Source organism: Pseudomonas sp. LBUM1676, assembly GCF_059695605.1.
In genome coordinates this window covers 6430058-6487280 of record NZ_CP166777.1, presented here as the reverse complement: position 1 = coordinate 6487280, position 57223 = coordinate 6430058, and the positions used below count along the sequence as shown (strand labels likewise).

The following is a 57223-nucleotide window of genomic DNA, read 5'->3' as shown; positions in this document are numbered from 1 at the left end:
GTCGCCGAGAACAGCAGGTTCTGACGTTTGCTCGGCAGACGGGCCAGGACCTTTTTCACGTCATGGACAAAGCCCATGTCGAGCATGCGGTCGGCTTCGTCCAGCACGAGGATTTCCACGTGGGACAGGTCGACGCTGCCTTGGCCGGCGAGGTCGAGCAGACGGCCGGGGCACGCCACCAGCACGTCGACACCGCGGGACATGGCTTGAACCTGAGGGTTCATGCCGACGCCGCCGAAGATGCAGGCGCTGACGAATTTCAGGTCGCGGGCATAGACCTTGAAGCTTTCATGGACTTGAGCCGCGAGTTCGCGAGTAGGGGTCAGGACCAGCACCCGCGGTTGGCGCGGGCCGTGACGCTGGGATTTGTCCGGGTGACCGTTGGGGAACAACCGCTCCAGGATCGGAAGGGCGAAGCCGCCGGTTTTACCAGTACCTGTCTGAGCCGCAACCATCAGGTCGCGACCTTGCAACACGGCGGGAATGGCCCGCTGTTGCACCGGAGTAGGCTCGGTATAGCCCGCTGCCTCGATGGCGCGGACTAAAGCCTCGGAGAGACCGAGGGAAGCAAAGGACATGAGTAATCCTGTTCTAGTTAGGGCTTGGCCCAATGGGAGTCTTGCCTGGCGCGAATGGCGTTTATGAGGAACGCAATCCCGTCCGGTCCTGCTGGGCCTCGAAGGCTCATCCGGAGCGCTCGCGCGGGCTGAAAGCTGCGCTGTAGCGGGATCGAGATGCCTTGAACGAGTCCGAGCGTCCGGGCGTGAGCCTGGCGGGAAGGCCGGAGTATAACAGAGCAATCACTGCGCGCCGCTTTCCTGCTGCTCAACGGTTTTTTTGCTGGCGACCGCGGCCCTCGTGGCGTTCGCACCGGTCGCCGGGTCGGCACCATAACGAGCGCTCAATTCAGCGTAGGCGGGCTCGCGCTTGAAGCGTTTGAGTTCGGCGCCGAAGCGTTGCACCAGCAAGTCCATGCCCGCGTTGCGACGCACCGCCAGGAACTGGCTTTGCTGGCTGATGACGACCGGGTTTTCGGTGATCTTGTCGCGAATGTTCAATTCATCGAGCAAATGCTGGCCGACCCGGCGGTCGGTGATCAGCAGGTCGATCCGCCCGCGCACCAGTTTGCCGAAGTTTGCCTCATGGCTCGGTGCCGGTTCCCGGGTGAATAGCGACGATTCGCGAAAATCCTTGCTGTACAAGTAGCCCGGCGAGGTGCCGATGGTCAGGCCGCGCAATTCTTCAAGCGTACTAAACGGATGGGGCCGCTCGTTGGCATAGAACATCACGAACTCGACTTCCGAGAGTGGTTCGCCGGGGTAGAGGAGGGTAGCGTCGCGCTCATCGCTGTGGAAGATGTCCAGTGCGCCGTCTGCCTGCCCTTGTTCGAGCATCGACAGGCAGCGTTTCCACGGCAGAAACTGCCAGTCGACTTCTATACCCAGGCGTTTGAAGACAATCGCCGTGGTTTCGTAGTCCAGGCCCAGGGCTTTGCCGTTTTCCTCATACACGTAAGGCGCCCAGGGCTCAGTGACAATGCGCAGTTTCTCGCCCCGAGCGGTAAAGCTCAGGCAAGTAAAAAGCATCACTGTCAGCAACTGGGCGATCACGGGCATGGCCTGAGGTTAGTACTCTCAAGGCGTAATGAGAAGCGCTGGCATGCATGTTTAACGCTGTCCTGGAGAGAATTGTGCGCAAGGCCTCTATTTGCTGGACGAATTGAGCAGGTGATCGTGAATAGCATTGCATCGACTGCCCAGAATCAGGCGTACCAATTGCCTGTCGAACCAGCGTTCGAGCAAGTGCTCGGTGACCGGCTTGCCGAGGCGTTCTTCCTGGTTCTGCAGCGCCTTGTCCCACCACACCGGTCCGCAGGCCAAATCAAACTCGTTGGGGTGCTCATAGCAGCCGTAGAGGATCTCGCGGATAAACTGACGCAGGTGCACGGGCAATGCCAGGGTGATGAGCTTATAGAGCAATCGCTGGGCCCGCGGCGGCCGTGGCAGGTGCATCGTCACACGGCGAGTGTCATTGAGCGCTGCCTGACCGGTCGGATCCGCGGCGTGTTTGGCGACCCAGGCCTTGACCTTGGCCCTGAACAGCTGCTTGCGGCTCCAGTAGTGATGAATCAGGTCCGGACACTTTTTGACCTTCATCCTGCGATAGGCGGCGACCGACAGGCAGAACTCCTCGAGGGTATAAGCCCCCTGTGCCATGGGAAACAATTCGTCGATCAGGCTGATGGAGTGATCGAGCAATTGCGCGTCGTGCCGATGCAAACCGATCACGCCGGAGTTGAGCAGCGTCATTTGATCGTCAGCCAGCCCTTTGTCCCTGAGCGTGGTCGACAGCGCACTGTAGAGCGCATTCTCTTTATTGGTGCCGTATTGGGTATACCAGTCGTTGCATAGCAGTGTGCCGGGCTGCACTCGATCGAACAATTCGATCGGTGAACGATGAAAAAACGTATCGGTGTCGATCAGCAAGGCAACGGGTGACTCTTCGAGTACCTTGCGCAATGCCACATGCTTGGCTCGGAAGTGGTAACCGTGGGGTTCGTTCCAGCGTTGAAGAGTCGCTGCGTCGAGGGTGCGCACGCGTACCGGCAGTCGCGCGTAGGGCTGGGGATCGTCGCTGAATACCTGGATGTCGAGCTCTGCGTGGGGCGTCTCACGCAACCAGGCGAGGGCGCTGGCAATGCTGAACAGGGCTTCCTGGTGGTAAGTCTCGGCGCCGAAAGCCAGGTAAACCAGTTGAGGGCGTGATGGGGATGGCTCAGTCATGGGGGAAACAACATTCCATGGGCTGTTGAATGTAAAAGACCCTCAAAAGAGGGCCTTGGGGTAACACGTGGACACGATCAGCGCGGTAGCTTCAGATTGTTCCACACGGCCAGGCTCGCCTCGGCCTGGTTAAGGGTATAGAAATGCAGCCCCGGTGCCCCGCCCTGCAACAAACGTTCACACATTTCAGTGATGACCTGCTCGCCGAAACGCTGAATGCTCGCGGTGTCGTCACCGTAGGCTTCCAGCTGCTTGCGGATCCAGCGCGGGATTTCCGCACCGCAGGCATCGGAGAAACGCGCCAGTTTGCTGTAGTTGGTGATCGGCATGATGCCCGGCACGATCGGAATGTCCACGCCCAGCGCCTGCACACGTTCGACAAAGTAGAAGTAGCTGTCGGCGTTGAAGAAGTACTGGGTGATCGCACTGTTGGCGCCAGCGTTGGCCTTGCGCACGAAGTTGGCCAGATCGTCTTCGAAATTGCGCGCTTGCGGGTGCATTTCCGGGTAAGCGGCGACTTCTATATGGAAATGATCGCCGGTTTCTTCACGGATGAATTCAACCAGGTCATTGGCGTGGCGCAGTTCGCCACTGGCCATGCCCATGCCCGAAGGCAGGTCGCCGCGCAGGGCAACGATACGCGTGATACCGGCAGCCTTGTATTGCGTCAGCAGGCCGCGCAGGTCGTCCTTGCTGTCGCCCACGCAGGACAGATGCGGTGCGGCAGGGACTTTGACTTCGCTTTCGAGCTGCAACACGGTGTTGAGGGTTCGATCACGGGTCGAGCCGCCAGCGCCGTAGGTGCAGGAGAAGAAATCGGGGTTGTACGTGGCCAGCTGACGAGCAGTGGCGAGCAGCTTTTCATGCCCAGCATCGGTCTTCGTAGGGAAGAACTCGAAACTGTAGCGACGGTCTTGGGACATGGTCATATCCTTGGAAACACTTATGGCGGAGGCTGGCCCGCTGTAGGAGCGAGCTTGCTCGCGAAGAACGTGAGAGCAACGCGTTCATCCAGGCAGCACGCGTTATCGTTAACGTCCATCGCGAGCAAGCTCGCTCCTACAGGGAGCAGGCGACGCGGTGCGCAAGGCACCCCGCGGTCGCCAGCAAACCTGCGGCGAATCAGTAGCGGTAAGCGTGCGGCTTGAACGGGCCTTCGACGGTCACGCCGATGTAGTCAGCCTGTTGCTTGGTCAGTTGAGTGACCACGCCGCCGAACCCGCGGACCATTTCCAGGGCCACTTCTTCGTCGAGTTTCTTCGGCAGTACTTCAACGGTCAGGCGCTCGGCTTTCTGCTCTGGCGAAAGGTCGGCGTACTTCTGGCCGAACAGGAAGATCTGCGCCAGTACCTGGTTGGCGAACGAACCGTCCATGATGCGGCTTGGGTGACCGGTGGCGTTACCCAGGTTAACCAGACGGCCTTCGGCCAACAGGATCAGGTAGTCGTCGTTCTGGGCATCGAATGCGCCAGGGCCGGTACGGTGGATCTTGTGAACCTGTGGCTTCACTTCTTCCCATGCCCAGTTCTTGCGCATGAAAGCGGTGTCGATTTCGTTGTCGAAATGGCCGATGTTGCAGACGACAGCGCGCTTTTTCAGGGCCTTGAGCATGTTCGAGTCGCAAACATTGACGTTGCCGGTGGTGGTTACGATCAGGTCGATCTTGCCCAGCAGCGCTTTGTCGATGCTCTCTTCGGTACCGGTATTGATACCGTCGATGAACGGCGAAACCAGTTCGAAACCGTCCATGCAGGCTTGCATGGCGCAGATCGGGTCGACTTCGGAGACTTTGACGATCATGCCTTCCTGACGCAGGGACTGGGCCGAACCCTTGCCCACGTCACCGTAACCGATGACCAGCGCTTGCTTGCCGGACAGCAGGTGGTCGGTGCCGCGCTTGATCGCATCGTTCAGGCTGTGACGGCAGCCGTACTTGTTGTCGTTCTTGCTCTTGGTTACCGAGTCGTTGACGTTGATGGCCGGGATTTTCAGCTCGCCCTTGGCCAGCATGTCCAGCAGGCGGTGAACGCCAGTGGTGGTTTCTTCGGTGACACCGTGGACGCGGTCCAGGATCGCCGGGTATTTCTTGTGCAGCAGCTCGGTCAGGTCGCCGCCGTCGTCGAGGATCATGTTGGCATCCCAAGGCGCGCCATCCTTGAGGATGGTTTGCTCCAGGCACCACTCGTACTCTTGCTCGGTTTCGCCTTTCCAGGCGAAAACCGGGATACCGGCAGCGGCGATAGCGGCAGCGGCCTGGTCCTGAGTCGAGAAAATGTTGCAGGACGACCAACGCACTTCGGCACCCAGGGCAACCAGGGTTTCGATCAGCACGGCAGTCTGAATGGTCATGTGGATGCAGCCGAGGATCTTCGCGCCTTTGAGCGGTTGCTCGGCGGAGTACTTGCGGCGCAGGCCCATCAGGGCTGGCATTTCGGATTCGGCGATGATGGTTTCGCGGCGGCCCCAGGCAGCCAGGGACATGTCGGCGACTTTGTAATCGTTAAAATCTGCAGGCGTGATGACAGCGCTCATGATGAGCCTCCATTCGTAATGTATGCGAATGGGCGCCGTTGTGCGTTTAGTGTCTGGCCGTGGCCAGGCAACGCCCCATCCGAGCCTGACAGGTCGAACCTGCTGCAGCGCCCCTCGGACAGGTGGCGGGAAAACGGTAGCAATTGGAGATGACCGTTTTGAAACGGTGGCGATTATAGCCGTGTGAGCGATACTTCCAAAGCGTTTCTGTCGATCAGTGTCTGAACGGTAATCGAGTCCATAGTCGATGCTCAATAGAGCTCTGGTCCGGGCTCTGCCATGATGGTGGGCATCAATCGGCAAGACGGTCAGGAGTGAGCATGAATTTCCACACCCGCAAATGGGTAAAACCCGAAGACCTCAACCCCAACGGCACGCTGTTCGGCGGCAGCCTTCTGCGCTGGCTCGACGAAGAAGCGGCGATTTATGCCATCGTCCAACTGGGCAATCAGCGCGTGGTCACCAAGTACATTTCCGAAATCAACTTCGTCAGCGCCTCGCGCCAGGGCGATATCATCGAACTGGGCATCACGGCGACCGAGTTCGGTCGCACCTCGATCACCCTCAAGTGCGAAGTGCGCAACAAGATCACCCGCAAGAGCATCCTGACGGTGGACAAGATTGTCTTCGTCAACCTGGGTGAGGATGGCCTGCCCGCAGCCCACGGCCAGACCGAGATCAAGTACGTCAAAGACCAGTTCAAGGGTGATGGCATCGACGACTGAGATCGGCGGCGCGCCCTTCGCGAGCAGGCTCGCTCCCACACTGGATCTCAGTCTTTTACACAAGTTGCGTTCGCTGAAGATCCAATGTGGGAGCGAGCCTGCTCGCGAAGGCGGTCTAACCTCCAGTGATGATTTAACGGCGCAGTGAACAGCTCGGAACTGTGCATGTCGTACATACATGACACGCCACCGGTTCCGGAGCTATATGGACACGCAAAAAGACGGCAAGACCCCGAACCTCTCGGCGCAAGAGAAGAAAGACGTCGACAAGAGCCAGCCACCGCGCGCTGCGGTACTGCACGAAATCATCCGTACCCAGGGTGACATGGAGCTCGAGCGCAGTGTTGCCGCCTTGTGGTGGTCGGCCCTCGCTGCCGGCCTGACCATGGGGCTGTCGCTGATGGCCATGGGGTTGCTCAATTCCCGCCTGCCGGACGGCGAAGGCTTCAAGGTGATTGCCAGTTTCGGTTACTGCGCGGGCTTCCTGGCAGTGATTCTCGCCCGTCAGCAACTGTTCACCGAGAACACCCTGACAGCCGTGCTGCCGGTCATGACCAAGCCCTCACTGAACAATTTCGGGCGATTGCTGCGTCTGTGGTCGGTGGTGCTGGTGGGCAACCTCTGCGGCACGATACTGGTGGCATATGTGATGCTGCACCTGCCGATTTTCGACAGCAAGACCGACCTGGCCTTTCTCGATATCGGCCGCAAGATCATGGAGAACGACGCCAGCCAGATGTTCGCCAAGGGCATCGTGTCAGGCTGGATGATCGCGACCATGGTCTGGATGATCCCGTCCATGGAGAGCGCCAAGATGTGGATCATCATCCTCATCACCTACCTGATGGCGCTGGGGGATTTCACCCACATCGTGGTCGGTTCGGCCGAAGTCTCGTATCTGGTGTTTGCCGGCGAGCTGCCGTGGAAGGACTTCTGGCTGATATTCGCCGGGCCGACGCTGTTGGGCAATATCATCGGCGGCAGCTTTATCTTCGCGCTGATCAGCCACGCGCAGATTCGCAGTGAAAGCGGCCCGCCGAAGGCCTCTGCGGATCAAGGCGATGAGCCTGATCCGCACAAGACCGGAAAATGATCAGCGATGCCCGGCCTGTGCCACTGGCGCAGGCTCATCGCGGGTAACGTGCTTGACCAGTTTACCGATGCTCAAGCCCTGCAGCAGGATCGACGACAGCACCACGATGTAGGTGATACTCAGCAGCAAATCGCGCTCGGGTCCCAGCGGCAACGCCAGGGCCAGCGCCACTGAGACTCCGCCGCGCAAACCACCCCAGGTCAGGATCCGGATCGTCCCGCGCGGGACTGTGCGCCAGCGTCGCAGCAAGACGATGGCCGGTGCCACCGTCAGCAGGCGCGACAGCAGGATCGCCATTGCCAGCAAGCTTGCGGCCAACACGTGCAGCCAGTTGAACGGCAGCAGCAACAGCTCCATGCCGATCAGGGCGAACAGCAAGGCGTTGAGCATGTCGTCGAGCAGTTCCCAGAAACCGTCCAGGTACCTTCGGGTCATGTCGTTCATCGCCAGGTTGCGGCCCAGGTTACCGATGATCAGGCCGGCGACCACCATCGCGATCGGTGCCGAAACGTGCAACTCCGAAGCCATTGCCGAGCCACCGATCACCAGCGCCAGGGTCAGCATGACTTCGATCTGGTGCTGTTCGATGCTCTTGATCATCAGGTACACCAGATAACCGATCAGCCCGCCAAACAGCACACCGCCGACCGCCTCGTGGGCAAACAGCATGGCCGTGGCGCCGATGGTCGGGGTTTCGCCCAGTTGCGCGATGCCCAGCAGCACGGTGAACACCACCACGGCCGTGCCATCGTTGAACAGCGACTCGCCGACGATGGTGGTTTTCAACGGCTTGGACGCATTGGCGGTGCGCAACACGCCCAGCACCGCGATCGGGTCGGTGGGGGAGATCAGCGCACCGAACAACAGGCAATAGAGGAAGCTCACCTGCCAGCCGAACAGGGCAAAGATGTAGTAAGCCAGGCTGCCGATCACGACGGTGGCGATCAACACACCGAAGGTCGCCAGCAGGCCGATCGGCCAGCGGTAGCTGCGCAGGTCATTCAGGTTGACATGCAGGGCGCCGGCGAACAGCAGGAAGGACAGCATCCAGTTCATCAGCAGGTCGCCGAAGTCGATCTGGCCGATCAACTGTTGGACACGTTCTTCCAGACCCGGATAGCCAAGCAGGCTCAGGCCTTGCAGCAACAGGGAGAATAACAGCGCAGTGACCATGACACCGATGGTCGGGGGCAGGCCGATGAAGCGGAAATTCACGTAGGTGAGCAGTGTAGTCAGGCAGATAAACGCAGCGACAAGTTCAAGCATCCGGGGTCCTTGGATGGGAGGTGGATTGGTTTTTTTGCAGTTGCACCGCGTCATCTTCTTCGTCGGAACGCCGCCCGGAGCCGGCTCGCTCCCACAAATGATCTCGGTCGTTCACAAATTTTGTATTCGCTGAAGATCAACTGTGGGAGCGAGACCGGCTTGCCGGCGAAAGCAGTGTCCGCCGCGATGCAATTATTCAGCCGGACACATTGACCGCAGCGACACCACGACGTTGCAGATAGATAAAGAAAAGCGCCACCAGCACCGTCATCCCGCTGACCAGCGCCCCGGTCCACGGCAAGTCCGCCAGATCCGCGCCACTGGCCACCACCAGCCCGCCAATCCATGCGCCAGCCGCATTGCCCAGATTGAATGCGCTCTGATTCAAGGTCGAACCCAGGTTCGGCGCCTCATGTGCCTGATCAATGATCAGCAGTTGCAGGATCGGGCACAGGGCAAACGCGAAGATCCCCCACAGCACCAGCGTGATCGCCGCCGGAATGACCGAATGGCTGGTCTGGCTGAAAGCCGCCAGGACCACGACTACCGCCAGCGCCATGCCCACCAGTGACGGCAGCAGGCGACTGTCCGCCAGCCGCCCACCGAGCATGCTGCCCGCGGTCAGGCCGACCCCGAACAACAGCAGCATGATCGTCACCCCGTGGGGGCTGACGCCGGTGATGTCCTGCAAAATAGGCGCGATGTAGGTAAACACGCTGAACAGGCTGGTCGAGGCCAGTACGCTCATGCCCAGCGCCAGCAACACATTGGCCTTGCCCAGCACTTTGAACTCACTGGCCAGGTTGGCCTTGTCCATGGCGATGTCTTTCGGCAGCCAGACCCACTGCGCGATAGCCGCAATCACACCGATCACCGACACCGCCCAGAAGGTCGAGCGCCAACCGGCGTATTGCCCGAGCGCGGTACCCAAGGGCACGCCAAGCACGTTGGCCAGGGTCAGGCCGGTGAACATCATGGCAATCGCCTGGGCGCGTTTGTTCGGTGCCACCAGGCCGGCGGCGACGACCGAGCCGATGCCGAAGAAGGCGCCATGGCACAGCGCGGTAATCACGCGCGCGGCCATCAGCGTCGCGTAGTTCGGAGCCAGGGCGCAGAGGATATTGCCGAGGATGAACATCAGCGTCATCCCCAGCAACGTGGCTTTGCGTGGCATATTGGCGGTGCCGACCGCGAGGATCGGTGCGCCGAACACTACGCCCAGGGCATAGCCGGTGATCAGCAGGCCGGCGTCGGGAATGCTCACGGCAAGGTCCCGGGCGACGTCGGGCAATAAGCCCATGATGACGAATTCAGTGGTGCCGATGCCGAACGCGGCAACAGCGAGGGCAAGCAAGGCGAGTGGCATGCGCAAGGTCTCTGTCGGTAGTCTTGACGCTTTGATCAGGCATACGCATGCCGATGACCGTTCTCGATGAGAGCGGGCAGTGGCCGGAATTATTGGAATTGGTCTGTGCGCAACTGAGTGCGGCGTGGTCGCTTGCAGTATAAACAGCTGCGGACATATGGCGAATCAATTCTCTGCCGGACCTGTAGGAGCTGGCTTGCCAGCGAAGGTCGTCAACGATAACGCGTGTTTACCGGTTAAACGCGTTGCCCTGACGTTTTTCGCGAGCAAGCTCGCTCCTACAGGGGCGCGGCGGGGGCAACGAAAGGAGTGTGCCGTGCTTGCGACGGCTTTGGTGTTAGTGGCGGCGCTGTTGCACGCGGCGTGGAATACCCTGATCAAATTCAGTGCGGAACGACTGCTGGTGGTCGCCTGCATGGACAGTGTGGCGATGCTCTTCGTCGCGCTGATGCTGCCGTTCGTGGCGTTGCCGCCCCTGGACATCTGGCCGTGGATCCTCGCGTCGGCGGCGTTCGAACTGCTCTATCGCTACTTGCTGATCCAGGCTTATCGGGTGGGCGACCTGGGGCTTGTTTATCCATTGATGCGTGGCCTGTCGCCGTTGGTGGTGCTGGCGCTGACGCTGATCTTTGCCGGCGAGGTGCTGACCAACCAGCAGATATTCGGCATCCTGCTGATCCCGCTCGGCATGCTCTGCCTGCTATGGCAGGGCGGTGGCGGGGCACGGCTGCCATGGTCGATGCTGCCGGTGGTGGCATTGATCGGCCTGTGCATCGGCTGCTACACCTTCATCGATGGCCAGGCTTTGCGGCGCTGGTCCCATCCATTGGACTACCTGGTCTGGGTGACGTTAATCAGCGCATGGCCCTTTCCATTGCTGGCAATGGTGCGCAAGCGACCGGCATTCATGGTGTTCTGGCGGGAACAATGGCGACTGGGGTTGGCGGTCGGATTCTGCGTACTGTTCAGCTACGCTCTGGTGCTGTGGGCCATGCAGCTGGGCTCGATTGCCGAAGCCGCGGCGTTGCGCGAGATCAGTGTGATTCTGGTGGTGCTGTTCGGCATGCGTTACCTGAAAGAACCGTTTGGTGGGCCACGGCTACTGGCCTGTGGCCTGGTGTTGATTGGCATGCTGGTGATGAAATTCTGACTGGAGCTCCAATTGTTGAAACTTGAAGAAGGGACTGCTTTATGACGGTTGCTCTATGGTGCATTTTGATCGCGATCTTCCTGCCTTATCTGTGCACGGCCGTGGCCAAGATCAGTGGCGGGTTCGGTCTGAAAGACAACCATGATCCGCGGGATTTTCTCGATTCGCTGGACGGGGTGGGCAGGCGCGCGTATGCGGCGCAACTGAACAGTTTTGAAGTCACCCCGGCGTTCGCCGCGGCGGTGATCGTGGCATTCCTGGCCGGCAATGCCGAACTGGTGACGATCGATGTGCTGGCGGTGTTGTTCATCACCAGCCGTCTGCTGTACATCATTTGCTACCTGGCGGACTGGGCGATTCTGCGTTCGTTGGTGTGGTTTGTGGGGATGGGGTTGATTGTCAGTTTCTTCGTGGTGTCTGTCTAAAATAGTTGGGTGATTTTGCCGGCCCCATCGCGAGCAGGCTCGCTCCCACAGTTGATCTTCAGTGAATACAAAGTTTGTATGCGACTGAGATTAAATGTGGGAGCGAGACCGGCTTGCCGGCGAAAGCTATCTATCAACCACCGCAGAACTCATGGCTTGGCTTTGGCCGCATCGGCAACCTGCGGCACCTGCGGCAACGCCGCGCCTTTGGGCCAGAGCATCCAGATCTGCCCCTGCTGTTTCATATCCCCGGCCAGTTGCCCGGCTGCTTCACCGGTGCCCCAGAACAGGTCCGCCCGGACTTCACCGGCGATTGCGCCACCGGTGTCCTGGGCCGCCACCGGACGAACCAGTGCCGTACCGTCCGGTTTGGTCGTCGATAGCCACAACAGACTGCCCAGCGGAATCACCTTGCGATCCACTGCCGCGCTGTAGCCCGCAGTCAGCGGTACGTTCAGCGAGCCACGAGGCCCTTCGTTGCTGTCCGGGTTCTGGGTAAAGAACACGTAGCTCGGGTTGCTGCCGAGCAGTTCGGGAATGCGTGCCGGGTTGGCCTTGGCCCAATCGCTGATGGCGCCCATGGTGACCTCTTCTTTCTTCAGCTCGCCTTGCTCCACCAGCCAGCGACCGATAGGCCGATACGGATGGCCATTCTGGTCGGCATACGCAATGCGCAACTGGCGGCCGCTGTCGAGCTGAATGCGTCCAGAACCCTGGATTTGCAGGAATTGCAGGTTCATCGGATCGGTCAGCCAGGCTACGACCGGTGCTTTGACCCCTTTGGTCTCGATCGTTGACGCATCGTCGTAAGGCTTGAGCACGCGACCTTCGAGCCGGCCCCGCAGGCGTTTGCCCTTGAGTTCGGGGTAGATGCTGTCGAGGGAGACGATGATCATGTCCTCGGGCACGCCGTACACCGGGATATTCGCCACGTCGGTCTGGGTCAGACTGCCGGGATAGACCGGTTCGTAGTAGCCGGTGATCAAGCCGTTGGGGTTGTCATTGGCTGCGCGCAGGCCGTAGACATCGAGGTTTTGCTTGAGAAACCCGCGAATCTCGTTGGCGGTTTGCGGCACATTGGCGGCAGCGGCGCAGGTCGCACCCCAGACCGGGTCGGCCTTGAGTCGGGTACACGCGCTGCGCCACGAACCGAAGCCGGCCACCAGGTCGATGTCGGACACCACGGGAAGCGCTTCCCATGTGGCGCTGGAGTAGGTCGCCAGGGCGTGGGTTTTCGGTTTGGCGGGTTCGCCGCCGGTGCAGCCCGCAAGCACGGCCACCATTGGAAGAGTCCAGGCCAGGCTGTGGCGCCATGCCTTGTAACGGCTGTTCATGGAGTAATTCCTTTGCCGGTTGCCTGAGTGCTCCATGCGCTCATACAACCCGTATTGATAATAGGGCTATTGGTGTTTGCCTGGGACACGGGGATACTGGCCGCCGTTTCCAGTGACTGAAGCCACCATGACTTTTAAAAGACTTTCCATTGTATTGCTGGCCTGCCTGACATTGTCCGCGTGTGGCGCTGTCGACCCAAACTCGCCGCTGGGCCAGCGCAAGTCGATTTTCAAGCAAATGCTCAAGACCAGTGAAGACCTTGGCGGCATGTTGCGTGGCCGTATACCGTTCGACGGCGGGAAATTCGCCGCCGGTGCCGTGAAACTCGATACGTTGTCCCATGAGCCGTGGAAACATTTTCCGCAGGTACGCGAAGAAGATCACACCAGCGCCAAGGATGACGTCTGGCAGCAGCAGGCACGCTTCCAGGAATTGGCCCGCAGCCTTGAAGCCGCCACCGGTGAGCTGGTGATCGCCAGCAAGGTCCAGCCTTACAAGGCCAGCAACCTGGGGCCGGCCGTGCAGAAAGTCGAAGATGCCTGCAGTGCGTGCCATAAAGAGTTTCGGGATCATTGATCTGAAGGTGCTCATGACCTGTTCCAGCGTTTCCACGCGGGGCATGGGGGCGGTTGAGCTCCTACAAGGGGTCACTTATCCAGTTCGTCGAGCGCTTCCTGCAATTCCTTGCGGGACTCGGCGAGTTTGTCTTTGCGTTTGTTGATCTTCTCGGCGTCGCCTTTCTTCATGGCCTTGTCAAGGTCGGCCTGACGCTTGCTCACTTCGTGCTTGGCGTCGAGTACCTTGTTTTCCCGCTCTTTCTTCAGGGAGGCGTCGGTGCAATTGGCGGTGACTTCGCTCAGGGCCGTTTCCAGGCCAGCCTGTTGATCGGCATTGCCACGGGATTTGGCCAGTTCGATCTGGTTGATAATGCCCTGCTTCTTGGCGGCGCATCCGGTCAGGCCCGGAGCTTCTTCGGCGGCCATCAGCGGAGCGGCCATCACACTGCAAAGGGTCAACAGGGCGAGGGGTGAAAGAAATTTCATAAAAGCTCCATGTGAAGGCAATCGGGTCGATGCGGCGATGGGTTGTTTGAGCCCGCCGGCACCCTTGGGTTCCCAGGTCGGCGGGCATCAACGGCCGCTAGAAACCGTCAATTCCCGCCTCACGTAATGTCTCGCTCAAGGCCAGGACCTGCGGGTCGCGGAAAAATGCGCTCAATTGCGCCGCGCGTCCCGGGCCGATACCGGCTTCGGCCTGCCATTGTTCAGTGTCGCGTTGCGCCAGTTCCTGCCATGAAGCACCGAGGCGTGCCTCGCCGGTCGGCGGCATCCCCAGTGCGATCAGCCAGCGGGCGAATGGGCGTTGGCGTGCGATGCTGAAACTGTCGAAAAGACGTGCGCCGCTACGCTCGCCGAAACCATCCATGTTAGCAAGCTCTTGAGCATCAAGGGTCAACCAATCCAGCAGCCCGTTCAAGCGGCCTGTTTCGAGAAGTTTCTCCCAAGTGCCCGAACCAACATGGGGCAAGGCCAGCCCCTGGCTGCCACTGAGCCAGGTCAGGCGTGCGAGAAACTGACTTGCGCATCCTGGTGTCGGCTGCCAACAACTCAGTGGATGAAAGTCCGCTGCCAGCGGCACGTTCAATTCAGTGCGTTCGGTGCTGCGCAGGACGACACCGTCGAGCCTGGGAATGGTCAGGCCCGCCAGGCTGATGGAGACCTGATCACCGGGCCGGATGTCCATCGCTTCCCAACGTTGCAAGGAGCTCACCGTGACCCGTTTGATCTGCCGGTCATCAAGCCTGAGCGGCGTCAGTTCCAGCACCGGTGTAATGCGCCCGGTGCGCCCGATCTTGAAGTTGACCCTGCGCACCTCGGCCAGCGCCTGGGCAAAAGGGTATTTCCAGGCGACGATCCAATAAGGCGCTTTGGCCTGCCAGCGTTCGGCGGGGGGACGTTGTTCCTGGCGCAGCACGACGCCATCGGTGGCAAAAGGCAAGGGGGAGCGGTACCAGTGCTCGCGCCAGCGTTCAGCATCGGCGATCGCCTTGATCGGCTTGCTATAGGGCGCAGTGCTCGAGAACCCCAATTCATCCAGTGCTGTCAGGCGCGCAGGCAAACTGGCGGGACCTTGGGGCCAGTCCCAGACAAAAAAGCCCACCCCTGCAGCGTGCTCGGCACTCAGGACCTTGCGGGCCATCAAGCCGGCCACGGTGCCGCGGGCACCAAGGCTGCCGGCCTGGGCTTGCACATGGTCGGTCGCGCGCAAGTAGAGTTCGCCCTGCACCAGCAGATCCAGCGGCTGTGACAGTTGCTGGGGGATGCCGGCAATCTGTCGCGCCGGGGTGGTCCAGTCCTGGCCGTTGACCCCGTCGCCGCGACTGATCGCTTGAACCAGCAGGCCTTTGCGATAGATCAGCGTCACCGCCACACCATCGACCTTGGGCTGAATCCAGACATCGCTTCGACCCTTCAGCCAGGCTTCGACGGCGTGACTGTCATGCAGTTTTCCCAGGCCGGTGTGGGCGATGGGGTGAGCAACGGTGCCACCTGCCGTGCGCAATGGCTCGGGGGAGGGGCCTGCCGCGAAGCATGCCCGCCATTCGCTCAGTCGCACACGGGCCTGGTCGTAGAGTTCGTCGGCGACCAATGAGCGGCCGTCGCGATGATAGCTGGCGTCCCAGAGGTCGATCTGTTGTTGCTGGGCGGTGATTTCAGTCTGGGCGCGAGTGGGGGTCCAGTCGGGGCATTCGGTGGCGTGGGTGCTCAGGCAGAAAAAGCTCAGAACAAAACCGGGTAATGCGCGCAGGTTGAAGAGCATCGTGAGCGTCCTTGCTCGTTGGGGATGCTCAGAGGTTAGTCAGTATTGTCTGGCGAGCAGGGCGGGTGTTTTGCCTGGTGTTTCTGTGGCTATCGGGCTGGCCTCTTCGCGAGCAGGCTCGCTCCCACAATGGATCTTTGTCGTTCACAAATCCCCTGTGGGAGCGAGACCGGCTTGCCGGCGAAAGCGGCGACACGGTCTCAAGCGCAAAACAATAAAAAGCCCCGCAAGGCGAACCGGGCGGGGCTTTCTGTACAGCCAGGGAAGTCTTACAGACCGGCAGCCGAACGCAGGGCGTCGACGCGGTCGGTTTTTTCCCAGGTGAAGGTGGTGAAGGTATCGTCACCCACGGTCTTGGTCTTCGGGGTGCGACCGAAGTGGCCGTACGCCGCGGTTTCCTGGTACATCGGGTGCAGCAGGTCGAGCATGGTGGTGATTGCGTAGGGGCGCAGGTCGAACACTTCGCGGACCAGGTTGATGATTTTCTCATCGCTGATCTTGCCGGTGCCGAAGGTGTTCAACGAGATCGACGTCGGCTGGGCCACACCGATGGCGTAGGAAACCTGAATCTCGCAGCGCTCGGCCAGGCCTGCAGCGACGATGTTCTTGGCCACGTAGCGACCGGCGTAGGCGGCCGAACGGTCAACCTTCGACGGGTCTTTACCGGAGAACGCACCGCCACCGTGGCGAGCCATGCCGCCGTAGGTGTCGACGATGATCTTGCGACCGGTCAGGCCGCAGTCGCCTACCGGACCACCGATGATGAACTGACCGGTCGGGTTGATGTGGAACTGTGTGTCCTTGTGCAGCAGTTCGGCAGGCAACACGTGCTTGACGATCAGCTCCATCACGCCTTCGCGCAGGTCTTTGTACGAGACTTCAGGGTTGTGCTGGGTCGACAGGACGACCGCGTCGATGCCCACGACTTTGCCGTTTTCGTAACGGCAGGTGACCTGGGACTTGGCGTCCGGACGCAGCCACGGCAGCAGGCCGGATTTACGCGCGTCGGCCTGGCGCTGTACCAACTGGTGAGAGAAGGTGATCGGCGCTGGCATCAGCACGTCGGTTTCGTTACTGGCGTAACCGAACATCAGACCCTGGTCACCGGCGCCCTGGTCTTCAGGCTTGGCACGGTCGACGCCCTGATTGATGTCGGGAGACTGCTTGCCGATGATGTTCATCACGCCGCAGGTCGCGCCGTCGAAACCGACGTCGGAACTGGTGTAGCCGATGTCGGTGATGACGTCACGAACGATCTGCTCCAGGTCAACCCAGGCCGAGGTGGTGACTTCACCGGCAATGATTGCAACGCCGGTTTTCACCAGGGTTTCGCACGCTACGCGGGCGAACTTGTCTTCAGCAATGATGGCGTCCAGCACTGCATCGGAAATCTGGTCGGCGATTTTGTCCGGATGCCCTTCAGACACGGACTCGGAGGTGAAGAGGGAGTATTCGCTCATCTCGATTTTTTCCTGAATTTACCGATGGTGAGTGTCGCCAGTCGGTCGCTGAAAGTGGCGGACCTGAATCTGGAAACCATTACGTAAGCCTACATAGAGACTTTCCCCGGGGGCGAGTCCCGCGGCGGTGGCCCAGCGGGCCAGATCGTCCTGTTCAAACCCCAACCATAGATCACCGCAGGCCTCCCTGGCCCAACTCTGGTTGTGGCTACATAACTCTGTCACTAACAGGCTGCCGCCTGGTTGCAGCAGGCCGGCCATGTGCCTGAGCGCATCGGCCGGCGCGGCAAAATGGTGCAGCACCATGTTCAGTACAACGCAATCGGCCTTGAGGCTCACCCCATTCAACGCATCGGCCAGTTGCAGGCTGACGTTAAGCAGGGATTCGCGCTCGCAGACCTGGCGCGCCAGTTCGAGCATGGCCGGGCTGTTGTCCAGCGCCGTGACCTGGGTGAAGCGGCGAGCCAGCTCCGGCAGGAAGGCGCCGTCGCCAGGCCCGACTTCGATGGCCGTGGCCCCTGGGTTGAAACTCAGCTTGTCGAGCAATGCCACTACGCTTTCGCGGTATTGCGGCAGGCCGGCGATCAAGTCTTGCTGGGCGCGAAATTTCTCCGCTACCCGTGAGAAAAAGTCCTGGCTGGCTGCGGCTCGTTGTCCGTGGACCTGGGCGATGCGCGACTGCACATCGGCAGGCAAGGCCAGGTTATCCACCTCTTCCAGCAGCGCTGCATGCAGCTTGCCGCCCGGCAGGTCGGTGTGGGGCAGGGCGCGCCGGTAGAAAATCGCATTGCCCTCACGGCGGGTCGCCACCAGGTTGGCTTGCGCCAATACCTTGAGGTGATGACTCATGCCCGACTGGCCGATACCGAAGATCTGCGCCAGTTCCAGCACGCCAAACGAGTCGTTGGCCAGCGCGCGCAATACATTCAGGCGCAAGGGATCGCCACCGGCCTTGCACAGGGCCGAGAGCTCATCGCCATCGTCATGTCGTATGGATCGCGCACGTAAATTCATAGGGCCAGCAGTCTAGTGACGCTCCGAAAGCATCGCAAGGGCAATATCAAAAAGTTTTGATATTGCTCGATAGATGGCACTTCTCAGCGGCATGTTCAGTCAATAAACGAACAGCGGAAAGGTTTCATCAGTCGAATACGCTGTTATCGATTGGAAAAACCTCCTCAGATGACTATCTGTGATTGCCCCGAGGCGGGTGGGTGAGGGAAAATGCTCGCCTTTTTTCCGATTCGTTTTATTCACTCTCGATTCAATATCCGCAGGAGAACAGCGATGCCCAGCCGTCGTGAGCGTGCCAACGCCATTCGTGCCCTCAGCATGGATGCCGTGCAAAAAGCCAACAGCGGCCATCCCGGTGCCCCTATGGGTATGGCGGATATCGCCGAAGTACTTTGGCGTGACTACCTCAAGCACAACCCGAGCAATCCATCGTTCGCCGACCGTGACCGCTTCGTGCTGTCCAACGGTCATGGCTCGATGTTGATCTACTCGCTGCTGCACCTGACCGGCTACGACTTGTCGATCGAAGACCTGAAAAACTTCCGCCAGCTGCACAGCCGCACCCCGGGCCACCCGGAATTCGGCTACACCCCTGGCGTTGAAACCACCACCGGTCCACTGGGTCAGGGTCTGGCCAATGCCGTGGGTTTCGCCCTGGCGGAAAAGGTCCTGGCGGCGCAATTCAACCGTCCCGGCCACAACGTTGTCGACCACCATACCTACGTGTTCCTCGGTGATGGCTGCATGATGGAAGGCATTTCCCATGAAGTCGGCTCCCTCGCCGGTACCCTGGGCCTGGGCAAGCTGATCGCCTTCTATGATGACAACGGCATCTCCATCGACGGCGAAGTCGAAGGCTGGTTCACCGACGACACCCCGAAGCGTTTCGAAGCCTACAACTGGCAAGTGATCCGCAACGTCGACGGTCACGACCCGGAAGAAATCAAGACCGCGATCGAGACTGCGCGCAAAAGCGAGCAACCGACCCTGATCTGCTGCAAGACCACCATCGGTTTCGGTTCGCCGAACAAGCAAGGCAAGGAAGACTGCCACGGTGCGCCATTGGGTGACGCGGAAATCGCCCTGACCCGCGCGGCGCTGAAATGGAACCACGGTCCTTTCGAAGTCCCGGCCGACATCTACGCCGAGTGGGACGCCAAGGAAGCCGGTCGCGCTGTCGAAGCCGAATGGGATCAGCGTTTCGCGGCCTACTCCGCAGCCTTCCCTGAACTGGCCAACGAGCTGATTCGTCGCCTGAGCGGCGAACTGCCGGCTGACTTCTCCGAAAAAGCCTCGGCTTACATTGCTGAAGTGGCGGCCAAGGGCGAAACCATTGCCAGCCGAAAAGCCAGCCAGAACGCGCTGAACGCCTACGGCCCGCTGTTGCCGGAACTGCTGGGCGGTTCGGCTGACCTGGCCGGTTCCAACCTGACCCTGTGGAAGGGCTGCAAAGGTGTCACGGCCGAAGACGCCAGCGGCAACTACATGTACTACGGCGTTCGTGAATTCGGCATGAGCGCGATCATGAACGGCGTGACGCTGCACGGTGGCCTGGTCCCTTACGGCGCGACCTTCCTGATGTTCATGGAATACGCGCGCAACGCAGTGCGCATGGCCTCGCTGATGAAGAAGCGCGTGGTGTTCGTCTACACCCACGACTCCATCGGCCTGGGCGAAGACGGCCCGACTCACCAGCCGATCGAGCAATTGACCAGCCTGCGCAGCACGCCGAACCTCGACACCTGGCGTCCAGCCGATGCCGTTGAGTCGGCAGTGGCCTGGAAGCTCGCCCTGGAGCGCAACGACGGTCCTTCGGCACTGATCTTCTCCCGGCAGAACCTGCAGCACCAGACCCGCAATGCGATTCAGATCGAAGAGATCGCGCGTGGCGGTTACGTGTTGAAGGATTGCGCTGGCGAGCCGGAGCTGATCCTGATCTCCACCGGTTCCGAAGTCGGCCTGGCGGTTCAGGCTTACGACAAGCTGACCGAACAAGGTCGCAAGGTGCGTGTGGTGTCTATGCCATGCACCAGCGTGTTCGATGCCCAGGACGCCGGCTACAAGCAAGCGGTTCTGCCGTTGCAGGTCAGCGCCCGTATCGCCATCGAAGCCGCCCATGCCGACTACTGGTACAAATACGTGGGCCTGGAAGGCCGCGTGATCGGCATGACCACCTACGGCGAGTCGGCGCCTGCGCCGGCCTTGTTCGAAGAGTTTGGTTTCACCCTGGAAAACATCCTGGGTCAGGCTGAAGAGCTGCTGGAAGACTGATCCTGACGTTGCGTCGTCTGGACTGCCGCCTTCGCGAGCAGGCTCGCTCCCACATTGGAATGCGTTCTCCTGTGGGAGCGAGCCTGCTCGCGAAACCGGTGGCTCAGACAACGCTGCAGTAACGGTTTCACCCTGGTAATCGAGAACCCCATGCCTCAACCGCGTCCTTACAAAGTTGCACTCAACGGCTACGGCCGGATTGGTCGTTGCGTCTTGCGTGCGTTGTTTGAACGAGGCGCGGCGGCCGGGTTTGAAATTGTCGCGATCAACGATCTGGCCGACATGGCCAGCATCGAATACCTGACACGCTTCGACTCCACTCACGGGCGCTTTCCCGGCGAAGTGAAGGTCGAAGGCGATTGTCTGCATATTAATGGCGACTGCGTGAAGGTCCTGCGCAGTGCCACCCCCGAAGGCATCGATTGGGCGTCCCTGGGCGTCGATCTGGTGCTGGAGTGCTCCGGCGCTTATCACACCCGTGAAGACGGCCGGCGTTTCCTCGATGCTGGCGCGCCGCGCGTGCTGTTTTCCCAGCCGATGGCCAGCGAATCGGATGTCGACGCCACCATCGTCTACGGCGTGAACCAGGATTGCCTGACCGGTGATGAGTTGCTGGTGTCCAACGCGTCCTGCACCACCAACTGCGGCGTGCCGCTGTTGCGCCTGCTGGATCAGGCCATTGGTCTGGAATACGTGTCGATCACCACCATTCACTCGGCGATGAACGATCAGCCGGTGATCGACGCCTATCATCACGAAGACTTGCGTCGCACCCGTTCGGCGTTTCAGTCGGTGATTCCGGTGTCCACTGGTCTGGCACGTGGCATCGAACGGCTGTTACCGGAACTTGCCGGGAGAATTCAGGCCAAAGCCGTGCGGGTGCCGACGGTTAACGTGTCTTGCCTCGACATTACGATGCAGACCGTGAGCGACACCGACGCCACCGAGGTCAACCGGATATTGCGCGAGGCCGCCACCAGCGGCCCGCTCAAAGGCCTTCTGGCCTACACCGAGCTACCCCACGCAAGCTGTGATTTCAACCATGACCCACATTCGGCCATCGTCGATGCCAGTCAGACCCGAGTTTCCGGCCCGCGGCTGGTGAACATCCTGGCCTGGTTCGACAACGAATGGGGTTTTGCCAACCGAATGCTGGACGTTGCAGAGCATTATCTGCAAACAGCAGCCTCTCCAAAACAGTAGGAAATGCGACCCATGACCGTGTTGAAGATGACCGACCTCGATCTGCAAGGTAAGCGCGTACTGATCCGCGAAGACCTCAACGTCCCAGTCAAGGACGGTGTTGTCACCAGCGATGCGCGAATCCTGGCTTCGCTGCCGACCATCAAGCTGGCCCTGGAAAAAGGCGCGGCCGTGATGGTCTGCTCGCACCTTGGCCGTCCGACCGAAGGCGAGTTCTCGGCCGAGAACAGCCTCAAGCCTGTCGCTGACTACCTGAGCAAGGCCCTGGGCCGTGAAGTGCCGCTGGTCGCCGATTACCTGGGCGGCGTTGACGTGAAAGCGGGCGACATCGTGCTGTTCGAAAACGTGCGCTTCAACAAAGGCGAGAAAAAGAACGCTGACGAACTGGCCCAGCAATACGCCGCCCTGTGCGACGTGTTCGTGATGGACGCCTTCGGCACCGCTCACCGCGCCGAGGGTTCGACCCACGGCGTGGCCAAGTTCGCCAAAGTCGCCGCTGCTGGCCCGTTGCTGGCTGCTGAACTGGATGCATTGGGCAAAGCCCTTGGCGCCCCGGCTCAGCCAATGGCCGCCATCGTTGCCGGCTCCAAGGTGTCGACCAAACTCGATGTGCTCAACAGCTTGAGCCAGATCTGCAACCAACTGATCGTCGGCGGCGGCATTGCCAACACCTTCCTCGCGGCTGCCGGTCATCCGGTTGGCAAGTCCCTGTACGAACCGGACCTGCTGGACACCGCTCGCGAAATCGCCGCTAAAGTCAGCGTGCCACTGCCGGTGGACGTTGTGGTCGCCAAGGAATTCGCCGAAAGCGCCACCGCTACCGTCAAGCTGATTGCCGACGTAGCCGCAGACGATATGATCCTGGACATCGGCCCACAGACTGCGGCGAATTTCGCCGAGCTGCTGAAGTCGTCCAAAACCATCCTGTGGAACGGCCCGGTGGGCGTGTTTGAGTTCGACCAATTCGGTAACGGCACTAAAGTCCTGGCCCAGGCCATCGCCGAAAGCTCGGCATTCTCGATCGCTGGCGGCGGCGACACCCTGGCGGCCATCGATAAATATGGCGTAGCCGATCAGATCTCCTACATTTCTACCGGTGGTGGCGCGTTCCTCGAGTTCGTCGAAGGCAAGGTACTGCCAGCCGTCGAAGTCCTTGAAAGCCGGGCCAAGGCCTGAGGTCACTGATTTGACCAGGCAAAGGAGTGTTCACATGGTCAAGACGCTGGCGCTGTTGATCGTCACAGGTTCGCTGGTGGCTTGCGGGAGTAATCCCAAAGCCCCGTCGGTACCCGAGACGCCTGCACAGGATAAAGGCTGCTACCAGGCCGACTGGCAAGCGGAGACCAACCCGGTGATCAACAAGCGTTCCGGACCTGATGGCCTGGACAAATACGAAACGCAGACTCCGGCCAAGGAACATGGCTGCCCTTGACGGGTCAGACTCTCTACTCAGGGCTGGCGGCGTGCGCCGTCAGTCGAGGAACATGGATGAAAGGTTTTATCGCCGTTGCGGCGTTGGCATTGCTGGCAGGTTGCTCGAATTTCAACCTGTTCAAGCCTGCCGAATCGACGGACAACTGGACCACCTGGACTTGTGACAGTCAGGCTAAAGTACTTTGGCGCTACGTCGACGTCAGCCGCATGGAAGTTGACGTGCGTCTGGGTGGAGCCGATAAGGTCTACCGCTTGAAGCTTGAGCCGGGCGCCGAGGGTTCGCTTTACAGCAACGACATGCTGGCGTTTCACGTAAAAGGTGAGGAAGGCCTGGTGTACTGGGTCGCCACCAATGATTTGATCGGCCGCGGTTGTAAAGCGCAGTAAGACACGAAATTGATACGCCACAGATCTAATGTGGAAGCAGATCCAAATGTGGAAGCGGCGGTGCGACGATTCGAGTTGCTCGCGAAAGCGGCGGGTCATCTTGCATAAATGTTGAATGTTAATTCGCATTCGCGAGCAAGCCCGCTCCCACAGTGGATCCGTGCAGTTTCAGCAGATTTTGACAACACCGAATTCGCAGCCCGGCCTAACCCCCGATCTGCAATAACTTGAATAGCCGCCGTCGCTACGGCAGGCTGACACGATTAACGACCCTCAACCGGGAGAGACACACACAATGGCACTTATCAGCATGCGCCAGATGCTGGACCACGCAGCCGAGTTCGGCTACGGCGTTCCAGCTTTCAACGTCAACAACCTTGAGCAGATGCGCGCCATCATGGAAGCCGCTGACAAGACTGACTCCCCGGTGATCGTCCAGGCTTCGGCCGGTGCTCGCAAATACGCCGGTGCACCGTTCCTGCGTCACCTGATCCTGGCGGCAATCGAAGAGTTCCCGCACATCCCGGTGTGCATGCACCAGGACCACGGCACCAGCCCTGACGTCTGCCAGCGCTCCATCCAACTGGGCTTCAGCTCGGTAATGATGGACGGTTCCCTGGGTGAAGACGGCAAGACCCCGACCGACTATGACTACAACATCCGTGTCACCCAACAAACCGTGGCCATGGCTCACGCCTGCGGCGTATCGGTAGAAGGCGAGCTGGGCTGCCTGGGTTCGCTGGAAACCGGCATGGCCGGTGAAGAAGACGGCATCGGCGCCGAAGGCGTTCTGGATCACAGCCAGATGCTGACCGACCCGGAAGAAGCCGCTGACTTCGTCAAGCGCACCCAGGTCGACGCCCTGGCCATCGCCATCGGCACCAGCCACGGCGCGTACAAGTTCACCAAGCCGCCTACCGGCGACGTGCTGGCCATCGACCGCATCAAGGAAATCCACAAGCGCATCCCCAACACCCACCTGGTGATGCACGGTTCCTCTTCGGTACCTCAAGACTGGCTGGCGATCATCAACCAGTACGGCGGCGACATCAAGGAAACCTACGGCGTACCGGTTGAAGAAATCGTCGAGGGCATCAAGCACGGCGTACGCAAGGTCAACATCGACACCGACCTGCGCCTGGCGTCCACCGGTGCGATGCGTCGCCTGATGGCGACCAACCCGAGCGAATTCGACCCACGCAAGTTCTTCGGCGCGACCGTGACCGCAATGCGCGACGTTTGTATCGCTCGTTACGAAGCCTTCGGTACTGCCGGTAATGCTTCGAAGATCAAGCCGATCTCGCTGGAAGGGATGTATCAGCGTTACCTGAAAGGTGAGTTGAACGCTAAGGTCAACTAAGCCTCCAGCGTTTAAGTGACATAAAAGACCCGCCGAGAGGCGGGTTTTTTGTGAGGGGATTTTATCCTTGCGCTGACGTAAGTTTCAAAATATTTATGTGAGTTTATATCTGCAATAACTTTTAAATAAACGGTCCGAGGTGCCAGTAGACAAGCTGTTCTTCGATCTTCAATATTTAACTTCAAATTAATGTATGGATGTTATTAATTATGAAGTACTTCGCCTTGTCAGTTCCAAACAATAAGAAACAATTGCGAGCAAGTAAGGTTGTAGCGGCCGGGCTGTTGAGCCTGTTTGCTGTTACAGGAACTGCCTATGCAGCGGATGAAATGTGTCCGCAAGTCAGTAACATCATGGCGCAGTCGATCAGCCCGGAACGCGGATTCACTTATGCTGCCACCGCTGTCCGTGGCGGCTGGAAGGGCGAGAACCCCGGGGCTACCGAATCGTACCTGGACAAGGTTCAATTCTCCTCGGCAGCCATCAGGCAAACTACCGATAACGGTAACCCGGTCTATTTTGTTGCCTGTGACTATGAAGGGGAGGGAAAGGCAGGTGTCAGGATGTCACAACGGTTCCCAATTGCAGCCAAACCGGTTGGCGGGGCCTGGAAGGATAATTTCTGTTCTGCCGGGCTGAGTGAGTGCGCTTTCAAATTTGATTAAGTAACAGGCCTGGATTCAACGCATAAGAAAAATGCCCGTGTCACAAGAGACGGGCATTTTCTTCAACTGGTTAGCAGAATGCCAGTTGTTTTCATACTGCCTGGAGAACGGTGATCGTCAGCGGTAGATACGATCCAGTTACTTGTCGTGATCAATATCCAGCTTGGTGAACGTCACTTTCCCGCCTTCACTGGTGTATCCGGTATGGTCCTGCACATACACCCCTGCCTTGAAGTACAGCGGCTTGACGCTCCAGGTCTTGCTGATGTCGGTGTCCCACTGGTAGCCCGCGGCACTGATACCCAGTGCGCCGCGGGGGCTCAGGTGAATCATGTAGGAGAATTGCTGGTCCAGTTTCACCCCGGTGGCGATGGTGATCACCCGGCCGTCGCCGTCGTCGGGGCGCATGCGCACCTTGGCGACAATGTCGCCCGACTGCGTGCTGGTCTTGTACTGGTACTCGACCTTCACCATGGGCTTCTGGCTTTTATAGGCGTGAATCTGGCCGATGACGATTTTGCCGGAGCTCGGTACCTGGTTGACTGCCAGCGTGGCCTTCAATGAGTTGTCGGCGTCCGGGTAGAGCCAGTTGCGCAGGGCTCCGTTGCTGTAGGTTTCGCGCAATTCGGTGCGAGGGTATTTTGCGTTTTCCGTGCGGGTACCTGTTACCGGCGCCCAGAAAAACAGAGTGCCGGTATTGGAGTGGAAGTATTGATCCTTGAAGCCCTTCACCAGTTTGGGAGTGTCAACGGTGTACGGCGGATTGCCGACTGGAACACTCAGGTTCCAGGTTGCGAGATCGATCATAGTCAAAAAGCTTCCACGAATTTTTTTCTGCACGCACGTGCCAGAAGCTCTAGCACGCACCTTGGAGGGCGGTCTTTATAAGCGCACAAGGCCGTTTTGTTAATGCCCGTCCGGCAGATGGTTGGCGTCAACATCCTGTCGAAATGCCATCTCTCCCGGTTTCAGGGGGCTGTAGGAGTGACCGTTAGTCGGCAAATTAACGCATTGGTTAAATGATGGCGTAATGACACCTTATGCTTTTGTGGATCCCGGTCTAGAGTGAGGGCTTAGTATTTGTCCGGCTTTCACGAGAAGCTGGCCTGACGCCCCAAAAAAGAGAAGCAGCATGGAATGCGCGCAACCGACGCCAGCCGAAGGCAGCTCAATTCTTTTAATAGTCGATGATTACCCTGAAAACCTGATCAGCATGCGCGCGCTACTCCAGCGCCAGGACTGGCAGGTCATGACTGCCGCCTCGGGCTTCGAAGCCCTCGACCTGTTACTCGAACACGATGTCGACCTGGTGTTGCTGGATGTGCAAATGCCGGGCATGGACGGCTTTGAAGTCGCCCGCCTGATGCGCGGCAGTCAGCGCACCAGCCTCACGCCCATCATTTTTCTCACCGCCAACGAACAGTCCCAGGACGCCGTGATAAAAGGCTATGCCAGTGGCGCGGTAGATTACCTGTTCAAACCGTTCGACCCGCAAATCCTTAAGCCGAAAGTCCAGGCGCTGCTTGAGCATCAGCGCAATCGCCGCGCGTTGCAGCGCCTGAGCCACGACCTGGAGGTCGCTCGCGCGTTTAATGCCTCGGTACTCGACAATGCCGCCGAAGGCATCCTGGTGGTCGGTGAGGACGGCCTTATCCGCTTTGCCAATCCAGCCATGTCACGGCTGCTCAACGCGACGGTGCAAGACCTGCAGGGCAAAGAATTTCTGGATTACCTGCAAAAGCCACATATCCCTGTCTGGGCCGATTCCGAGTTGCTTGGCAGTTACAGGTGCGGGGAAACCTTGCGTCTGCACGATGCGGCGCTACGCACGGCCCCGGGTCAACAAGTGCCGGTCGCGCTGTCCTGCGCACCCTTGCCCGCCGAGCAACAGGCCATGGTGGTGACGGTGCTGGACATGTCGGTGGTGCGCCATTTGCACCAACAGCTGGAGCATCAGGCGGTCACCGACCCGCTGACCGGGCTGCTCAATCGTCGGGGCTTTTACCAGACGGTGGAAAACCTTCTGCTGCGCGGCGAACGCGCCGACAGTGTCTGGGTATTGCTGTATCTGGACCTCGACGGCTTCAAACGGGTCAATGACTCCCTCGGTCACGATGCCGGTGACCGGGTCCTGCGCTGGGTCTCGGAACAGTTGAAGGGCTGTCTGCGATCTTTCGATATTCTGGCGCGCATGGGCGGTGACGAGTTCACGGCGTTGCTGGATCTGGAATTCCCGGAACAAGCGGCAAAGATTGCCGAGAAGCTGATTGAGCGCGTGTCGATCTGTCAGCAGATCGACGGTCTGGACATCGTCTTGGGCGCCAGCATCGGCATCGCCACTTTTCCGGACTGCGGGGCCAATCTCGATGGTTTGCTGCGCGCGTCGGACATCGCCATGTATGAAGCCAAGCGTGCCGGCCGTCAGCAGTATCGCTTCTACGATCACGAAATGAATGGCCGGGCACGCTCGCGGCTGATGCTTGAAGAAAGCGTGCGCACGGCTATCGATAACCGTGATTTCAATCTGGTGTATCAACCTCAGGTGGCCATTGCCAGCGGACAGATTCGCGGCTTTGAAGCGCTGCTGCGCTGGCACCATCCGAGTGTTGGCGATGTACCGCCAGGACTGTTTTTGCCATTGCTCGAAGAGGCGCGGTTGATCAGTCGGTTGGGCAGCTGGATCTACCAGCGCGGGGCGGGGCAGCGCAAAGCCTGGGAAACCTTGTTTGCCGAGGATCTGGTGCTGAGCGTCAGTTTGAGCGGCACGCAGTTCGGCATGCCCAATCTGGTCACCGAGTTGCGCCAGGTGCTGGAACGCAACGGACTGCAGGCACGTCATCTGGAAGTCGAGGTCACCGAAGAGGCCTTGATGCACAACTTCGAGGAAACCCGCAAACAGCTGCGCCTGTTGCGCAATCTGGGGGTGCGAGTGGCCCTGGATGACTTTGGTTCCGGGCCGTGTTCGCTGTCTCATCTGCGCGACCTGGAGCTGGACACGCTCAAGCTCGACCGACACTTGGTCTCTCGGCTGCCGACGTCTGCACGGGATGCGGCGCTGGTGCGCAATGTGATCGACCTGTGCCGGGAATACGCAATGCTGGTGATTGCCGAGGGCGTGGAAACCGTTGCGCAGTACGAGTGGCTGCACGCCAATGGCTGCGAGTATGTACAAGGGTGTTTGGTGGCGCGGCCGATGATGGCCGAGGACGTCGGCGACTTTGTGCGGCCGTTCGACTGGAGCACGCTGGCCGGTTGAATTCGCTACACTGGCGACTTGTTCGTTTCGATGTTGCCCACCCCGATGACCGTGTTGAAATACCTTCAGGCCTATCCCGTTGCATTGCAGGAACAGGTGCGCCAGCTGATCGCCGATGGTCGGCTGGGCGACTACCTGAGCCAGCGTTATCCGCAAAAGCATGGCGTGCAGAGCGACAAGGCGCTGTATACGTACGCGCTGGACCTGAAGCAGGAATTCTTGCGTAACGCCCCGACCATCGACAAGGTCCTGTTCGACAACCGCCTGGACTTGACCCATCGTGCCCTTGGCCTACATACCACGATCTCCCGGGTGCAGGGCGGCAAGCTCAAGGCCAAGAAAGAAATTCGGGTGGCCTCGTTGTTCAAGGACGCACCTTCGGAGTTTCTGAAAATGATCGTGGTGCATGAGCTGGCGCATTTCAAGGAGTCGGATCACAACAAAGCGTTCTACAAGTTGTGCGAACACATGTTGCCGGGGTATCACCAGGTGGAGTTTGACCTGCGGGTTTATCTGACCTGGCGGGTTATGTAATAAAGATAATTTCAAGATCTTATGAATAGTGCGGAGCGCATGGATGGATGTCAGCAAGACCAAGAGCAGCTTCTATCGCCGGTTATACGTGGCGTACCTGATCGACAGCGGTCTGGCCAGCAGCGTCCCGGCGCTGACCGAGGTCACCGGCATGCCCCGGCGCACGGCCCAGGACACCATCGCGGCGCTGGCGGATCTGGATATCGTTTGCGAGTTCGAACAGGAAGAGGGCGCGCGCAATCATGCCGGGCGCTATCGGATACGTGAGTGGGGGGCGATTGATCGGGGGTGGATCGAGCGTCATTTGCAGCAGATCAAGGCGGTGCTGGAGTATCCCTGACTCCTGCGGTGACTGAGCCGACGCTTTCGCGAGCAGGCTCGCTCCCACATTGGATCTCCAGTGAGTACGGCTTTTGGTACGCCAGAGATCAATTGTGGGAGCGAGCCGGCTCGCGAAGGGGCCGTCAGGGACGACGCATCCCGATATGGGGAATGTCATCCTCCAGAAACTCATCACCTACCACGACAAACCCGTACCGCCCGTAATACCCCTGCAAGTGCGACTGGGCCGAGAGATAAATCGGTACCTCAGGCCAGCGCTTCCCGGCCTGCTTCAATGCCTGGTTGATCAATTCGTGACCCAGCCCCTTGCCGCGGGCCTCTGGTGCTGTAATCACCCGTCCGATCACCACGTCGCCACCCTGCAGCTCCGGGTCAAGCAACCGCAGGTACGCCACCAATCGGTCGCCATCCCACGCCATCAAATGGCAGGTGTCGCCTTCCAGATCCTGGCCATCCACGTCCTGATACACGCATTTCTGCTCGACAATGAACACCTGCGCACGCAACTGCAGAATGGCGTATAGCTGTTCTTTGCCCAGATCGTTGTGGTGTTTACAGACCCAATCGATTGTCATCTTCACATTCCTTGATCAACTCGCTCCGATACTAAGCGTCCAGGCCAACGATGTCTTTATGGCGAATGAATCTGTGACAAAGGCCAAATGTCACTACTCATTTCGCAGCGCTCAATCCTCGCTCGTATCCTTGATCAAATGCGCCGCCAAGGTGCGCAACGGCCCCAGCTGCCGGCAGATCAACCCCAGTTGCGTCTGCACCAACCGCTGCCCTTCATCGATCTCATCCGGCATGTGTTCCAGCTCATTGGCCAGCGCCTCTTCCTCATCGCTCTGAATGGCAATCGGCAGTTTGCTCGCCAGGCCCTGGGCGATTTCATCGATGCTGGCGGCCAGTTTTACCCCGGCACCCTCGATCAGGTGCTCGCGCACGTCCGCAGGTAGCTGGGTTTCGCGGTGCGCGCCCAGGCCGGACAAATAGCTGAGCAAGGTATGCGACAGCACCAGGAATCGGAACCCGACATCCGCTTCCTTACGGAAATGCCCCGGTTCCATCAGCATGTTCGCCAAGGTGGTCGATAGCGCGGCATCGGCGTTGTGGGCGTTGCGTCGGGCCAGGCGATAAGCCAGGTCGTCGCTTTTGCCGACGGCGTATTGCTGCATGATCTGGCGCAGGTAAATGCTGTTGCAAGTCAGGGTGTTGGCCAGCACTTTATTCAGGCTTCGGCCCTGCCAGTCCGGCAGGAACAGGAACACCGCCAGCCCGGCGATCAAGCTGCCGAGCAAGGTATCGAACAGTCGTGGCAGGAACAGCCCGTAACCGTCGCCGACCTGGTTGAAACAGAACAGCACCAGCAGGGTGATTGCGGCAGTCGCCAGGGTATAGCGAGTGGTGCGGGTGATAAAGAACACCACCCCTGCGGCGATTGCGAAGCACGACTGGACCAAGGGATTGGGGAACAAATCGAATAGCGCCCAGGCCACGGTCAGGCCTATGCCGGTGCCGATGATCCGCTGACCCAGCTTGCGCCTCGTCGCGCCGTAGTTCGGCTGACAGACAAACAGCGTCGTAAGGATGATCCAGTAACCCTGGGACGGGTGGATCAAATGCACCATGCCGTAGCCGATGCTCAAGGCCAGGGGCAAACGCAGGGCATGGCGGAACAGCAGCGAGGTTGGCGTCAGCTGGGTGCGCAGTCGTATCCACACGTCCTTGAGGCTACGTGGCGAACGGTCGAGCAGGCTGCTGTCGGTGGCGTCGGCCAGAGCGTCGGGGTTGCTTGCATCGCTGAGCAAACGGTCCAGGGTACCCAGGTTGGCCGCCAGTGCGCGCAGTGAACGCAGTAGGCCGCGCCAGGCCGGGTTGCTCTGGCTGCGCAGGTGTTCGATGGAGGCGTGCAGGTCGTTCAGGGCTTCGGCGAAACTGGCGTCATAAATGAATGGCTGGCGCATCTGGATCGATTCGGCCAGGGCGCGGCAGGCTTTGCCCTGTTGGCGCAGCAGGCGCTGACAGCGGAACAGTACGTCACTGTGGAAGAAGGCATCGGCCAGGGCGTTGTAAGGGTAGTGCGAAGAACTGGCGCGCTCGTGGATGTCCTGGGCGAGGAAGTACAACTTCAGGTAACGGCTGACTTTCGCCCCGGGGCGACCATCGCCGACCCGGTGCAGGATGATTTCCTTGGCGGCGTTCAGTGCTGCCACCACCCGGCCGTTCTGCTGAGCCAGTTCCAGGCGGCGGGCTTGCACATCTATCTGGCGGATCGGTTCGAACAGCGACGATTTCAGCTTCAGGTAATAACCCAGTTCACGAAACAACCGCGCCAGGCTCTGCTGCACCGGCTGGTTGGAGAACATCGCCTGCCACAGCACCGAGAGCAATCCATACCAGGCCGCACCGGCCACCAGAAGTATCGGCTCGTGCCAGAAGTCAGTCACCGCCCCGCCGCGCTGTTCGACGCCGATCATGGTGTAGACCGACAGAATCAATGTCGCCGAAGCAATCGCACCATAGCGTTCGCCCAGGGCGCCGAGCATGGTCAGGCCGAAGCTGGCCAGGGCCAGGGCGATGACAAAGATGATGGGGTAGGGGAAGAGCAATTCGACAGAGAGGGCGGCGACGCTGAAACACACCAGCGTCACGGCCAGCGCGTTGAGACGGCCTTGCCAACTGTCGTCGGTTTCGGCCAGGGCGCTGGCGATGATCCCCAGGAACAACGGGATCAATAGCCCCATTTCATCCTGATACCAACACAGCGCCATGCTGCCGGTCAGGGCGATGAACACCCGCACGCTGTAACTGAATTTATCCAGCGCCCATAGGCGACGCAGAGACTGACTGAACGGGGTCGATGACATGAAGTGCGAAGGCCTTCCGAGGCAATGACGCTAAATTGAGCCAGTAATGACGTCGACGCAATGGCGCCGATCACATCTGACAGCAAAAACTGTTCCTTTATCGATCAACGCATCACCAATGTGGGAGCGAGCCTGCTCGCGAAGACGGAGTGTCAGACAACATTGAGTTGCCTGACCCACCGCTTTCGCGAGCAGGCTCGCTCCCACATTTGATTGGCGTACGCTTAGACGTATTGCGCAGCGGCGTAACCCGAAGCCCAGGCCCACTGGAAATTGAACCCCCCCAGATGCCCGGTCACATCGAGTACTTCACCAATGAAATACAGGCCCGGGCTTTTCAGCGATTCCATGGTCTTGGACGAGACTTCGCGAGTGTCGACGCCGCCCAGGGTCACTTCAGCCGTGCGATAACCTTCGGTTCCCGCCGGCACCACTTTCCAGCTCGCCAGTTTCTCGGCGATGTCGGCAATTTCTGCGTGGGTGTACTGCTTCATCGGTTTGGAGACGAACCAGTTGTCCGCCAGCAGGTTGGCCATCTTCTTGGTGAAGATTTCACCCAGCAAGGTTTTCAGTTCGCTGTTCGGCCGTTCGGCCTGTTGTTGCTGCAGCCAGGTCGGTACGTCGTGGTCCGGCAGCAGATTGATCTCCACTGTGTCGCCGGACTCCCAGAACGAAGAAATCTGCAGAATCGCCGGACCACTGAGGCCGCGGTGGGTGAACAGGATGTTCTCGCGAAAACTCTGGTCGTTGCAGCTCACCAGGCAATCCACCGACGTGCCGGACAGTTCGGTGCACAGCTCCTTCAGCTGATCGGTGATGGTGAATGGCACCAGACCGGCGCGAGTCGGCAGCAGGTCGTGGCCGAACTGTCTGGCCACCTGATAACCGAAACCGGTCGCACCCAGGGTCGGGATCGACAGGCCGCCCGTGGCGATCACCAGCGATTCGCAGGTGATCTGGCCGAGCGTGGTGTCCAGCAGGTAACCGCTTTCGAGCTTTTCGATGGTCTGGATCGAAGTGTCCAGGTGCAGGCTCACGCCGACCTGGTCGCACTCGTCGAGCAGCATCTCGAGGATGTCGCTGGACTTGTTATCGCAGAACAGCTGGCCGAGTTTTTTCTCGTGGTACGGCACGCCATGTTTGGCGACCATGCCGATGAAATCCCACTGGGTGTAACGCGCCAGAGCGGATTTGCAGAAGTGTTCGTTCTGCGAGAGAAAATTGCCTGGTTCGGTGTACATGTTGGTGAAATTGCAGCGGCCACCGCCCGACATCAGGATTTTCTTGCCGGCCTTGTTCGCATGGTCGAGCAATATCACCTTGCGCCCGCGCCCGGCGGCGGTCAGCGCACACATCAACCCTGCGGCGCCAGCGCCAATGATCACGACTTCGGTAGAGCGCAAAACGGTGTCCTCACACAAGAGCTGATCTGGAATGCAATCAAATGTGGGAGCTGGCCTGCCGGCGATGGCTTCGACTCGGTTTACCCGTCAGACCGAGTTGATGCCATCGCTGGCAGGCCAGCTCCCACAGGGGGCCGCGGCGTTCTTAGAGGATGCGCACGCGCAGCGAGCGGCCTTTGATCTTGCCGTCATTCAAGCGCTGCAAGGCCTGCTTGGCGATTCCGCGCTCTACAGCCACATAAGCCTGGAAATCGAAAATCGCGATCTTGCCGACCTGGGCGCCCGGAATACCGGCATCGCCCGTCAGTGCGCCGAGGATGTCGCCCGGACGTACCTTGTCTTTACGGCCAGCACCGATGACCAGCGTGCTCATCACCGGCAGCAGTGGCGCGCCGCCCTGGGACTTGAGGTTGTCCAGCTGATCCCAGCTCAATGGCGACTTCTGCAGTTGCTCGATGGCCTGGGCGCGGTGCGCTTCGGACGGGGCGACCAGGCTGATCGCAATGCCTTTCTCACCGGCACGGCCGGTACGGCCCACCCGGTGAATGTGGATTTCAGAATCACGCGCCAGTTCGACGTTGATCACCATGTCCAGCGCATCGATGTCCAGGCCGCGAGCGGCGACGTCGGTAGCAACCAATACCGAAGTACTGCGGTTGGCGAACATGGCCAGCACCTGATCGCGGTCACGCTGTTCCAGATCGCCGTGCAGGCCGACGGCGGAGATGCCTTTGGAGGTCAGGTGATCAACGGTTTCCTGAACCTGCTGCTTGGTAAAGCAGAACGCGACGCAGGACGCCGGGCGATGATGTGCGAGGACCTTGACCACGGCGTCCATGCGCTCTTCCGGGGAAATCTCGTAGAAGCGCTGCTCGATCTGGGTATCGTCGTGGAACGCCTCAGCCTTCACTTGCTGCGGGTTGCGCATGAACTTCGATGCCAACTGCTTGATGCCCACCGGATACGTGGCGGAGAACAGCAGGGTCTGGCGACGCTCAGGGCACTGGGCGATGATTTCTTCGATGGAGTCGTAGAAACCCATGTCGAGCATGCGGTCGGCTTCGTCGAGGATCAGCGTGTTCAGGCCATGAAGCACCAGCGAACCCTTGCGCAGGTGCTGCTGAATGCGACCCGGGGTGCCGACGATGATGTGCGCGCCGTGCTCCAGAGAGCCGATCTGCGGGCCGAAAGCCACGCCGCCACATAGGGTCAGGACCTTGATGTTGTCTTCGGAGCGGGCCAGGCGACGGATTTCCTTGGCGACCTGGTCAGCCAGCTCACGGGTCGGGCAAATGACCAGTGCCTGGCAACCGAAGAAGCGCGGATTGATCGGGTTCAGCAGGCCGATACCGAAGGCGGCGGTCTTGCCGCTGCCGGTCTTGGCCTGGGCGATCAGGTCCATCCCCTTGAGGATCACCGGCAAGCTTTGCGCCTGGATCGGCGTCATCTGGGCATAACCGAGGGAGTCGAGGTTAGCCAGCATGGCGGCGGACAGCGGCAAAGTATTAAAAGCGGTGGCGATGGTGGTCACGGGACTGGCCTGCAAAACAAAATGTCGCGCAGTGTATCAGTCCCATGGCCATTCGCCCTAAGGCTCTATGTGTTCTTCCGGACGCTTGACGCGCCGTCCGTCTTCCTTTGAGAGCTGCGAGAAGATGGTCGCGGCCAGCATCGCCATGATGCCAACGGTCACAAAGGTCAGCTGGAACGCACCCAGAACCGTGTCTACGCCGTCGTTGCCGGCTTCTGCGGTGAAGCCGCCGAGCAGGGCGCCGGCGCAGGCAACACCCAGGCTCAGGGACAGTTGCGCGACCACCGACAGCAAGCTGTTGCCGCTGCTGGCGCTGGCGTCGTCGAGGTCGATCAGGGTCACGGTGTTCATCGCAGTGAACTGCAACGAGTTGATCGCGCCGAGAATTGCCAGCATCCCCAGCAACAGCCAATACGGCGTCTGCTCGCTGACCAGGCCCATGCTCGCCAGCATAATTCCCAGCGCCAGGGTGTTACCGGTCAGCACGATGCGATAGCCCAGGCGTTCGATCAGCGGTCGCGCCACCGATTTGGCGACCATCGCCGCGGCGGCCAGCGGCAACATGCTCATCCCTGCCTGGGACGGCGAATAGCCCAGCGCCACTTGCAGCAGCAAGGGTACGAGGAACGGCAACGCGCCACTGCCCAGGCGGGCGAACAGGTTGCCCAGAATGCCCACGGCAAACGTCCGGGTCTTGAACAGCGACGGCGCGAACAGCGGATTATCGATGTGCCCGGCCCGTAGCCAGTACGCCGCCAGACACGCCATGCCGCCAAACAGCAGCAACATCACCCGCAAGTGCGGCAGGTGCAGTTCGCCGAGTCCTTCCATGGCGATGGTAATCAGCACCATCGCCGCGCCAAACAGTACAAAACCCAGGCTGTCGAAACGGGTGCGCTCGGTGCCGCGCAGATCGGGAATGAATTTCCACACGGCGTAGCAACCGACGGCACCCACCGGCAGGTTGATCAGGAAGATCCAGTGCCAGGTCAGGTATTCGACCATCCAGCCGCCCATGGTCGGGCCGAGTAACGGGCCGAGCAGGCCGGGAATGGTGATGAAGCCCATGATCCGCACCAGCTCCGAGCGCGGGTAGGCACGCAGCACCACCAGGCGCCCGACCGGCAGCATCAGCGCACCGCCCAGGCCCTGAATCACCCGGGCACCGATCAGCATGCCCAGGCTGCTCGACAGGGCGCAAAGCAACGAGCCAAGGCTGAACAGCAGGATTGCGCCAAAGAAGATTTTCCTGGTGCCGAAGCGGTCGGCGATCCAGCCCGAGGCGGGGATCAGCAGGGCGACGGTGAGCATGTAAGCGATGATCACGCCTTGCATGCGCAGCGGATCTTCCGCCAGGTCTCGGGCCATGGCGGGCAGGGCGGTGTTGAGGATGGTCCCGTCGAGGGACTGCATGAAGAATGCGATGGCGACAACCCAGGGCACCCAGCGGGCAGTCACAGCATCGAGAGGTTGGCGGTTGGGCATGGGACCTCTTGTGGGTGTGATTCAGGGAGTCCGTGGTGACTTCATCGCGAACAAGCTCGCTCCCACAGGATGTTCGCCGTCCATGTGGGAGCGAGCTTGCTCGCGATGCTTTTTACAGGGTCAGCGTAAGGCGGCTGATCAGCGCCCCCGGCAACAACGCCGAGGCCGTCGCGCGCTGGCTGTAGGTGCTCGCCGACAGCAACAACTCGCGCTCCTCGGTCAGTGCTTCCAGCTGCGAACCGAGCAAACTGTAGGCACTGTCATCAAAACGCATGGTGCTCACCGGCGCCTGAATCTCGCCGTTCTCGACCCAGAAGGTCGCAAACCGCGTCATGCCGGTCAGGCGTGCCGCGGGCTGATCCGAATAGTTCAGGTACCAGAGATTGCTGATGTACAAGCCAGTGCCCAGTTGCTTGAGAATCTCTGCATCAGGCAACGTGCCGGCGGCCATGTTCAATGCACTCGGCATTTCACCACCGCTGGCACCGTTGGCGGTCAGGCCGTACTCGGCAGCGCTGCGCGAACTGACCATCTGCGCGCCGGCCTTGCCCTTGACGATCAACCCCAGATCGCTGCGCGGATACCCTTCACCGGAAAATGCCGGGCTCAACGAACCGCTGACTTTTTCATCGACCGACACCAGCGGGCTGAACGAACTGTCGCCTGCGTAAAGCTTCTGCAGCGGACTGTTCTTGCTGGCAATCGACTGCGCCGAGAAACCGCCCCAGCCGAGCATGTCCATGATTTCGCCCAAGGCGGCCGGCGCCAGGTAGGCGCGATACTGACCCGGCGCCAGGGTGCGTTGCGGTCTGCCGAGAAACGCCAACTGCTCGCGCGCCTGCGCAAAGCGCCTGGCGAACCCTTCGCTGTTCCATTCGTGTCCGGCATAGCTGGCTTTGACGGCTTGGCCATTTTCGTGGAACAGGCTGAAATCGAAGTTGAAGCTGTTGGCTTGATGCCAGCCGAACGCGCCCGCAGAACTGGCGAAACCACGACTGATCGGGCCGGCGGCGTAGAAACCCACCAGGTCCAACCCTTCGGCAGCCTGGGCGATTTGGGCAACCGCTTGCTCGGTATCCGGCAGCGGATGCTCCTGCACGTTCTTGCTCTGCCAGCCGTTGTAATTGAGCAGCAGGTATGGGTCCTGCGGTAGCAACGGCAAGGTTTCACGCAACTGTTGCAGACCTTCGGCCAAGCGTTGAAGGTCGACTTGCGGATCGCCCGCCAGCGTGATGTCGAGGTCGGCATGGCGACCTTGGTTGATCAGTTTGAAACCGACGCTAGCCTGCTGCACCTGGCCCGCCTGGCGCACCTTGGCATGGTTGAAGCGCACGAAGGCCGACGATTCCGCCGCGTAGCTGAGGGTGAATTGTTCAGGTTCGCGAATCGAGTCGCGCAACCAGCTAACCAGTGCCTTGAACGATTCGACCTGACTTTTCGACGTACTCATCAGGCATCTCCTCCAAACACATCCACATGGCTGAACACACAGGCCGGCGAGGCATGGCCGACGCGGATCACCTGATTCGGTTCGCCCTTGCCACAGTTGGGTGTGCCCAACACCTTGAAGGTGCTGGCGTCACCGACGGCGCTGAGGCTTTTCCAGAATTGCGCGGAAATCGCCCGGTAGTTAGGATTTTTCACCACGCCCTTGAGTTCGCCGTTTTCAATCAGCTGAGCCCACTCGCAGCCGAACTGAAATTTATTGCGCGCATCGTCGATCGACCACGAACGGTTGGTGCTCATCAGAATGCCGTGTTCGATATTGCCGATCAGTTGCTCCAGCGGTTGATCGCCAGGCTCGATGTTCAGGTTGGCCATGCGGTCGATCGGCGGACGGTTCCAGCCGCAGGCGCGGCTGTTGGCAACGCCGTCCATGCCGGCCCGGAATTGCGACAGTGCACCGCCCAATGGTCGTAGCAGTAAACCTTCCTTGATCAGAAATTGCTTGCTGGCGGCGCTGCCGTCGTCGTCATGGCTGTAGCTGGCGAGCTGTTCGGGGATGTCCGGGTCGAAGGTCACGTTGAGCAGGCTGGAGCCGTATTGCAGGTGGCCAAAGTCTTCTGCCTTGACGAAGCTGGTGCCGGCGTAATTGCGCTCATCGCCGAGAATCCGGTCGAGCTCCAGTGGGTGACCGATGGATTCGTGGATCTGCAGCATCATCTGGTCGGGCATCAGCAACAGGTCGCGCGGGCCTTGTGGAGTGTTCGGTGCCAGCAACAATTGCAGCGCCTGGTCTGCGATTTTCGGGCCTGCGCCGATCAGGCCACAACGGCTGATTACATCAAAGCCGCCCTGCTGGCCAAAGTTTTCGCGGCCCAGGGTGCGGGTCTGGCTGTCGTTGCCGTCGTAGGCGGTGACGTCCAGGCTGGGATAGACGAAACGTTGGGCCTGACGCAGTTCGGCACCGGCGCTGCTGAGGTAGATCTGCTCGACGTGGGTGATGCCGATGCTGACCTGCCAGTTCACCAGTCGCTCGTCCTTGGGCACGGACGCGGATTCGGCGCCCAGCAGTTGGTAGCAGTCACTCAGGGACGGGAAGGGCTGATCCAGGTCCGGCGAAAAATAGTCGGCGCGATCGCTGGAGACGGCTTGTTCGCGCACGTCGAGCAAGGCATGGGGCTTGAGTCGCCGGGCTTGTTGCTCGGCTTTTTCCAGCGCGGCCTGCAGGCCGGATTGCGACAGGTCGTTGGTCGCGGCGTAGGCTTCCACGCCATTGACCCGGACGGTCAGCATCGCGCCTTCGTCGCGGCTCAGGCTTGGAGGTTCGGCGACGTTCTTGCGCACCGACAGGTACTGGCCGGACTCGCGCACATAACGCAGCGAAAAGAATTCAGCGCCCGTGCGCAAGGCAGCGAAGCGCTGCTTGAGCTGGGGGTGGAAATCGAACATTCGGGAACCTCCTTGGCATGGGGTTGCGATGTATCGGTATTGCGAGGGGGGGGTGAAACGATTGCGTGGCGCTAGATTAGGCCTGCGTGGGGGTAGGATCAAGCTTGGATCGGTGTAGGAAAGGATTGCCAGGAGAGGTGTTGTGTTTCGTAGGGCCCCTTCGCGAGCAGGCTCGCTCCCACAGGGATCTTCAGTGAACACAGATTCTGTGAACACCAAAGACCAAATGTGGGAGCGAGCCTGCTCGCGAAGGCCGCGCCTCGGTATAACGGTCTTACTGAGCAGTCAGGCTCACTTCCCGCATTGGCTTTCCACGCACCGGCGCTTCGCCTGCCACGTAGTAATCAGCCTTGCTGCGCGGCAACGGCTGGCGACCACGGATCTTGTCGGCGATTTTCTCGGCGATCATGATCGTTGGCGCGTTCAGGTTGCCGGTGGTGATGATCGGCATGATCGAAGCATCGACCACGCGCAGGCCTTGCATGCCGTGCACGCGACCCTCGCCATCGACCACGGCCATCTCGTCGGCGCCCATCTTGCACGAGCAGGATGGGTGGAACGCGGTTTCGGCGTGTTCGCGGATGAACTTGTCGAGTTGCTCGTCGGTTTGCACCTCGATGCCCGGACTGATTTCGCGGCCACGGAAAGCATCCAGCGCAGGCTGTTGCATGATTTCCCGGGTCAGGCGGATGCCGTCGCGGAATTCCTGCCAGTCCTGCTCGGTGGCCATGTAGTTGAACAGGATGCTCGGGTACTCGCGAGGATCCTTGGACTTGGCCTGGATGCGACCGCGGCTCGGCGAACGCATGGAACCCATGTGCGCCTGGAAGCCGTGTTCCTTCACCCCGTTGCTGCCGTTGTAATTGATCGCGACCGGCAGGAAGTGGTACTGGATATTCGGCCAATCGAATTCCGGACGGGTGCGGATGAATCCGCCGGCTTCGAACTGGTTGCTGGCGCCGATACCGGTGCCGTTGAACAGCCACTCGGCACCGATGGCCGGTTGGTTGTACCAGAGCAACGACGGGTACAGCGAGACCGGTTGGGTGCAAGCATATTGCAGGTACAACTCGAGGTGATCCTGCAGGTTCTCGCCGACGCCCGGCAGGTCGTGGACCACCGGGATGTCGAGCTTGTTCAGCAGTTCGGCCGGGCCGACACCGGAGCGTTGCAGAATCTGCGGCGAAGCGATGGCGCCGGAGCACAGCAACACTTCTTTGCGGGCGCGGGCTTCAACGCGCTCTTCAGCGGAGCCGATCAGGTAGCGCACGCCAACTGCACGCTTGCCTTCGAACAGGATCTTGTCGGTCAGGGCGTGGGTGACGATGGTCAGGGTCGAACGCTTCTTGGCGATGTCCAGGTAACCGCGGGCGGTACTGGCGCGACGGCCGTTCGGCGTCACGGTACGGTCCATCGGCCCGAAGCCTTCTTGCTGGTAACCGTTCAGGTCGTCGGTTCGCGGGTAACCGGCTTGCACGCCTGCTTCAACCATCGCGTGGAACAGCGGGTTGTTGCCGGCTTTGGGCGTGGTCACGCTGACCGGGCCGTCGCCACCGTGGTAGTCGTTCGCGCCGATGTCACGGGTTTCTGCCTTGCGGAAATACGGCAGGCAGTCGAGGTAGCTCCAGTCTTCCAGACCGGGCAGTTTCGACCAGTTGTCGTAGTCCAGGGCGTTGCCGCGGATGTAGCACATGCCGTTGATCAGCGAAGAGCCGCCCAGGCCCTTGCCGCGACCGCATTCCATCCGGCGACCGTCCATGTGTGGCTCTGGATCGGTTTCGTAACCCCAGTTGTAGCGACGGCCTTGCAGAGGGAACGCCAGGGCGGCCGGCATTTGCGTGCGGAAATCCAGGCGGTAGTCCGGGCCGCCCGCTTCGAGCAGCAGGACGGTGACGCCTTCGTCTTCAGTCAGGCGGGTCGCCAGGGTGTTACCGGCCGAGCCGGCACCGATGATGATGTAATCGAATTCTTGGGACATTGAATGCACCCTCTTTGAAAGTGGTCAGGTCAGACCGTTGCGAGTGCTGCGCACTCGATCGCCAGCAGGCTGGCTCCCACACTGGAATGTGAACTCCTGTGGGAGCCAGTCTGCTGGCGATGACGGCCTCGCAGGCAAAGCAGATGCCTGCTTAGAACACCGAGGCGTAATCGCCCAGTTCGACCTGTACCGATTTGATGCGTGTGAAGTTGTTCAGCGAGCTGATGCCGTTCTCACGGCCAACACCCGACTGCTTGTAGCCGCCGACCGGCATCTTCGCGTCGGACTCGCCCCAGGCGTTGATCCAGCAGATACCGGCTTCCAGTTGATGAATTACGCGGTGAGCGCGGTTCAGGTCCTTGGTGACGACGCCAGCCGCCAGGCCGAAGTCGGTGTCGTTGGCACGACGGATCACTTCTTCTTCGGTCTCGTAGGACAGGATGCTCATCACCGGGCCGAAGATTTCTTCGCGAACGATGGTCATCTCGTCGGTGCAGTCGGTGAACACGGTCGGTGCCACGAACGCGCCCTTGGCGAACTCGCCGTCGGTCAGGCGAGTACCGCCGCACAGCAGGCGAGCGCCTTCTTCCTTACCTTTGGCGATGTAACCCAGCACGCTTTCCATGTGGGCGAAGCTGACCAGCGGGCCGAAGTTGGTGTTCTCGTCTCCCGGGTTGCCGATGCGGATGCGCGCTACGCGCTCGGCGATCTTGGCTTCGAACGCGGCTTTGAGGTGGCTTGGCACGAACACGCGAGTGCCGTTGGTGCAGACCTGACCGGAGCTGTAGAAGTTGGCCATCATCGCGGTGTCGGCGGCGCGATCGAGGTCGGCGTCGTCGAAGATGATCAGCGGGGACTTGCCGCCCAATTCCATGGTCACGTCTTTCAAGGACGAGCCCGAAGCGCTGGCCATAACCTTCTTACCAGTGTCGGTGCCGCCGGTGAAGGAGATTTTTTCGATGCGCGGGTGCTCGGTCAGCCAGGTGCCGACTTCACGACCGCTGCCGGTCAGGACGTTGAACACGCCAGCCGGAACGCCAGCTTCGGTGTAGATCTCGGCCAGTTTCAGCGTGGTCAGCGAGGTGACTTCGCTTGGCTTGAAGATCATCGCGTTACCGGCCGCCAGGGCAGGTGCGGATTTCCACAGGGCGATCTGGATCGGGTAGTTCCACGCGCCGATACCGGCCACCACGCCCAGCGGTTCGCGACGGGTGTAGACGAACGAAGTGGTGCGCAGCGGGATCTGCTCGCCTTCGATCGCGGGCACCAGGCCTGCGTAGTATTCCAGCACGTCAGCACCGGTAACGATGTCGACATACCTGGTTTCGGAGTACGACTTGCCGGTGTCCAGAGTTTCCAGGGCGGCCAGTTCATCGTTGCGCTCGCGCAGGATGTCGACGGCACGACGCAGGATGCGCGAACGCTCCATGGCGGTCATCGCGGCCCAGATCTTCTGGCCCTTTTCGGCGCTGACGACGGCGCGCTCGACGTCTTCCTTGGTCGCACGCTGTACGGTTGCGAGGACTTCACCGTTAGCCGGGTTGATGGCTTCGAAGGTGGCGTCGCTGCTGGCGTCACTGTAGCCGCCATCGATGTAGAGTTTTTGCAGTTCGAAACGGGCCATATAGTCCTCGCAAGAGCATAAGTTGGTTGGCGGTAACCACCGGGCGTGCCTTATAGCTTTGGGCAACGCTGATCAGTGGCGGTTCAGGGGCTGAGCGGTTATGTGTGCTCTAACTCACCTGCTTGGCCAATTGGAAATCCATGTATTCGTAAGCGATCTGGTGCGCCTGCCCGGTGTCGAAAGCATCTCCCGACAACGCGCCGCGCAACCACAAACCGTCAATGAGGGCTGCCAGGCCACGGGCTGCACTGCGCGCATCATCGAGCGGCAATACACGGCGGAACTGGCAGCACAGGTTGGAATACAGACGGTGATCGTTGATCCGCTGCAACCTGTGCAAAGACGGGTGGTGCATGCTGGTGGCCCAAAAGGCCAGCCAGGTTTTCATTGCCGGGCCATTGACCTGGCTGGCGTCGAAGTTGCCTTCGATAATCACCTGCAGATGCGCCCGTGGGCTGTCATCTGTCAGCGCCTGACGGCGTGCGGTGACGTTCTCGCTGAGGACACTCATCAGGTACTGCGCCGTGGCAGCAATCAGGCCGTTCTTGTCCTGAAAATAATGACTGATGATGCCATTCGAGACACCGGCCAAACGGGCGATCAGCGCAATGCTGGCGTCCCCCATTCCGACCTGATCTACCGCCTGCAGCGTGGCTTCGATCAACTGTTGGCGGCGGATGGGTTGCATACCGACCTTGGGCATCTTGCACATCTCCTTAGGCCTTCCGGCAGACGCAAGACGTCTATCGGATTGAAGGCCAGTCTATTTTGTTTTGATTGAACGTTCAATCAACAAAGAATAAGATCTGCGACAAATCGTCGCTGTTTGCAGATTTTTCCTACGTGTAAATGGCGATAAACCGACATCCAAAATCGCTCGAAACCTATACGCGCTGGCGTTCCTGGGGATCGGGCTTTTTTCGGGGTGTCTTTATATCACCCGTCGGTCGGCTGCCAACTAACCGATTAGTCGGGTGTCGCGTTGCCTTGTGTTCTTCTCTCGCACTGCCGGAGCCTCTGTGCCATGAGTTCTGCCTCTCTTATAAAGACCCCGCCCGAGAAGGTGACGGTCAACGGTTGGGTGTTCTACACCTCTACCGCGCTGATCCTGCTGTTGACCGCCATCCTGATCATCGCCCCGCAAGAGGCCGGCAGAATGCTCGGTATGGCCCAGGCCTGGCTGTCCCGCAGCTTCGGCTGGTACTACATGGTGGTGATCGCCGCCTACCTGGTGTTCGTGGTCGGCCTGGCATTTTCTTCCTACGGCAAGCTCAAACTGGGCAGCAAGGACGACACCCCGGACTTCAGCTACGGCGCCTGGGCGGGGATGTTGTTTTCGTCGGGTATTGGCATTTCGCTGCTGTACTTCGGTGCTTCCGAGCCGCTGGATCATTACTTCAACCCGCCGGAAGGCGTTGCAGCCAGCAACATGGCCGCGCGCCAGGCGGTGCAGCTGACATTCTTGCACTGGGGCCTGCATGGCTGGGCGATCTATGCCTTGGTCGGCCTGGCCGTTGCTTACTTTGCCTATCGGCATAACCAGCCGCTGGCGCTGCGTTCGGCGTTGTATCCGCTGGTCGGCGAGCGTTGGGTCAAGGGCGCGGCCGGTCACGCGGTGGACGGCTTTGGCATGTTCGTGACCCTGTTGGGCCTGGTGACGAACCTGGGGATCGGTTCGCTGCAAGTGTCTTCCGGGCTGGAAAACCTGTTCGGCATGGAGCACAGCAACACCAACTTGCTGATCGTGATCATCGTGATGAGCACCGTGGCGACCATTGCGGCCGTGTCTGGCGTGGAAAACGGTATTCGCCGTCTGTCCAACCTGAACATCGTGCTGTTCAGCGGCCTGTTGATTTTCGTGCTGCTGTTTGGCCCGACCCTGCACTTGCTCAACGGTTTTGTGCAGAACGTAGGGGATTATCTGAACGGCGTGGTGCTGAAGACCTTCGACCTCTATGTATACGAAGGCGACAGTGAGAAATCCGACCGCTGGTTGGGACTGTGGACCCTGTTCTATTGGGCCTGGTGGATTTCCTGGGCCCCATTCGTCGGCATGTTCATCGCGCGGATTTCCCGTGGTCGCACGGTGCGCGAACTGGTGGCCGGCGTGCTGCTGATCCCGCTGGGTTTCACCCTGGCGTGGCTGTCGATCTTTGGTAACTCGGCCCTGGACCTGGTGATGAACCATGGGGCGGTGGAACTCGGGAAGACGGCACTGGAACAGCCGTCCATGGCGATCTACCAATTGCTGGAGCATTACCCGGCGTCGAAGGTGGTGATCGGCGTGTCGATCTTTGTCGGCTTCGTGCTTTTCCTGACCCCGGCGGACTCCGGCGCGGTGATGATGGCCAACCTTTCGTGCAAGGGCGGTAACGTCGATGAAGACGCCCCGCACTGGCTGCGGATCTTCTGGTCGGCGGTGATCACGCTGGTGACGATCGGCCTGTTGTTCGCCGGTAACTTCGAAGCCATGCAAACCATGGTGGTGCTGGCCGGTCTGCCGTTCTCGGTGGTGCTGGTGTTCTTCATGTTCGGCTTGCACAAGGCCATGCGCCAGGACGTGCAGATCGAACAGGAGCAAGCGGAACTCGCAGCCCGCGGTCGTCGTGGTTTCAGCGAGCGGTTGACTCAACTGGACCTGCAACCGAACCAATCGATCGTGCAACGTTTCATGGACAAACAGGTCAGCCCGGCGCTGGAAGAGGCTGCGGTGCAGTTGCGCGGGCAGGGGCTGGATGTGCAAACGCTGCTGGGCAAGGCCAAGCGCTGCATGGGTGTGCGCATTGAGATGGAAGAGGGCAACCCGTTTGTCTACGAGGTGAGCCTGGATGGTTATCTGGCGGCAGCGAGCGAGACGGTATCGGCTGAAAGTGCTGATGAACCGCGTGCGCGCTACTACCGCGCCGAGGTGTACCTGCACAACGGCAGCCAGGATTACGACTTGATGGGCTTCACTCAGGAGCAGATCACCCGTGACGTGCTCGATCAGTTTGAAAGCCATCGGCAACTCCTTGGCCGGGTTTATAGCTAAGTAATCAAGGACGCGGTGTTTCGGTCTGAAGCACCGCGTCGGCTTCATCGCCAGCAGGCTGGCTCCCACAGGAGAATGCATTCCAATAATGTGGGAGCCAGCCTGCTGGCGATGGGGGTTGCAACTTCAACGCCACATCACCCGATATCCCATAAACAAAAACGCCGCGATCCTCTCGCGGCGTTTTTTTGTCTGTTGCCTTACCCCAGGTTTTTGCCGAGCAGCGCGTGATACAGCTCGCTGTCGCCCAGAATCCCCACGACCTTGTTGTTGTCGTGCAGCACCAGCTTATTGCCCGTCTGATAACGAATCTGCAGTGCATCGCGCATGCCGATGTTCGAGTCCACCAGCGTAGGCCGACGTCCCAGGCCTTCCACCGCTTGCCCGGGGATCCAGTTCTGCAGGTCCAGGCTCGCGCCGTTCTGGCGTGCGCCTTTGATGGTGTTGCCTTCGGCCAGGTCCAGCCAGGAATCGCCGCCCGGATCCAGGCATACCGAACCGTTGATGCGTTTGCAGTTGTCCAGGGTGCGCATCAGGCTGCGACCGCAGAGTACGTTCAGCGGATTGGTGTGGGCGACGAAGGTCCGCACATAGTCGTCCGCAGGGTTGAGGACGATCTCTTCCGGCTTGCTGTACTGGACGATCCGACCGTCTTTCATGATCGCGATACGGCTGCCCAGCTTCAGGGCTTCATCAAGGTCGTGGCTCACGAAGACGATGGTTTTGTTCAGCTTGCTTTGCAGCTCCAGCAGTTCGTCTTGCAGACCTTGGCGGATCAGCGGGTCGAGGGCCGAGAACGGTTCGTCCATCAGCAGAATGTCGGCGTCCATCGCCAGCGCGCGGGCCAGGCCCACACGTTGCTGCATGCCGCCGGACAGCTCGTCGGGCTTCTTGTTGCGCCACTGGGTCAGGCCCACCAGTTCGAGTTTTTCATCGACCAGCTTTTTCCGTTCCTTCTCCGGACGGCCCTGCATTTCCAGACCGAAGCTGATGTTCTCGCGAACGGTCAGCCAAGGCATCAGGGCGAACTTCTGGAACACCATCGCGATGCGCTTGGTGCGCATCATTTTCAGTTCCGCCGGGGTGCAGGAAGCGATGTCGATCTGCTTGCCTTCGTGCTCGACGAACAACTTGCCACGGCTGACGGTGTTGAGGCCGTTGATGCAGCGCAGCAAGCTGGATTTGCCGGAGCCGGACAGGCCCATCAGGACGCAGATTTCGCCCTTTTCGACGTCCAGGCTGGCCTTTTCGACGCCGACAATCTGCCCGGTCTTTTTCAGGATCTGGTCGCGGGTCATGCCTTGATCGAGGAGTTTCAAGGCCTCGCGCGGGTCTTTGGAGAAGATTACGTCGACGTCTTCGAAGCGAATAATGCTCATGCGTCACCCCCTACTTTAGCGTCGGGTTGTTTGCAGATACGGTCGAGCATGATCGCCAGCAGTACGATCGCCAGGCCGGCTTCGAAGCCCAGGGCGATATCAGCAGTGTTCAGTGCGTTGACCACGGGTTTGCCCAGGCCGTCGGCGCCCACCAGTGCCGCGATCACCACCATCGACAACGACAGCATGATGCACTGGGTGATACCGGCCGCGATGCTTGGCATGGCGTAGGGCAGTTCGATGCGTGCGAGTAGTTGACGGCGCGAGCAGCCGAAGGCTTTGCCGGCGTCCATCAGTTCTGCGGGAACATCACGGATACCCAGGTAGGTCAGGCGGATAGGCGCGGCAATCGCGAACACCACCGTAGAGATCAGGCCCGGGACCACACCTAGACCGAAGAGGGTCAGGGTAGGAATGAGGTACACGAAGGTCGGCACGGTCTGCATCAGATCGAGCACCGGACGCATCAGTGTGTAGAACATCGGTTTGTGCGCGGCGACGATGCCCAATGGCACGCCGATCAACACGCATACCAGGGTGGCGAACAACACCTGGGCGAGGGTTTCCATGGTTTCCTGCCAGTACCCTAGGTTGAGGATCAGCAGGAAGGAGGCGATGACAAAAACGGTCAGGCCCCACTTTCGTTGAATGAAGTGTGCGATGAGCGCAATGATGCCGATCAATGCCAGCGGGTTGAACCAGGTCAGCGCAAAAGTCACGCCGTGGATCATCGTTTCCAGTGACACGGCGATGGCGTCGAAGGTGCTGGCGCCGTTTTGCGTCAACCATTCAACGAAGCCCGCGATGTACTGGCCTAAAGGTATTTTCTGATCAATCAGCATGGTAGTGAACGTCCGCATGCAAGGAAATTAACAGCCCGGGCGAGCGAACTCGCCCGGCGTAAGCGATGCTTCCTAATTCAAGGCTGCGCGAGCTTGGTTTTCACGGCCTCCAGGCCTGGTTTACCGTCAATGGTGGTCACGCCAGCGAGCCAGGTATCGAGCACCTGTGGATTCTTTTTCAGCCAGGCCTTGGCGGCCGCGTCAGGCTTCATTTTGTCGTCCAGGACGTTGCCCATCAGCGTGCTTTCCATGTCGAGGGTGAACACCAGGTTTTTCAGCAACTGACCCACGTTGCTGCATTCCTGGGCGTAGCCCTTGCGGGTGTTGGTGTAGATGGTCGCCTGGCCAAAGTTCGGGCCGAAGAAATCGTCGCCGCCGGTCAGGTACTTCATCTTGAATCGAGTGTTCATCGGGTGCGGTTCCCAGCCCAGGAACACCACGGCGGTGTTGCGGCGCTGGGCGCGATCGACTTGCGAGAGCATGCCTGCCTCGCTGGACTCGACCACCTTGAAGCCGGCGTCTTTCAAGCCGAAGGCGTTCTTGTCGATCATGCTCTGGATCAGGCGGTTGCCGTCGTTGCCCGGTTCGATGCCGTAGATCTTGCCGTCGAGTTCTTTCTTGAACTTGGCGATGTCGGCGAAATCTTTCAGACCCTTGTTATACAACTCTTCGGGGACGGCGAGTGTGTATTTTGCGTTTTCCAGGTTGGCACGCAGGGTGTCCACGGTGCCGGCGTCGCGGTAGGCCTTGATGTCGTTTTCCATGGTCGGCATCCAGTTACCGAGGAATACATCCATGTTCTTGCCGTCGGCCAGGGATTTGTAGGTGACCGGCACGGAAATCATCGTGGTCTTGGTCTTGTAGCCCAGGGCATCGAGCACGACGCTGGTGGTGGCGGTAGTGACGGTAATGTCAGTCCAGCCGACATCGGAGAAGTTTACGGTGCTGCACTGAGCCGGTTCTGCGGCTTGCGCCAGAAACGGCAGACTCAGCATGGCGGCCAACAACAACGGCGGGGAACCTTTCATGAATGGACTCCTTGGTGTTTTTTTTGGCAGTGTTCCGACTGGACCACCGCACTTATAGGTTGCGGTTGGATGGCGTTTTGGAGACATCTCTGCCACGGCGCCTTGCAATCGAGTCGATACGATCATGTACCACTGAAAATCTGACGCCTACAGGGTGCGTCGTAACCAGTACAGGGATGGTCGCATCCAGTGTCGGTGACGTCGTTTACAGCTTTTTTCAGCCCTGTTCGCCGTTCTGAACCGCAAAAAAACGGCGAAAACACAGCGTAAAACGCACGCGGCGTTTGTGGACAAGAGTGCGTCGGTGTCAGACGTCGAATGACCTGCTAAAAGCCTGATGATGCATCCATACCGGCGGATTGCAGCTTGAGCGTAGCAGCTCCGTCACCAGGCGCTTTTGCGTCTGGAGTTGGCACATCCAGGAGTTCGGCAGCAATGGCTATCAGCGTTTTCGACCTGTTCAAAATCGGTATTGGCCCTTCCAGTTCGCACACCGTAGGACCCATGCGGGCCGCGGCGCTGTTTGTGCAAGGTTTGCGCGAGCAGGGTCTTTTGGAGCACGTGCGGCGCGTCGAGGTTCAGCTGTATGGGTCGCTGTCGGCCACCGGCATCGGTCACGGCAGCGATAACGCGGTGATCATGGGGCTGATGGGAGAGTGGCCGGACGCGATTGATCCGTCGCAGATCGGCCTTCGCATTGCGACCCTGCGTGAAACCGATACCTTGTTGCTCGACGGTCGTCTGCCGGTCCCGTTCCTCTGGGCCCGGGACATGCGCCTGATCGATGAAAACCTGCCTTTCCATCCCAACGCCATGACGCTGATTGCCGAAGGCGATGACGGTGAGCTGCATCGCGATACCTACTATTCCATCGGTGGCGGGTTTGTCGTCGATGAAGCACAAGCCTGCAGCGGTGTCGTGGACCTGGATCGCACGGTGTTGCCGTACGATTTCTCCAGCGCCGTCGAACTGCTCAGCCTCTGCAAGCAGCACAACCTGCGGGTGGCCGAATTGATGATGGCCAACGAGAAGGTCTGGCGCAGCGAAGAGGAAATCCGCGCTGGCCTGATGAAGCTTTGGCGTGCAATGCAGGATTGTGTCGACCAAGGCCTCAAGCATGAAGGCATCCTGCCCGGAGGCCTGAATGTGCGTCGTCGCGCGGCCAGACTGCACCGTAGCCTGCAGGAGCTGAACAAACCCAACGTGATTGGTTCGACGTTGAGCGCCATGGAATGGGTCAACCTGTTCGCCCTGGCGGTCAACGAAGAAAACGCCGCTGGCGGGCGTATGGTCACGGCGCCGACCAACGGTGCCGCGGGCATCATTCCGGCGGTCCTGCACTACTTTATGAAATTCAGTGAGGCGGTAACTGACGCCAACGTGGTCGACTATTTCCTCAGTGCGGCTGCGGTGGGGATTTTGTGCAAAAAGAACGCTTCGATCTCAGGGGCGGAAGTCGGTTGCCAAGGCGAGGTCGGTTCGGCTTGCGCCATGGCGGCGGCCGGATTGGCGGAGATTCTCGGCGCCACGCCGGAGCAACTGTGCAACGCGGCGGAAATTGGCCTGGAGCATAACCTGGGCCTGACTTGCGACCCGGTCGGCGGGCTGGTGCAGGTGCCGTGCATCGAGCGCAATGCGATTGCCGCGGTGAAGGCAATCAACGCAGCGCAAATGGCCTTGCGCGGTGATGGTCAGCACTTTATCTCGCTGGATCGGGTGATCCGCACCATGCGTGATACCGGGGCGGATATGCATGACAAATATAAAGAGACATCGCGGGGTGGGTTGGCGGTTAGCGCGGTGGAGTGCTGAAACCGAGTCGCCCCATTCGCCGGCAAGCCGGTCTCGCTCCCACACTTGATCTGTGTCGGTCACAAATCCACTGTGGGAGCGAGCCTGCTCGCGAAGGCGTCAGACCAGTCAAAACTGCGCGCAAAGTGAACACCCGATTCAAAACGCGCCACGTTTTGGCGCGTCGCTTACAGATAAGCCGCCCTCCCCAGGGCAAGGATAAAAACCGGTCGCAACCGTCCGTCACCCGTGCTTGTGGTGACACTCTTTCCAGCTGCGCCGCAGCCCTGTTCCCACAAGTGCTACCGATTTGCTCACACGCAACGGTACAGAGCACTTGCCGCCATTGATGGCACTTAAAATCCCGACTCCATCCGCGTCATATATAGACACATTCCGACGTCGTTTTCAGGAGTTATTGAACGCGCATTCAATTTTAGGCATGGCAATTGCTCTGTCATTACAAAGCCCGTCTCCCACGCGAGAACGATGGCCATAACAAGAGCCTCCGCCTGAGGCCATCACCCGCTTTGTGTGAGGAGATACTGCGATGACGACGTTCAACTCCGGGGCTCAACCCCAGAACCGTGCGCCTCAATCCATCGGCTTTTTGCTGCTGGACAATTTCACGCTAATTTCTCTGGCCTCCGCAGTAGAACCACTGCGCATGGCCAACCAATTGTCCGGTCGCGAGCTGTATCGCTGGACCACGATCACCGTCGATGGCGGTCAGGTCTGGGCCAGTGACGGTCTGCAGATCACCCCCGACTGCTCCATGCACAAAGCGCCCTCACTGGACACCATCATTGTCTGCGGCGGCATCGGCATCCAGCGCACTGTTACCCGCGAACACGTGTCGTGGCTGCAAGGCCAGGCGCGTCAGTCGCGCCGTCTCGGCGCGGTCTGCACCGGCAGTTGGGCCCTGGCCTGCGCCGGCCTGCTGGACGGCTTCGACTGCAGCGTGCACTGGGAATGCCTGGCCTCAATGCAGGAAGCCTTCCCGCGTGTGGCCATGAGTACCCGACTGTTTACCCTCGACCGTAACCGTTTCACCAGCTCCGGCGGCACCGCACCGCTGGACATGATGCTGCACCTGATCAGCCGCGATCACGGGCGTGAACTGTCGGCCGCGATCTCGGAAATGTTCGTCTACGAGCGCATCCGCAACGAGCAGGATCACCAGCGCGTGCCGCTCAAGCACATGCTCGGCACCAACCAGCCGAAGCTGCAGGAAATCGTCGCGCTGATGGAGGCCAACCTGGAAGAGCCGATCGACCTCGACGAACTGGCGGTGTATGTCGCCGTTTCCCGTCGTCAGCTGGAGCGGTTGTTCCAGAAGTACCTGCACTGCTCGCCGTCGCGTTACTACCTGAAACTGCGCTTGATCCGCGCCAGGCAGCTGCTCAAGCAAACGCCGATGTCGATCATCGAAGTGGCATCGGTGTGCGGATTTGTGTCTACGCCGCACTTCTCCAAGTGCTACCGCGAATACTTCGGCATTCCGCCACGCGACGAGCGAGTCGGCTCCAACACCACGCAGCAAGTGGCAATGATGCCGCTGCCGCAGGCGCTGGTGCTGTCGCCATTGTCAGGGCCGTTGTCGGCGTTGAGTCAGGCGCGCAATGAGTCGACGTTCGCTAGCGTAAGGCTGTAGTCAGAGGTCGAGTTTAAAAAACACGACGCGCTCGGTTTCTTTGAACCCTAGCGCTTTGTGCACGGTCTGGCTCAGCTCGTTTTCGACTGACGTATCAGAGGCCAGCTCCAGGCAACCTTTGCAGCGTCCCCAATCCGCGACGGTAGCGATCAACTGCCCGGCAATGTTCTGGCGACGATATTTGCTGTCGACATAAATGCCTTCCAAAAACACGACGGGCGAAGTGTCTGTACCGTTGACGTAATCGCTGCGTAGCGAAGCCTCGGCCAGGCCGAGGGCGTGCCCGTTGGCGTGATAGGCAATGAAATTGGCGTAGCGTTGCGGTTCGGCGGTAAGTCCGGTGATTTCCTCAAGATGCTCCTGCGCTGTGCATTGCGGCCAGAGCTCCTGACGCAGCTTCAACCAACCGGGTTGCTCCGCGCTCAGGCAGCGTTCGATTCGAATCATTAGTGGGATTTCCGGTTGTCAGAATGGCCTGCACTCTAACAACCGGGCCATGAACTCACCAATGCCGTCGGTTAAGTGCGGCTTTGCTGATACTCCGCCAATGCCGGTAGCAATTGCCTGTCGATAGCCTGGCGCACCGCCGGCAGGATGGTCGCGCTGCTGGTGTACATCTGCTTGACCATGGTGCGCAGCGTCATCGCCCGTTCATCGTTCAAGCCTCGCACCGCACACTCGCAAGCCTGCTCGGCGGTGGAGCCGCTCGGTACTTGGAAACCCAACGACTTCAGTTGGCCCAACAGGTCTTCCTGGTCAATCAAATCGGCGTGCATCATGACGCAAATCCTTCTTTTGGGAACGTTGTCTTGGCTCGATTCTGGTAGGGGCGCGGGGTGGCGGCAAGGGCGATTTGTCGCAATGGCCGCAATGGCTATGAACATGTCGTTTTCGGCTAACTTGTCAGAGAGAGGAGGGGGCACACTGGATTCAGCTGGCTTCACGAAGGTTTGGTCACCCTCGCGCAACGGCTCCTCAACAGTACCCACCTCTGCCCCGATCCTGTCACGGCTTGATCGGGGTTTTTTTTGCCTGTGAATCAGGGAGATATAAGGTGTTTGTACTGGCGTCTTCGCGAGCAAGCGGGCTTGCTCGCGAAGACGCCGGGGTCGCGCTCGACTGACGCGGTCTAGCGTTGTAACACCAAAATACGCGACAACAATTCATCCCGGTCGACATAGCAACCCTGAAAATGCCGGGCGCCCGTGGCCGGGTCGAAAGCATTGCGGGCATGGAGGGTGCGGCGGTTGTCGAAACACCACAGTTCCCCGGGATTGAGCCTTTGCATCAACCGGAATCGAGGTTCGCGGGTCATGGCAATAAACCGCCGATAAGCGCGATACAGCTTGGGCATCTGCTCCACCGACGCATCGAACGGCCCACGCAGAAAGTTAGCCATGCGGATTTCCGACACCTGTCCAAAAGCATCCAGGGCGATGATCGGTGCGAGGCGGCGGTAATCGCTATGACGGTCCTTATTGCGAAACTCCACGGGGATCTCGCACAGGGCTTGAAACGCCTCGGGATCTTCCTGGCGCAAGGCTTCGGCGATGGCAAAACCGTCGACGAAAATACTCTCGCCACCGTCCGCGTCATTGATCAGGCAATGCAGAAATTGCAGCCCCGGTTGCAGCTCCCGGGTCGGCAGGTCGCTGTGCAGCGGCAGGTTGAAGGCGGTGTAGGCGTTGCTGTCGGCATCGGCCTTGGACTGCACGTTGAACAGCACGCCGAAATTGCTCTCGCGGATGAAGGAAATCCGTTGAGCGATCAGCTTCAGCGAGCCGGGCTCGGTGGGCACGCCACGGACCTGGGTCAGGCCGATGTCGCGTACTGCCAGCAGCCACTGAAACAAGGCGTTGTTGTCATTCATCAACGCCTGGTAGTCAAACACCGGCAACTGCAAATCGCTGTGCCAAAGCCTGGCTTTCGGTTTGCCGGCACGGCGCTCGGCGCGGGACTCATCGTCATAGGCGTGGGCCCGTAGCCAGCCCGGATCGAAGCGGCTGCGGTGGCCGTCCTGCCATGTGACGCAGAGGCAACCTTCGGCGTCGACGCTCGTCTCTGCCGGAACGAGATCGTCTTCGACATCGACGATTTCCAGCACCTGCTCGCGAGTCACGGTGTAGACGCACAGCGGGCACGGGCAGTTGTCCCGTAACCATTGGTGATGAAAGGGGCTGATCCGATCATCGGCCCACTTCACCAGAACGCGATCCGCCAAGGTCTGCACGCCTGCCAACGCGCTGATCAACGGATAAGTACGGAAGTCGGCAAAAGCGGTGGCAGTGTTCAATGGCGATCTCCTTGTTCGGTGTTGGTTATTTTGCCGGGGGTAGAGCGATCACGCGGCCAATGTAGGCGGGGGTGGGCAGTTCGGCCTGTTCGGCGACGATGGCTTGCAGTTTGCTCAGGGTCTCTTCGCTGAACGGTGCGGAGCGCGGCCCGGCGAGGTCGACGTGCAGCAGCATTTGTTCGTTACCCGCCAGTTCCTTGGCATCGCCCGACAAATGCAGGCTGTGGTACAGATGCAGTCGTTTGCTGTCATGGCCGATGATTTGGGTGTGCACTTCGACCTCGGCATCGAGCTTCACTTCGTGCAGGTAATTGAGGTGCAGTTCGAGGGTGAACAGCGAGTTGCCGCTGGCTTCGCGGTTGTCGCTGTCGAGCCCCAGGCGATCCATCAAGGCGTCGGTGGCGTAGCTGAAGATCAGCAGGTAGAAGGCATCGCGCAGGTGGCCGTTGTAGTCGACCCAGTCGGGGATGATTGTGGTTTGGTAGGTGGTAAGGGTGGGCATGATGAGTAATCCAAGATGTGTGGTGACTGGACTGCCGCCTTCGCCGGCTTGCCGGCGAAGGGGCCGGTTCTGCTGGCTAATTACTCGCTGAACGCCATCCCATGCTTCTCCTTGGTGGTTTTCACCGCCTCCAGCACCGCCAGCAAGCAATCATCACGATAGCGCTCCAGCGCCGAAATGCTGTGCGTACCCAGCTGATCACTGGTGCCATCCACCACATCATCAATCAACTTGTCGGTCAGTTCCGGCGCCGGCAGATAAGTCCACGGCAATTGCAATGCCGGCCCGAACTGCGCCATGAAGTGGCGCATGCCCGCATCGCCACCGGCCAGGGTGTAAGTCAAAAACGTTCCCATGAACGACCAGCGCAGCCCCGCGCCAAAACGAATCGCATCGTCGATTTCGCCAGTGGTCGCCACGCCGTCGTTGACCAGGTGCAGCGCTTCACGCCACAGCGCTTCAAGCAAGCGGTCGGCGATAAAACCAGGGACTTCCTTGCGCACATGCAGCGGACGCATTCCGAGGGATTCGTACACTTTCATCGCCGCTTGCACGGCTTCGGGCGCAGTGTTCCTGCCGCCGACCACTTCCACCAATGGCAGCAGATAAACCGGGTTGAACGGATGCCCCACCACGCAACGTTCCGGGTGGGTCGAGCTCTCGTAGAATTCACTCGGCAGCAGGCCGGAGGTGCTGGAACCGATCAGCGCATTTGGCTTGGCCGCCGCACTGATTTTGCTGTGCAATTCCAGTTTCAGTTCCAGACGCTCGGGCGCACTTTCCTGAATGAAGTCCGCATCGCGCACGCATTCTTCAATAGTGGCGACAAAGCGCAACCGATCCTGCGAGGCGCCAGGCGTAAGGCCTTGTTTCTCCAGCGCGCCCCAGGCATTGGCGACGCGCTTGCGCAGGGCGGCTTCGGCACCGGGCGCCGGGTCCCAGGCCACTACGTCGAGGCCGTGTGCCAGGGCGCGGGACACCCAGCCGCTGCCGATGACACCGCTGCCCAAGGCTGCGAAGGTTTTGATTTCGGTGATAAAGGTCATAGCAGCGTCCTGAAGAATTCGGTGATCCTTGTAGGAGCGAGCTTGCTCGCGATGGTGTTCCAGGCGCCGAGTGGCGTCGGCTGTACCTTTTTCGCGAGCAAGCTCGCTCCTACAGGGGTTATGTGTGAGGTTTAGCCGCGCTTGGTCAGGCCCATTTTTGCCCGGCCTTCAGCCGGTGTCAGAACCCGGGCACCGAGGCGGCTGAGAATTTCCGAGGCGCGTTCGACTAATTGGCCGTTGGTCGCCAGTACGCCCTTGTCCAGCCAGATGTTGTCTTCCAGACCGACCCGAACGTTGCCGCCCAGCAGCACCGCTTGCGCCGCCATCGGCATCTGCATGCGACCGATGCCGAACCCGGCCCAGACCGCGTCGGCCGGCAGGTTGTCGACCATGGCTTTCATGGTGGTGGTGTCAGCCGGCGCGCCCCACGGGATGCCCAGGCACAGCTGGAAC

50 protein-coding genes and 1 riboswitch (2 of these 51 cut by a window edge) are annotated in these 57223 nt (G+C 60.0%); of the genes, 18 read left to right on the top strand and 32 right to left on the bottom strand.

The genetic code is table 11. The features are described from left to right. The 5 genes from rhlE2 to ahcY form a co-directional block, all read right to left on the bottom strand. Positions 1–578 carry the 5' portion of an RNA helicase RhlE2 gene (gene rhlE2, locus ACA041_RS29995; protein ID WP_497439052.1) on the bottom strand. It extends 1300 nt beyond the left edge of the window, so only the first 578 of its 1878 coding nucleotides appear in the window; it begins with the start codon at positions 576–578; the stop codon falls past the left edge of the window. A gap of 222 nt (positions 579–800) precedes the next feature. Further along, positions 801–1616, bottom strand: coding sequence for a substrate-binding periplasmic protein (locus ACA041_RS29990; RefSeq protein ID WP_497439051.1), 816 nt, complete (start codon positions 1614–1616; stop codon positions 801–803). Positions 1617–1703: 87 nt separating this feature from the next. Continuing rightward, entirely contained in the window at positions 1704–2783 is a 1080-nt protein-coding gene (locus ACA041_RS29985; protein ID WP_497439050.1) for a hypothetical protein, read from the bottom strand. A 77-nt stretch (positions 2784–2860) separates the two neighbouring features. Then, positions 2861–3706, bottom strand: a complete 846-nt coding sequence (metF, locus tag ACA041_RS29980) for a methylenetetrahydrofolate reductase [NAD(P)H] (protein ID WP_497439049.1) — start codon at positions 3704–3706, stop codon at positions 2861–2863. 199 nt (positions 3707–3905) lie between these two features. Next, positions 3906–5315 (bottom strand): adenosylhomocysteinase, encoded by a 1410-nt coding sequence (gene ahcY / locus ACA041_RS29975; RefSeq protein WP_497439048.1) that lies wholly within the window; start codon positions 5313–5315, stop codon positions 3906–3908. Positions 5316–5338: 23 nt separating this feature from the next. After that, a riboswitch (S-adenosyl-L-homocysteine riboswitch) is annotated at positions 5339–5437 on the bottom strand. Between the two features lie 198 nt (positions 5438–5635). On the opposite strand from ahcY, the gene ACA041_RS29970 reads away from it, so the two are divergent. Then, positions 5636–6040 carry an acyl-CoA thioesterase gene (locus tag ACA041_RS29970; RefSeq protein WP_497439047.1) on the top strand — a complete coding sequence of 135 codons (405 nt, stop codon included), beginning with the start codon at positions 5636–5638 and terminating at the stop codon, positions 6038–6040. 205 nt (positions 6041–6245) lie between these two features. Next, the gene (locus ACA041_RS29965; RefSeq protein ID WP_497439046.1) at positions 6246–7133 is read left to right on the top strand and encodes a formate/nitrite transporter family protein; all 888 of its coding nucleotides are present in this window, start codon (positions 6246–6248) and stop codon (positions 7131–7133) included. On the opposite strand, the gene ACA041_RS29960 is transcribed toward ACA041_RS29965, so the two are convergent. Both ACA041_RS29960 and ACA041_RS29955 read right to left on the bottom strand, forming a co-directional pair. Continuing rightward, entirely contained in the window at positions 7134–8399 is a 1266-nt protein-coding gene (locus tag ACA041_RS29960; RefSeq protein ID WP_497439045.1) for a cation:proton antiporter, read from the bottom strand. 196 nt (positions 8400–8595) lie between these two features. After that, positions 8596–9765 (bottom strand): MFS transporter, encoded by a 1170-nt coding sequence (locus tag ACA041_RS29955; RefSeq protein WP_497439044.1) that lies wholly within the window; start codon positions 9763–9765, stop codon positions 8596–8598. A gap of 316 nt (positions 9766–10081) precedes the next feature. Here ACA041_RS29955 and ACA041_RS29950 point away from each other — a divergent pair, with 316 nt between their 5' ends. Further along, a complete protein-coding gene (locus tag ACA041_RS29950; protein WP_497439043.1) occupies positions 10082–10915 on the top strand; it encodes an EamA family transporter in 834 nt (277 codons plus the stop codon). Between the two features lie 41 nt (positions 10916–10956). Further along, complete coding sequence (locus ACA041_RS29945; RefSeq protein ID WP_497439042.1) at positions 10957–11340, top strand: MAPEG family protein; 384 nt, start codon at positions 10957–10959, stop codon at positions 11338–11340. Positions 11341–11489: 149 nt separating this feature from the next. Here the strand turns inward: ACA041_RS29945 and mltA are convergent, their stop codons facing one another. Beyond that, complete coding sequence (gene mltA, locus ACA041_RS29940) at positions 11490–12674, bottom strand: murein transglycosylase A (protein ID WP_497439041.1); 1185 nt, start codon at positions 12672–12674, stop codon at positions 11490–11492. Positions 12675–12801: 127 nt separating this feature from the next. Between mltA and ACA041_RS29935 the strand changes: the two genes are divergently transcribed. Beyond that, positions 12802–13251 carry a c-type cytochrome gene (locus ACA041_RS29935; RefSeq protein ID WP_497439040.1) on the top strand — a complete coding sequence of 150 codons (450 nt, stop codon included), beginning with the start codon at positions 12802–12804 and terminating at the stop codon, positions 13249–13251. Positions 13252–13322: 71 nt separating this feature from the next. Here the strand turns inward: ACA041_RS29935 and ACA041_RS29930 are convergent, their stop codons facing one another. From ACA041_RS29930 to ACA041_RS29915, 4 genes are all read right to left on the bottom strand, one after another. Next, on the bottom strand, positions 13323–13718 hold the full coding sequence (locus ACA041_RS29930) for a DUF1090 domain-containing protein (RefSeq protein ID WP_497439039.1): 396 nt from the start codon (positions 13716–13718) through the stop codon (positions 13323–13325). A gap of 97 nt (positions 13719–13815) precedes the next feature. Next, on the bottom strand, positions 13816–15495 hold the full coding sequence (ligB, locus tag ACA041_RS29925; protein WP_497439038.1) for an NAD-dependent DNA ligase LigB: 1680 nt from the start codon (positions 15493–15495) through the stop codon (positions 13816–13818). A 269-nt stretch (positions 15496–15764) separates the two neighbouring features. Continuing rightward, a complete protein-coding gene (gene metK, locus ACA041_RS29920) occupies positions 15765–16955 on the bottom strand; it encodes a methionine adenosyltransferase (RefSeq protein WP_497439037.1) in 1191 nt (396 codons plus the stop codon). Positions 16956–16973: 18 nt separating this feature from the next. Further along, positions 16974–17969, bottom strand: a complete 996-nt coding sequence (locus ACA041_RS29915; RefSeq protein ID WP_497439036.1) for an ArsR/SmtB family transcription factor — start codon at positions 17967–17969, stop codon at positions 16974–16976. A 273-nt stretch (positions 17970–18242) separates the two neighbouring features. On the opposite strand from ACA041_RS29915, the gene tkt reads away from it, so the two are divergent. The 7 genes from tkt (at position 18243) to ACA041_RS29880 (ending at position 25289) form a co-directional block, all read left to right on the top strand. Next, positions 18243–20240 (top strand): transketolase, encoded by a 1998-nt coding sequence (tkt, locus tag ACA041_RS29910; protein WP_497439035.1) that lies wholly within the window; start codon positions 18243–18245, stop codon positions 20238–20240. Positions 20241–20390: 150 nt separating this feature from the next. Next, positions 20391–21443 carry an erythrose-4-phosphate dehydrogenase gene (gene epd, locus ACA041_RS29905; RefSeq protein WP_497439034.1) on the top strand — a complete coding sequence of 351 codons (1053 nt, stop codon included), beginning with the start codon at positions 20391–20393 and terminating at the stop codon, positions 21441–21443. Positions 21444–21455: 12 nt separating this feature from the next. Beyond that, positions 21456–22619 (top strand): phosphoglycerate kinase, encoded by a 1164-nt coding sequence (locus ACA041_RS29900; RefSeq protein WP_150633739.1) that lies wholly within the window; start codon positions 21456–21458, stop codon positions 22617–22619. 34 nt (positions 22620–22653) lie between these two features. Beyond that, a complete protein-coding gene (locus ACA041_RS29895) occupies positions 22654–22875 on the top strand; it encodes a hypothetical protein (protein ID WP_497439033.1) in 222 nt (73 codons plus the stop codon). Between the two features lie 56 nt (positions 22876–22931). After that, positions 22932–23264 carry an MliC family protein gene (locus ACA041_RS29890; protein WP_497439032.1) on the top strand — a complete coding sequence of 111 codons (333 nt, stop codon included), beginning with the start codon at positions 22932–22934 and terminating at the stop codon, positions 23262–23264. 295 nt (positions 23265–23559) lie between these two features. Then, on the top strand, positions 23560–24624 hold the full coding sequence (gene fba, locus ACA041_RS29885) for a class II fructose-bisphosphate aldolase (RefSeq protein WP_008151974.1): 1065 nt from the start codon (positions 23560–23562) through the stop codon (positions 24622–24624). Positions 24625–24833: 209 nt separating this feature from the next. Further along, complete coding sequence (locus ACA041_RS29880) at positions 24834–25289, top strand: DUF3757 domain-containing protein (protein WP_497439031.1); 456 nt, start codon at positions 24834–24836, stop codon at positions 25287–25289. A 138-nt stretch (positions 25290–25427) separates the two neighbouring features. Here ACA041_RS29880 and ACA041_RS29875 read toward each other — a convergent pair whose 3' ends face one another. After that, positions 25428–26096, bottom strand: coding sequence for a polysaccharide lyase family 7 protein (locus tag ACA041_RS29875; RefSeq protein ID WP_497439030.1), 669 nt, complete (start codon positions 26094–26096; stop codon positions 25428–25430). A gap of 325 nt (positions 26097–26421) precedes the next feature. Between ACA041_RS29875 and ACA041_RS29870 the strand changes: the two genes are divergently transcribed. Genes ACA041_RS29870 through ACA041_RS29860 form a run of 3 tightly spaced genes read left to right on the top strand, consistent with a single transcriptional unit; the run spans position 26422 to position 29419 of the window. After that, complete coding sequence (locus ACA041_RS29870; protein WP_497439029.1) at positions 26422–28545, top strand: putative bifunctional diguanylate cyclase/phosphodiesterase; 2124 nt, start codon at positions 26422–26424, stop codon at positions 28543–28545. A 45-nt stretch (positions 28546–28590) separates the two neighbouring features. Continuing rightward, positions 28591–29079: a M48 metallopeptidase family protein gene (locus ACA041_RS29865; protein ID WP_497442197.1), complete on the top strand. Its 489-nt coding sequence runs from the start codon at positions 28591–28593 to the stop codon at positions 29077–29079. Between the two features lie 43 nt (positions 29080–29122). Then, a complete protein-coding gene (locus ACA041_RS29860; RefSeq protein WP_497439028.1) occupies positions 29123–29419 on the top strand; it encodes a winged helix-turn-helix domain-containing protein in 297 nt (98 codons plus the stop codon). A 124-nt stretch (positions 29420–29543) separates the two neighbouring features. Here ACA041_RS29860 and ACA041_RS29855 read toward each other — a convergent pair whose 3' ends face one another. The 10 genes from ACA041_RS29855 to betI form a co-directional block, all read right to left on the bottom strand. Further along, positions 29544–29996 carry a GNAT family N-acetyltransferase gene (locus ACA041_RS29855; protein ID WP_497439027.1) on the bottom strand — a complete coding sequence of 151 codons (453 nt, stop codon included), beginning with the start codon at positions 29994–29996 and terminating at the stop codon, positions 29544–29546. Between the two features lie 111 nt (positions 29997–30107). Next, positions 30108–32291 carry a YccS family putative transporter gene (yccS, locus tag ACA041_RS29850; protein ID WP_497439026.1) on the bottom strand — a complete coding sequence of 728 codons (2184 nt, stop codon included), beginning with the start codon at positions 32289–32291 and terminating at the stop codon, positions 30108–30110. 224 nt (positions 32292–32515) lie between these two features. Beyond that, positions 32516–33694 (bottom strand): BaiN/RdsA family NAD(P)/FAD-dependent oxidoreductase, encoded by a 1179-nt coding sequence (locus tag ACA041_RS29845; protein ID WP_497439025.1) that lies wholly within the window; start codon positions 33692–33694, stop codon positions 32516–32518. Positions 33695–33839: 145 nt separating this feature from the next. Continuing rightward, a complete protein-coding gene (gene dbpA / locus ACA041_RS29840; protein WP_497442196.1) occupies positions 33840–35177 on the bottom strand; it encodes an ATP-dependent RNA helicase DbpA in 1338 nt (445 codons plus the stop codon). A gap of 105 nt (positions 35178–35282) precedes the next feature. After that, positions 35283–36710 carry a multidrug transporter subunit MdtD gene (gene mdtD / locus ACA041_RS29835; RefSeq protein ID WP_497439024.1) on the bottom strand — a complete coding sequence of 476 codons (1428 nt, stop codon included), beginning with the start codon at positions 36708–36710 and terminating at the stop codon, positions 35283–35285. A gap of 112 nt (positions 36711–36822) precedes the next feature. Continuing rightward, positions 36823–38160 (bottom strand): TldD/PmbA family protein, encoded by a 1338-nt coding sequence (locus tag ACA041_RS29830; RefSeq protein ID WP_497439023.1) that lies wholly within the window; start codon positions 38158–38160, stop codon positions 36823–36825. After that, positions 38160–39602, bottom strand: a complete 1443-nt coding sequence (locus tag ACA041_RS29825) for a TldD/PmbA family protein (protein WP_497439022.1) — start codon at positions 39600–39602, stop codon at positions 38160–38162. Before ACA041_RS29825 ends, ACA041_RS29830 begins: the two co-directional genes overlap by 1 nt. Before the next feature lie 274 nt (positions 39603–39876). Then, positions 39877–41580, bottom strand: coding sequence for a choline dehydrogenase (gene betA, locus ACA041_RS29820; RefSeq protein ID WP_497439021.1), 1704 nt, complete (start codon positions 41578–41580; stop codon positions 39877–39879). Between the two features lie 151 nt (positions 41581–41731). Beyond that, positions 41732–43204, bottom strand: coding sequence for a betaine-aldehyde dehydrogenase (gene betB / locus ACA041_RS29815; RefSeq protein WP_497439020.1), 1473 nt, complete (start codon positions 43202–43204; stop codon positions 41732–41734). Positions 43205–43313: 109 nt separating this feature from the next. Next, positions 43314–43907 (bottom strand): transcriptional regulator BetI, encoded by a 594-nt coding sequence (gene betI, locus ACA041_RS29810; RefSeq protein WP_461956068.1) that lies wholly within the window; start codon positions 43905–43907, stop codon positions 43314–43316. Positions 43908–44285: 378 nt separating this feature from the next. Between betI and ACA041_RS29805 the strand changes: the two genes are divergently transcribed. Further along, positions 44286–46235: a BCCT family transporter gene (locus tag ACA041_RS29805; protein WP_497442195.1), complete on the top strand. Its 1950-nt coding sequence runs from the start codon at positions 44286–44288 to the stop codon at positions 46233–46235. Positions 46236–46435: 200 nt separating this feature from the next. On the opposite strand, the gene choV is transcribed toward ACA041_RS29805, so the two are convergent. The 3 genes from choV to ACA041_RS29790 all read right to left on the bottom strand — a co-directional run bounded on the left by choV (position 46436) and on the right by ACA041_RS29790 (position 49484). After that, entirely contained in the window at positions 46436–47614 is a 1179-nt protein-coding gene (choV, locus tag ACA041_RS29800; protein WP_283181978.1) for a choline ABC transporter ATP-binding protein, read from the bottom strand. Next, the gene (gene choW, locus ACA041_RS29795; RefSeq protein ID WP_497439019.1) at positions 47611–48456 is read right to left on the bottom strand and encodes a choline ABC transporter permease subunit; all 846 of its coding nucleotides are present in this window, start codon (positions 48454–48456) and stop codon (positions 47611–47613) included. Before choW ends, choV begins: the two co-directional genes overlap by 4 nt. Before the next feature lie 77 nt (positions 48457–48533). Further along, on the bottom strand, positions 48534–49484 hold the full coding sequence (locus ACA041_RS29790; RefSeq protein ID WP_497439018.1) for a choline ABC transporter substrate-binding protein: 951 nt from the start codon (positions 49482–49484) through the stop codon (positions 48534–48536). A gap of 435 nt (positions 49485–49919) precedes the next feature. On the opposite strand from ACA041_RS29790, the gene ACA041_RS29785 reads away from it, so the two are divergent. Next, the gene (locus ACA041_RS29785) at positions 49920–51296 is read left to right on the top strand and encodes an L-serine ammonia-lyase (protein WP_497439017.1); all 1377 of its coding nucleotides are present in this window, start codon (positions 49920–49922) and stop codon (positions 51294–51296) included. A gap of 529 nt (positions 51297–51825) precedes the next feature. After that, entirely contained in the window at positions 51826–52929 is a 1104-nt protein-coding gene (gene gbdR, locus ACA041_RS29780) for a choline metabolism transcriptional regulator GbdR (protein WP_497439016.1), read from the top strand. Here the strand turns inward: gbdR and aac(6') are convergent, their stop codons facing one another. The 6 genes from aac(6') to cdhC form a co-directional block, all read right to left on the bottom strand. Then, on the bottom strand, positions 52930–53376 hold the full coding sequence (gene aac(6') / locus ACA041_RS29775; RefSeq protein WP_497439015.1) for an aminoglycoside 6'-N-acetyltransferase: 447 nt from the start codon (positions 53374–53376) through the stop codon (positions 52930–52932). A gap of 71 nt (positions 53377–53447) precedes the next feature. After that, positions 53448–53708, bottom strand: a complete 261-nt coding sequence (locus ACA041_RS29770) for a hypothetical protein (RefSeq protein WP_497439014.1) — start codon at positions 53706–53708, stop codon at positions 53448–53450. 350 nt (positions 53709–54058) lie between these two features. Beyond that, entirely contained in the window at positions 54059–55222 is a 1164-nt protein-coding gene (locus ACA041_RS29765) for a gamma-butyrobetaine dioxygenase (protein WP_497439013.1), read from the bottom strand. 25 nt (positions 55223–55247) lie between these two features. Further along, positions 55248–55724 carry a thioesterase family protein gene (locus tag ACA041_RS29760; protein ID WP_497439012.1) on the bottom strand — a complete coding sequence of 159 codons (477 nt, stop codon included), beginning with the start codon at positions 55722–55724 and terminating at the stop codon, positions 55248–55250. Positions 55725–55804: 80 nt separating this feature from the next. After that, a complete protein-coding gene (locus ACA041_RS29755; protein ID WP_497439011.1) occupies positions 55805–56770 on the bottom strand; it encodes an L-carnitine dehydrogenase in 966 nt (321 codons plus the stop codon). 131 nt (positions 56771–56901) lie between these two features. Then, positions 56902–57223: the end of a 3-dehydrocarnitine:acetyl-CoA trimethylamine transferase CdhC gene (gene cdhC / locus ACA041_RS29750; protein WP_497439010.1), read on the bottom strand. The gene runs 566 nt beyond the window's last position; the window shows 322 of its 888 coding nt (coding positions 567–888); the start codon falls outside the window, past its right edge; it ends in the stop codon at positions 56902–56904.

Excerpts from the sequence above, each read along its gene's own strand:
- ACA041_RS29990 (WP_497439051.1), bottom strand. The coding sequence starts at position 1,616 with ATGCCCGTGATCGCCCAGTTGCTGACAGTGATGCTTTTTACTTGCCTG.
- ACA041_RS29985 (WP_497439050.1), bottom strand. The coding sequence starts at position 2,783 with ATGACTGAGCCATCCCCATCACGCCCTCAACTGGTTTACCTGGCTTTC.
- metF (WP_497439049.1), bottom strand. The coding sequence starts at position 3,706 with ATGTCCCAAGACCGTCGCTACAGTTTCGAGTTCTTCCCTACGAAGACC.
- ahcY (WP_497439048.1), bottom strand. The coding sequence starts at position 5,315 with ATGAGCGCTGTCATCACGCCTGCAGATTTTAACGATTACAAAGTCGCC.
- ACA041_RS29970 (WP_497439047.1), top strand. The coding sequence starts at position 5,636 with ATGAATTTCCACACCCGCAAATGGGTAAAACCCGAAGACCTCAACCCC.
- ACA041_RS29965 (WP_497439046.1), top strand. The coding sequence starts at position 6,246 with ATGGACACGCAAAAAGACGGCAAGACCCCGAACCTCTCGGCGCAAGAG.
- ACA041_RS29960 (WP_497439045.1), bottom strand. The coding sequence starts at position 8,399 with ATGCTTGAACTTGTCGCTGCGTTTATCTGCCTGACTACACTGCTCACC.
- ACA041_RS29955 (WP_497439044.1), bottom strand. The coding sequence starts at position 9,765 with ATGCCACTCGCCTTGCTTGCCCTCGCTGTTGCCGCGTTCGGCATCGGC.
- ACA041_RS29945 (WP_497439042.1), top strand. The coding sequence starts at position 10,957 with ATGACGGTTGCTCTATGGTGCATTTTGATCGCGATCTTCCTGCCTTAT.
- mltA (WP_497439041.1), bottom strand. The coding sequence starts at position 12,674 with ATGAACAGCCGTTACAAGGCATGGCGCCACAGCCTGGCCTGGACTCTT.
- ACA041_RS29935 (WP_497439040.1), top strand. The coding sequence starts at position 12,802 with ATGACTTTTAAAAGACTTTCCATTGTATTGCTGGCCTGCCTGACATTG.
- ACA041_RS29930 (WP_497439039.1), bottom strand. The coding sequence starts at position 13,718 with ATGAAATTTCTTTCACCCCTCGCCCTGTTGACCCTTTGCAGTGTGATG.
- ligB (WP_497439038.1), bottom strand. The coding sequence starts at position 15,495 with ATGCTCTTCAACCTGCGCGCATTACCCGGTTTTGTTCTGAGCTTTTTC.
- metK (WP_497439037.1), bottom strand. The coding sequence starts at position 16,955 with ATGAGCGAATACTCCCTCTTCACCTCCGAGTCCGTGTCTGAAGGGCAT.
- ACA041_RS29915 (WP_497439036.1), bottom strand. The coding sequence starts at position 17,969 with ATGAATTTACGTGCGCGATCCATACGACATGACGATGGCGATGAGCTC.
- tkt (WP_497439035.1), top strand. The coding sequence starts at position 18,243 with ATGCCCAGCCGTCGTGAGCGTGCCAACGCCATTCGTGCCCTCAGCATG.
- epd (WP_497439034.1), top strand. The coding sequence starts at position 20,391 with ATGCCTCAACCGCGTCCTTACAAAGTTGCACTCAACGGCTACGGCCGG.
- ACA041_RS29900 (WP_150633739.1), top strand. The coding sequence starts at position 21,456 with ATGACCGTGTTGAAGATGACCGACCTCGATCTGCAAGGTAAGCGCGTA.
- ACA041_RS29895 (WP_497439033.1), top strand. The coding sequence starts at position 22,654 with ATGGTCAAGACGCTGGCGCTGTTGATCGTCACAGGTTCGCTGGTGGCT.
- ACA041_RS29890 (WP_497439032.1), top strand. The coding sequence starts at position 22,932 with ATGAAAGGTTTTATCGCCGTTGCGGCGTTGGCATTGCTGGCAGGTTGC.
- fba (WP_008151974.1), top strand. The coding sequence starts at position 23,560 with ATGGCACTTATCAGCATGCGCCAGATGCTGGACCACGCAGCCGAGTTC.
- ACA041_RS29880 (WP_497439031.1), top strand. The coding sequence starts at position 24,834 with ATGAAGTACTTCGCCTTGTCAGTTCCAAACAATAAGAAACAATTGCGA.
- ACA041_RS29875 (WP_497439030.1), bottom strand. The coding sequence starts at position 26,096 with ATGATCGATCTCGCAACCTGGAACCTGAGTGTTCCAGTCGGCAATCCG.
- ACA041_RS29870 (WP_497439029.1), top strand. The coding sequence starts at position 26,422 with ATGGAATGCGCGCAACCGACGCCAGCCGAAGGCAGCTCAATTCTTTTA.
- ACA041_RS29865 (WP_497442197.1), top strand. The coding sequence starts at position 28,591 with ATGACCGTGTTGAAATACCTTCAGGCCTATCCCGTTGCATTGCAGGAA.
- ACA041_RS29860 (WP_497439028.1), top strand. The coding sequence starts at position 29,123 with ATGGATGTCAGCAAGACCAAGAGCAGCTTCTATCGCCGGTTATACGTG.
- ACA041_RS29855 (WP_497439027.1), bottom strand. The coding sequence starts at position 29,996 with ATGACAATCGATTGGGTCTGTAAACACCACAACGATCTGGGCAAAGAA.
- yccS (WP_497439026.1), bottom strand. The coding sequence starts at position 32,291 with ATGTCATCGACCCCGTTCAGTCAGTCTCTGCGTCGCCTATGGGCGCTG.
- dbpA (WP_497442196.1), bottom strand. The coding sequence starts at position 35,177 with ATGCTGGCTAACCTCGACTCCCTCGGTTATGCCCAGATGACGCCGATC.
- mdtD (WP_497439024.1), bottom strand. The coding sequence starts at position 36,710 with ATGCCCAACCGCCAACCTCTCGATGCTGTGACTGCCCGCTGGGTGCCC.
- ACA041_RS29830 (WP_497439023.1), bottom strand. The coding sequence starts at position 38,160 with ATGAGTACGTCGAAAAGTCAGGTCGAATCGTTCAAGGCACTGGTTAGC.
- ACA041_RS29825 (WP_497439022.1), bottom strand. The coding sequence starts at position 39,602 with ATGTTCGATTTCCACCCCCAGCTCAAGCAGCGCTTCGCTGCCTTGCGC.
- betA (WP_497439021.1), bottom strand. The coding sequence starts at position 41,580 with ATGTCCCAAGAATTCGATTACATCATCATCGGTGCCGGCTCGGCCGGT.
- betB (WP_497439020.1), bottom strand. The coding sequence starts at position 43,204 with ATGGCCCGTTTCGAACTGCAAAAACTCTACATCGATGGCGGCTACAGT.
- betI (WP_461956068.1), bottom strand. The coding sequence starts at position 43,907 with ATGCCCAAGGTCGGTATGCAACCCATCCGCCGCCAACAGTTGATCGAA.
- choV (WP_283181978.1), bottom strand. The coding sequence starts at position 47,614 with ATGAGCATTATTCGCTTCGAAGACGTCGACGTAATCTTCTCCAAAGAC.
- choW (WP_497439019.1), bottom strand. The coding sequence starts at position 48,456 with ATGCTGATTGATCAGAAAATACCTTTAGGCCAGTACATCGCGGGCTTC.
- ACA041_RS29790 (WP_497439018.1), bottom strand. The coding sequence starts at position 49,484 with ATGAAAGGTTCCCCGCCGTTGTTGTTGGCCGCCATGCTGAGTCTGCCG.
- ACA041_RS29785 (WP_497439017.1), top strand. The coding sequence starts at position 49,920 with ATGGCTATCAGCGTTTTCGACCTGTTCAAAATCGGTATTGGCCCTTCC.
- gbdR (WP_497439016.1), top strand. The coding sequence starts at position 51,826 with ATGACGACGTTCAACTCCGGGGCTCAACCCCAGAACCGTGCGCCTCAA.
- ACA041_RS29770 (WP_497439014.1), bottom strand. The coding sequence starts at position 53,708 with ATGATGCACGCCGATTTGATTGACCAGGAAGACCTGTTGGGCCAACTG.
- ACA041_RS29760 (WP_497439012.1), bottom strand. The coding sequence starts at position 55,724 with ATGCCCACCCTTACCACCTACCAAACCACAATCATCCCCGACTGGGTC.
- ACA041_RS29755 (WP_497439011.1), bottom strand. The coding sequence starts at position 56,770 with ATGACCTTTATCACCGAAATCAAAACCTTCGCAGCCTTGGGCAGCGGT.